Here is a 57,671-nt window from a genome sequence, read left to right as displayed (position 1 = left end):
CAGGCCATCACGGATCCCGGCGTTGGCGCGTGCCCCGGCGCTCATCGCCGCATGCGTCATCGTCGCCGGATGCGCAATCAGGCTTTCCACCCCGCCCAGCGATTCGGCCAGGGTGAAGTAGCGCAGGCCATCGACAAAGGCGCGCACCGCCGCCAGCGGGTCGGGGCCTGCGCAGGGCACCAGTTCAAACGACAGCATCGCGCCGAAGCCCTGCTGCTGCCGCGCCGCCAGCGCATGGCCGGGATGCGCTGGCAGGCCGGGGTAATAGACGCTGGCCACCGCGTCGCTGCTGCTGAGCAGGGCGACGATGGCCCGGGTGTTTTCCTCGTGCACGCGCAGGCGCGCCTGCAGCGTGCGCAGACCGCGCAGGGTCAGGAACGCGTCGAACGGCGAGCCGGTCAGGCCCAGCGCATTGGCCCACCAGCTCAGCTGCTGGTGCAGCGCGGGATCGGCCGCAACCACCGCGCCGCCAACCACGTCGCTGTGGCCATTGATGTACTTGGTGGTCGAATGCAGCACCAGGTCGGCGCCAAACCCGATCGGCGTCTGCAGCGCCGGCGACAGGAAGGTGTTGTCGACCACCACCCTGGCGCCGGCCTTGTGCGCGGCCTCGATCACGAAACGCAGGTCGGTGATGCGCAGCAGCGGGTTGGACGGGGTTTCCACCAGCACCAGCGCCGGCGATTGCGCCAGCGCCGCGGCCAGCGAGCGCGGATCGGTCAGGTCGGCGGTGACCAGCTCGAAATGGCCCTTGCCGGCCAGCGCATTGAACAGGCGCCAGCTGCCGCCATAGGCGTCGTGCGGCACCACCAGCTTGTCGCCGGGCTGCAACAGCGCATTGAGCACCAGGTTGATCGCGCCCATGCCGGTGGAGGTGATGACCCCGCCCGCGCCGCCTTCCAGCTCGGCCAGGGCTTCGCCCAACAGGTCGCGGGTCGGATTGCCGCTGCGGGTGTAGTCGTATTCGCGCTTGTTGCCGAAGCCGTCGAAACTGAAATTCGACGACAGCACGATCGGCGGCGTCACCGCGCCGTGGGCGGTATCGCGATCGATACCGGCACGGACGGCGGCGGTCTGGCGGCTGCAGGAGGAAGGGGTACCGGCGGACAGGCTCATGCGTTTTCTCCGGACAGGCGAAGGGCGGTGGCGAGGATCGCGTCGATACGATCGGTTTCCTTGAGGAAGGCGTCGTGGCCGTAGGGCGAGCGCAACACGCGCAGGCTGCCGCGTGGCCCCAGCCCTTCGACCAGCGTGACCAGGTCGGACAACGGCACCAGGCGGTCGCCTTCGACGGCCACCACCACGGTCGGCACGTGGATGGCGGCCGGATCGATGCGGTGCAGGTCGATGGACTCGGACAGGCGCAGGTAGGCAGTGACCCGGGTGCGGACCACGTATCGCGCACCGGCGGTGTCCAGATAGTCCTCGGCCGCCACCCGCACGCGGCCGTTGACCACTTCCGGCGCCGCGTCGAAGCGTTCGCCGAACTCCTCCGGGGTGCGGTAGCTGAGCATCGCGAACTGGCGGGCCAAGGCCAGGCCGTGGCTTTCGGCGCATTGCAATTGACCCAGTGCGACCGCGCGGCGCTGCAGCGCGCGCCACGCCGAGGCGTAGGGATGCGGACGATGGGCGCCGCTGACCGCGATCAGCTTGGCCAGCCGCTGCGGGTGGCGGATCGCCAGTTGCAGGCCGACCAGCGCGCCGTAGGAATAGCCGACAAAGCCGTGCAGGCGGTCGATGTGCAGCGCATCGAGCAGGGCGACGATGGCATCGGCCTGGTCGGCGGTATCGATCGGCGCATCCAGATCGCCAGCGGCGCCAATGAAATCGAACGCCAGGATGCGGCGCTGCGCCGGGTCCAGCGCGCGCCCGGCCGCCACCAGCCCGTCGGCCCAGCCCTTTTCGGCAAACTGCGGATTGACCGCGACGTGGCGATGGGCGGAAATGCCGCCGGCCAGCAGCACCACCGGCGCCGCCACCGGCCCCACCAGCTCGTAGCGCAACCGCAGCGGGCGGGTGCCGGCATGGCGCATCGGCAACAGCACCGGCACGTCGCCGCGCACGGCGAGGCGGGTGGCGGTTGCGCTGCCGGCAAAAAGGTCAGGGGCGACGGTTGCGTTCACGAAATTCATGGCGGTATCCGGAAAGGAGCGGCCATCGAGCTTCGCGGAGCTCGCGTTCGACGTGCGAAGGCACAGATCGAACCATCTTTCGGCGGACGCGCAGGTCCCCGCAGGATTTGGCACCCGATACAGCCGCTCGCGCGTCTGTTGCTGGTTGCCCCGGCATCAAAGGGCCTGTCCCTCCGCCGGTCTCGATGGTGACGCCACGATGCCAGCGCCCCTCGCGCATGTCAATCGCTTCATTCGGATGAAGCGATGAATAGTTTCCAGCGAAACGGGTGACCCATAATCAGTTCCTCGCCTCGCCCCGGGTTCTGCGTGCGCCCCACCCTGCTGACACTTGTCCTTGCCGCCCTGGCCGGCGGATTTCCCGCCGCGCTCGCCGCCGCGCCCGGCGCGAAGTGGCGGGCGTGGGGACAGATGCCGCCGCCGGCCGCCCCCGCCGGCACCCGCAGCGACAACACCGCTGCAGCGATGACCCGGCTGCGCCTGGAAGGCCGCGCACCGCTGTACCAGGCCCGTGCCGACAACCTGCTGGCCGGTCCGGTCCAGGTGCAGTTGCGGCCACGGCGGGATTCCCCGCTGATCGCCACCCCGGCCCTGCCGCTGCAAGCAGTGCTGCCGGCGGGCGCCAGCCGGATCCTGGCGCGATTGCAGACCGCTGCCGAAAACCCGGGGGACGCGATCGAGCTGGTGCTGGATGCGGTGCCCGGCGATCCGGCCGCCCGCCCGCAGCCCCACCGCTACCTGCTGCCGTTTGCCGCCGGGCGCATCCGCGTGGATCAGGGCTATGGCGGCCGCCTGAGCCATGACGATGAGCAGAACCGCTACGCGGTCGATTTCGCCCTGCCTGAAGGCACCCCGGTGCTGGCCGCGCGCGCCGGCACGGTGATGCAGGTCCGCGATGGCGACGATGGCCAGGCCAACTTCATCCGCATCCTGCACGAGGACGGCGGCATGGCGGTGTATGCCCACCTGCAACCGGGTGGCGTGCAGGTCGGCAACGGGCAGACGGTGGCGGCCGGCCAGCGCATCGGCCTGTCCGGCAACAGCGGCCGCAGCACCGCACCGCACCTGCATTTCGCGGTCCAGGCCAATACCGGGCTGCGGCTGGAGTCGATCCCGTTCCGCATGCTCAGCGCGCGCGGCGAGCTGCACTTCGCCCGCGATGAACCGGCCACCGGCCGCGCCACGGCGCCGTGAGCCACGCGGCGGCGGGCAGCCCGCTATAATCGGCGGCTCTTTTTCACCGATGCGCCCGTGCGGGCGCGCTCGCCATGTCCGAAGTCGCCACCGAAGCCGCACGTCGCCGTACGTTCGCCATCATTTCCCACCCTGACGCCGGCAAGACCACGCTGACCGAAAAGCTGTTGCTGTTCGGCGGTGCGATCCAGATGGCCGGCTCGGTGAAGTCGCGCAAGACCAGCAAGCACGCCACCTCCGACTGGATGGCGCTGGAAAAGGAGCGCGGCATCTCGGTCACGTCCTCGGTGATGCAGTTCCCGTACGAAGGCAGGATCATCAACCTGCTCGACACCCCCGGCCATGCCGACTTCGGCGAGGACACCTACCGGGTGCTCACCGCGGTGGACTCGGCGCTGATGGTGATCGACGTGGCCAAGGGCGTGGAGGAACGCACCATCAAGCTGATGGAGGTGTGCCGCCTGCGCGACACCCCGATCATGACCTTCATCAACAAGCTCGACCGCGAGGGCAAGGACCCGATCGACCTGCTGGACGAGGTGGAAACCGTGCTCGGCATCCAGTGCGCCCCGGTGACCTGGCCGATCGGCATGGGCCAGCGCCTGAAGGGCGTGGTGCACCTGCTGACCGGCGAAGTGCACCTGTACGAGCCCGGCCGCAATTTCACCCGCCAGGACTCGACCATTTTCCCCTCGCTGGACGCGCCCGGGCTGGCCGAAAAACTCGGCGAGCGCATGCTGGCCGACCTGCGCGAGGAACTGGAGCTGGTGCAGGGCGCCAGCCATGCCTTCGACGTGGACGAATACCTGGCCGGCAGGCAGACCCCGGTGTTCTTCGGCTCGGGCGTGAACAACTTCGGCGTGCAGCCGCTGCTGGACTTCTTCGTCAAGCACGCCCCGTCACCGCAGCCGCGTGCCACCAGCGGCCGCGAGATCGCGCCGCAGGAACCCAAACTCACCGGCTTCGTGTTCAAGATCCAGGCCAACATGGACCCGCAGCACCGCGACCGGGTGGCGTTCATGCGCGTGTGCTCGGGCAAGTTCACCGCCGGCATGAAGACCTTCCACGTGCGCTCCGGCAAGGAAATGAAGCTGGCCAATGCGCTGACCTTCATGGCCTCCGACCGCGAGATCGCCGCCGAGGCGTGGCCGGGCGATGTGATCGGCATCCACAACCACGGCACCATCTCCATCGGCGACACCTTCACCGAAGGCGAGGCGGTGACCTTCACCGGCATTCCCAACTTCGCCCCGGAACTGTTCCGCCGCGCCCGGCTGAAGGACCCGCTCAAGCTCAAGCAGCTGCACAAGGGCCTGGCGCAGCTGTCCGAGGAAGGCGCCACCCAGTTCTTCCGCCCGCTGATGAGCAACGACCTGATCCTGGGCGCGGTCGGCGTGCTGCAGTTCGATGTGGCCGCCTACCGGCTGAAGGACGAGTACGGCGTGGAGGCGATTTTCGAGCCGGTCGGGGTGATCACCGCGCGCTGGGTGCACTGCGGCAACGAGAAGAAGCTGGAGGAATTCCGCGAGAAGAACGCCGGCAACCTCAGCATCGACGCCGCCGGCCAGCTGGTCTATCTGGCCCCGACCCGGGTCAACCTGCAGCTGGCGCAGGAGCGCGCCCCGGACGTGCGTTTTGCCGCAACCCGTGAAGCGGCACACACTGTTTCCGCAGGCTAGAGCCAGACCGTACGTGCACGCATGGGCCAACGCGGCGATGATAAGGGGGAGCGGGTTCCCCCTCCCCCGCACAGCCCTCCGTTGCCATGACCTCTGCCGTTTCGATCCGTGAAGAAATCGCCAGCGCCCTCACCCACGGCCTGGGTGCGGTGGCCGCACTGGCGGGAAGCGCCGTCCTCATCACCTTGGCCAGCATCTACGGCGACGCCTGGCAACTGACCAGCGCCATCGTCTTCGGTGTGGCGCTGTTGCTGCTGTACACCGCCTCCACGCTGTACCACGCGATCCAGCATCCGGTCGCCAAGGGCCGGCTGAAAGTGTTCGACCACTGCGCGATCTACCTGCTGATCGCCGGCACCTACACCCCGTTCACCCTGATCGGGCTGCGCGGTCCGTGGGGCTGGGGCCTGTTTGCCGCGATCTGGTCGCTGGCGCTGTTCGGGGTGGTCTTCAAGCTGTTCTACACCGGCCGTTTCAAGCTGCTGTCGACCCTGATCTATATCGCCATGGGCTGGATGGTGGTGGTGGCGATCAAGCCGATGCTGCACTCGCTCGATACCTGGACGCTGGGCTGGCTGCTGGCCGGCGGCGTGTCGTACACGCTGGGCACCTGGTTCTATCACCGTGAATCGGTGCCTTATTCGCACGCGATCTGGCACATGTTCGTGATTGGCGGCAGTGTCTGCCACTTCGTCTCGGTGTCGGCGCAGATCCTCTGAGCGACTCTCCAGGCACGACCACGGGTACTGGCGCCGCCAGCCAGCGCCCCATGCCACTACTTCGCGTTGCCTGCACGACCGGCACGCGACCATCAACGACGTGAATGCCTCCACGTCCGCCACTCCTCCGCCCCCCTCCCCGCCGCCGTCGCGCTGGCGCTGGCAGCGCCCCGGGAAACGCGGACAACGCTGGCTGGCGGTGCTGGCCTGCTTGATCGCGGCGCTGCTGGTGTTGATCGCCCTGTGGGACTGGAACTGGTTCAAGGGCCCGGTCGAACGCGCCGTCGAGGCCCGCACCGGCCGCGAATTCCAGATCAATGGCGATCTGGATGTGGATCTGGGCCGGGTCACCACGGTGCGCGGCGATGGGCTGACCTTCGCCAATGCGAAATGGGCCAGGCAGCCCCACATGGCGACCGCCGAGCGGGTCGAGATCGACCTGCGGTTCTGGCCCCTGCTTCGCGGCCAAGTGCGCATTCCCGAAATCCGCCTGACCCGCCCCGACCTGCTGCTGGAGAGCGGGCCCGACAAGAACACACCCGGCAACTGGGATTTCCTCGGCCCCAGCGATGGCAATCCTCCCGTGCTGCAGCGACTGCTGGTCGAAGACGGCCACCTGCGGTTCGTGGATACGGCCGGCAAGACCGACGTGCGGGTCTCGCTCAACAGCGGCAAGGCGCGCAGCGGAGACAGTGCCCCACCGCTGCTGATCAGCGGTGACGGGCGCTGGAAGGGCAACCCGTTCTCGCTCAAGGGCGATACCGAGTCGCCGCTGGAACTGACCAACAGCGATCATCCGTTCCGCATCCAGCTGGATGGCCGCGCGGGCAATACCCACGCCATCGCCAGCGGCACGCTGACCAATCCGTTCCAGCTGCGCATCTTCGATCTGGAGCTGACGCTCAGCGGCCAGGACATGGAGGACCTGTACCCGCTGATCGGGCTGGCGATTCCATCCACCCCGCCCTATCGGCTGAAGGGGCGCCTGAAGCGCAACAATGGAATCTGGCGCTACGAGGACTTCAACGGCACTGCCGGCGACAGCGACCTGCACGGCACCGCCCAGGTCGACGTCAATGGCGCGCGCCCGCTGCTCAAAGCCGACCTGGTCTCCAAGCGCCTGGACTTCGACGATCTGGCCGGTTTCATCGGCGCCCCACCCAAAACCGGCGCCGGCGAAATGGCCAATGCGGAGCAGAAAGCCCGGGCTGCGGCCCTGGCGGCGCGCGCCAGGATCCTGCCGGACACGCCATACGACCTCGGCAAGTTGCGCGCGATGGATGCCGATGTGCGCTGGAAGGCGCACCGCATCGATTCACCGAAACTGCCGCTGGACGACATGGACGCCCACCTCAAACTCGACAACGGCCTGCTGCGGCTGCAACCGCTGAACTTCGGCGTCGCTGGGGGCGACATCCGCAGCACCATCCACATGGACGCGCGCACGCAGACCATCTCCACCCAGCTGCAGGCCACGATCCGCAAACTGCAGCTGGGCAAGTTGTTTCCGGATGCCAAGCTGGCCGAGCAGGCCTCTGGCGGCATCAGCGGCCAGGTCAACCTGAGCGGCCACGGCAATTCGATCGCGGCGATGCTGGGCAGTTCCGATGGCGATGTCGCCATCGGCATGGGCCGCGGCCATATCGGCAACCTGGTGATGGAACTGGCCGGGCTGGACATCGCCGAATCGCTGAAATTCCTCGTCATGGGCGATCAGCAGATCCCGCTGCGCTGCGCCTTTGCCGACTTCAGCGTGAAGGATGGCTTGATGCAATCGCGCGCTTTGGCCTTCGATACCAGCGACACCCTGATCGTCGGCGAAGGCAACATCAGCCTGAAGCAGGAATCGCTGGACCTGCTGCTCAAGCCGCGCCCGAAGGACATCAGCATCCTGGCGTTGCGCTCGCCGCTGCGCGTGGGCGGCAGCTTCAAGGATCCTTCGTTCCGGCCCGACTTCAAGGCGCTGGGGTTGCGCGGGGCGATCGCGCTGACGCTGGCCAGCATCACCCCGCCGGCCGCGTTGCTGGCCACGCTGGAGACCGGCCCCGGCAAAGACAGCAATTGCGGCGGCAAATACGCGCGTTGATAGCGGCCGGTCGCACTCAACCGGCCACGGTCAACCGGCGATGTAGTGCTGCAGCTGGTCCAGCTGTTCGCGCTGGTATTCGATCACCGCCTTGACCAGGTCGCCGATCGAGATCACCCCGACCACCTGCTCGTTTTCCATCACCGGCAAATGGCGGATGCGCTTGTCGGTCACCAGTTGCAGGCAGCGCTCGACGGCTTCGCCCGGCGTCACCGTGATCAGCTGGGTGGTCATGATGTCGCGCACCGGCGTGTTGGCCGACGAGCGGTTGTGCAGGACGATCTTGCGCGCGTAATCGCGCTCGGACAGGATCCCGGCCAGCCGCGGCCCGTCCATCACCAGCACTGCGCCAACGCCTTTTTCAGCCATCAGGCGGATGGCATCGACCACGGCGGCATCCGGGGATACCGCGTAAACCTCAGGGGATTTGCTCCTGAGCAACTGCCGGACGGTTTGCATACGGGTCTCCCGGGGTAGCTGTGCGTGCCGTCGATACTGCCACGTCCGGCGCCTGCCAGCTGTCAACCAGATACAGCGGCCGCTGCTTGGCCTCCATATACAGCCGGCCCAGATACTCGCCGATCAGTCCCAGCGCGATCAGCTGGACACCGCCCAGGAACAGGATCACCGCCATCATCGTCGGCCAACCGGCCACCCGGTCCCCGTACAGGGTGGCCTTGGCCACCACCACCACGGCGAACCCGAACGCGGAGGCGGCCGTCAGCAGTCCCAGATAGGTCGCCACCCGCAGCGGTGCGGTGGAAAAGCTGGTGATGCCCTCCAGCGCCAGATTCCACAGTTTCCAGAAGCCGAACTTGCTGCGCCCGGCCACCCGCGGCCCGCGCCGATAAGGCAACGCCACCCGGCGGAAGCCGACCCAGCCAAACAGCCCCTTCATGAACCGCTGGCGTTCGCGCAACTGTTTCAGCGCCGTCAGGGCGCGCGCGGACAACAACCGGAAGTCGCCGGTGTCGGCAGGGATGGGCGTCTTCGACAGGCGCCCGATCAGCCGATAGAACACCGAGGCGGTTGCCCGCTTGAGCCAGCCCTCCCCGTCACGGGCCAGGCGGGTGCCGTATACGTCGTCATATCCTTCGCGCCACAGCGCCACAAACTGCGCGATCAGTTCCGGCGGGTCCTGCCCGTCGGCATCGAGGATCAGCACCGCGCCGCCATCGACGAAATCCAGCCCGGCCGTCAGCGCGGCCTCCTTGCCAAAATTGCGCGACAACCTCAGCAGCCCGGTACGCGGATCGCTGGCGGCCAGTTGCCGCATCACCTGCCAGGTGGCATCGGTGCTGCCGTCGTCCACGTAGAGGATGCGGCCGTCCAGCTCCGGCAGGCGCTGCAATTCGCCACTGATGCGCGGATGCAGCAGCGGCAATGCATCGGCTTCGTTGTGGGCGGCAACAACAACTGTCAGGCGATCCGTATTCATGGCGCGATTCTACGGAACCGCGCCGCCGCGGCGCTCAATCCGCGTCATCCACATAGCCGGCACCGCCCAATTGCCGCGCCTGCCGCTGGATCCAGGCGGCCCGCCGCTGCACATAGGCCCCGGGATTCTGTGCGCTGTAGCGCCGTGGTGACGGCAACACCGCGGCCAGCCGCGCACTCTCCGCACCACTCAGGCGCGCGGCGTCCTTGTTCCAGAATTGCCGCGATGCAGCCTGCACGCCATAGATGCCATCGCCGAACTCGGCCACGTTGGCATACATCTCCAGAATGCGGCTTTTCGGCCACAACGCCTCGATCAGCAGCGTGTACCAGGCTTCCAGCCCTTTGCGCAGCCAACTGCGGCCCTGCCAGAGGAACACATTCTTGGCCACCTGCTGGCTGATCGTGCTGGCGCCGCGCAGGCGCCCGCCGCGGGCGTTGTGGCTGCGCGCCTTTTCAATCGCCTGCAGGTCAAAGCCGCCATGCAGCGGAAAACGCTGGTCCTCGGCGGCCACCAGCGAAATCGGCACACTGGGCGCCATCTGGTCCAGATCCCGCCAGGCGTAGTGGACCCTGAACTTCCAGTCGCCCTGTCCCCAGGCCTCCAACTGCCGCAACGCCATTACCGTGGAGAACGGCGGGTCGACAAAACGCAACACCACCACCTGCAGTCCCGAAACCCCCACGAACGCCAGCGGCACCGCCAGCAGCCAGCGCCATAGCCGCCGGCGCGGCCGCTGGGCCCCCTGCCCGCCTTCCACCTTGAGCTTGCCGTCCTCCGCCCCCATNCCACGAACGCCAGCGGCACCGCCAGCAGCCAGCGCCATAGCCGCCGGCGCGGCCGCTGGGCCCCCTGCCCGCCTTCCACCTTGAGCTTGCCGTCCTCCGCCCCCATTGCTGGTACACCTCCAGTGGTCCGTAGTCCGGCGCATTATCCGGTACCGGACTTTCATATACGCATAGATGCCGACCCCATGACCGACCAATCCGACCTGCTTGTCCGCTTCCTCCTGCCCGAAGCCGGGGTACGTGGCGTCCATGTCCAGCTTTCCTCCAGCTGGCGCGAAATCCTCTCCCACGGCCAATACCCGGCCTCGGCCACGCAACTGCTGGGCGAGGCGTGCGTGGCGTCGGCGCTGTTCACCGGCCACACCAAGGTTGATGGCAGGCTCTCGATCCAGCTGCGCAGCAGTTCGGCGATGCGCACCCTGTTTGCCGAATGCACTTCGGCCGGCAGCCTGCGTGGCATCGTGCAGCTGGCCGAAGGTCAGGATGCGCCGCATGAGCTCAACCGCCTGGGAGACGATGCGCTGCTGGCCATCACCATCGAAAACCCGGGGCTGGATCCGCGCGAGCCGCAGCGCTACCAGAGTCTGGTGGCGCTGACCGCCACCACCCTGGACGAAGCCTTCGAGGACTATTTCCGCCAGTCCGAACAGCTGCCCACCCGGCTGCTGCTGGCTGCCGATGGTGAACGCGCCGCCGGCCTGCTGCTGCAGAAGCTGCCCGGCGACAGCGGTGACAACGACGGCTGGATGCGCGCAAGCGCCCTGTTCGACACCCTGCGGCGCGACGAACTGCTGGGCGTGGCCGGCCCCGAGCTGCTGCACCGCCTGTTCCACCAGGAAACCCCGGACCTGCTCGGCTCCAAGCCGCTGCACTTCGGCTGTTCCTGCTCGCGCGGACGGGTGGAAGCGATGCTGCAGTCGCTCGGCGAAGAGGAAGCGCGCGCCGCCGCCGAGCCGACCGGACGGGTGGAGGTGCGCTGCGAATTCTGCGGTCAGAATTATCACTTCCCCTTGACCGAACTGGGCGCACTGTTTGCCGACGCACCGGCTGAACAACCCGCGCCGGAACGGCTTCAATGAAATCTGTGACGAGTTGCGTTCTGGGGAGGACGAAGACTTGTTAAGAAAACATAAACGCCCTACGATCAAAGACATCCTCCTGCGGGAACTTCCCGCGGATCCGCGTGTCCCAGAGATCCTATGAACGCATTTTTGCGCCTGCCCCTTGCCTTGATGATCGCCCTGGGTGCGGTCTCGGGCGCGCATGCGCAGAGCCGGCCCACCGCGCAGGACAGCACGGTGCTGCCGGTGTGGAACAAGGGCAGCGGCAAGGTGGAAGCCCTGCTGTATCTCGAACCGACCGGTGAGCAGACGGCCGGGGCCCGCTGGCACTTCGGCCGCAATTCGCTGGATGCCGCGTTCGGGCTTTCTTCCCGCGACTCCCTGGGTCTGCTGTGCAACAGCAGCCGCGGCACCAGCATCAGCGGGCTGGCCAGCCACTGCATGCTTGCCAGCCTCGGCGATGACGACGATGACAGGGGCATCGGCCGCCACCTTTCGGCGACCACCAGTTTCAACCGTCCGGGCGGCCGTATCGGCCTGTCGGCCGGTACCGGCCGCGATACGCTGCCGGCATGGCTTTCCAGCAACGGCAAGGCCCCGGCAACGCGGATGGAGCAGAACGACCTGACCGTCTTCGGGCAGAAGAACATTGGCCGCGAAGGCTTTGTCTCCATTGGCGGCACTTACGCCAAGGCGCGTCTGGTCCCGCTGAGAGATGCCTCGCCGGCACTGGTTGACCAGTGGGACAGCAAGACCCTGAGCATGGGCGCTGGCTACGGCCCCTTCAGCGCCAATATTGTCGGCCGTGTGGTTGACGTTCCCGGCCAGCCCGGCAAGTGGGAAGGCGTGGGCCTGGGCCTTACCTGGCGGACACCCTGGAGCGGCCAGCTCACGGTGGGCGCGGAGAACGTGATCACCCGCGGCAAAAACCCGTTCGCCCCCAAGAATGAAAGCAATGACGAAGGCACCATTCCTTACGTCAGGTACGAGCAGGATCTTTAAGCACCTGTTTTTAAAAGGGATAACTCCTTAAACGCCCTCTTCGGAGGGCGTTTCCGCTTCTGTTGCGACTGAAATCTTCACCTGGAATTTCCGTCTCCTTAACGGCACTTTAATTTCTCCTTCACGTTGAGCTACTATCGGGTCACCCTCGCGGCATTTGGATCCGCATTCGGTTCCACCCGGGGCTATCCCTTTGTGCAACACCCAAGTCAACTTGGAGAGAGAGAGTCAATGAACCACCAGTCCAACAAGCTGCGCGATGCGGTAATCATCGCGCTTGTGACAAGCGCCGGCACCAGCGGCGCGGCATTTGCCCAGGAAGCCAGCGCCCCGACCAGCCTGGATCGTATTGAAGTCACCGGTTCGCGTATCCGCCAGGTTGACCTTGAAACCGCACAGCCGGTGCTCACCATCTCCCGTCAGGACATCGAGTCGCAGGGCTTCAGCTCGGTCGCCGACATCCTGCAGAACATCTCTGCCGCCGGCAGCCCGTCGTTCAGCCGCGCTTCGCCGCTGACCTCCAACCAGGAAGCCGGTGGCCAGTACATCGACCTGCGCAACCTCGGTGCGCAGCGCACCCTGGTGCTGGTCAATGGCAAGCGTCTGGGCATCAGCCCCAACGGCTACCAGGACGTGTCGTCGATCCCGAGCGTCATCGTTGAGCGCATCGAGGTCCTGAAGGATGGCGCCTCCTCGATCTACGGTTCCGACGCCATGGCCGGCGTGATCAACATCATCACCCGCAAGAACTTCGAAGGTGCCCAGGCCAACGCCTATGTCGGCCAGTACAGCCAGGGCGACGGCCAGAAGCAGAGCTATGACTTCCTGGTCGGCTTCAAGGGCGACCGCGGCTCGGTCACCGTCGGTGCCGAATACCACAAGGAAGAAGGCGTGTGGGCCAAGGACCGCTGGTTCTCGGAAGACACCCGTCCGGGTGACCCGCTCTCCGGTCTGACTACGGTCGGTCAGTGGGGCAACTACAACACCAATAACAATCAGTTTGCCCGCGACAAAAATGGCAAACTCGTGCTGGACAGCAAGGGTAATCCGACGCGCCTGGGTGCTACCTGGGCCGCCCCCAACCGCGGCAGCAATGCCATGGGTTCCGGTAATTTCCACCCGCAGGATCCGATCGCAGACACCAGCCGCAGCTCGGACCAGATGCATCTGCTGACTCCGCTCAAGCGCCGTTCGCTGTTTGTCAACGCAAGCTATGACATCTTCGACAATGTCCGCTTCAACGCCGACATGGGCTACACCAAGCGCGATTCGAACCGCCAGATCGCCGGTTATCCGACCCAATCGACCGCCATCGGCGCGCCCATGGCCGGCGCGGTCTATCGCACCAATGCCGACGGTACGCGCACCTTCGTCAGCAACGGCAGCTATTTCAATCCGAATGGCAACGCCGATCTGTATCAGGCAGACGTCGCTGGCTACCTGGACCCGAAGACCGGTCTGCCGGCGTTCTCGCAGACCAACAATATCGACTGGCGCCGTCGCGGCTGGGAAGTTCCGCGCACCACCGATACTTCCCTGACCACGTGGCGCTTCACCGCGGCCCTGGAAGGTTCGTTCGAGATCGGCGACCGCTATTTCGACTGGGATGCGGGCTATCTGTTCAACGAGAACGAAAGCACCATCATCAACAACGGCAACTTCTACATTCCGGCCGTCCAGGCTGCGGTGGGTCCGTCGTTCAAGAACTCCGCCGGCCAGATCCAGTGCGGCACCGCCGCCAATCCGATCGCGCTGACCAGCTGCGTGCCGTGGAACCCGTTTGCCGGCTTCGGTACCGGTGCGGTGGCCAACTCGCTCGACGATCCGGCAGTGCGCAAGTATCTGTTCCGCGAAGAGCATGCGGTCGGCAACACCAAGACCAACAGCTACTTCGCCAATATCGCCGGCTCGCTGTTCGCACTGCCCGCCGGTGACCTGGCGTTCGCACTGGGTTACGAATACCGCAAGGAACAGGGCGGCTTCTTCCCCGACGCCATTGCCCAGTCCGGCAACTCCACCAACCTGGCCTCGGGCCCGACCTCGGGTGGCTACTCCCTGGACGAACTCTATGCCGAGTTGAACATCCCGGTGCTGGCTGACGTCGCGTTCGCCAAGGAACTGACCCTGAGCGTGGCCAGCCGCTATTCGGACTACAACACCTTCGGCGACACCACCAACAACAAGTTCGGCCTGAAGTGGCGTCCGACCGACGAGCTGCTGGTCCGTGCCACGTGGTCGGAAGGCTTCCGCGCGCCGACCATCGGCAACCTGTACGGCGGCGGCTCGCAGAGCTTCACCACCGGTTTTGAAGATCCGTGCGACAGCGTCTACGGTGTCGCCAAGGGTTCGGCCAAGTGCCTGGCCGATGTCGGCGCGGGCTATCGCCAGCTGAAGCAGGGCTTCGTCCCGACCACGCAGAAGGGTGACCAGACGCCGGTGCCGTTCACCAGCGGCTCCAACCCGAACCTGCAGCCGGAAAACTCCGAGTCCAAGACCATCGGCTTCGTCTACAGCCCGGGCTATGTCCAGGGTCTGAGTGTGGCCGTGGACTGGTGGAACATCCGCATCGACAACACGATGGTGTCGGACAGCCCGAACCTGATCATGGAAGACTGCTATGTCGGCCTGATCGCCTCGCGCTGCGCCAACTTCACCCGTGATCCGGTCACCAAGATCGTCAACGATCTGAAGTACGGCCTGCGCAACGCCGGCTTCACCGAGACCGAGGGCTTCGACTTCGACGTCAACTACGCGCAGGAAACCGGCTTCGGCCGCTTCGGCGCCAAGTGGGCCACCACGTATGTCAGCAAGTACGAGTCCAAGGCGACCAACGATCCGGCGACCGTGCCGAACCACTGGAACGGCCGCAACGCCTACTTCCGCATCCGTTCCAACCTGTCTTTGACCTGGAAGCTGGAAAACTGGTCGGCGATGTGGGGTATGCGCTACTTCTCCGGCAGCAAGGAAAACTGCTCGTACCTGGACCGTTGCACCACCCCGAACTGGGCGGCACCGGAAACGCTGGGCAAGATTTCGCCGAAGAACAACCTCGGTTCCAACACCTTCCACGACGTCCAGGTTGCCTGGTCGGCTCCGTGGGATGCGCGGATCGCCGTGGGCGCCAACAACGTGTTCAACCACATTTCGGCCCCGTGGTACTCGCAGGCCTCGTCCAACTTCGCCTACTACGGCGGGTTTGATATCGGCCGCACCGTGTACCTCAAGTACCAGCAGAACTTCTGATCTGAACCTCAGATACTTCTGATACACGACTACGGCCCCGCAAGGGGCCGTAGTTTTTTGCGGACAGTGGGAGTCAAGCCCCCGATGAACAGCGGCATCCCCGGCTGACCCTCTCAACCCGAAACCGTTCTCAGCCACTGCGCACGGCTCCGGTCGTTCCGCACTGGTCGCACCGCCGCAGAATTTCCGGACACCGCGGCTGTCCCGTTTACCGGCAAAACCCTGCGGGTCGCATGCCAGCTCACGGGCTCAACGTCCATGAAACAGCCCGCTTGTGACAGGACTGCAAGTCGCCGCCCCGCGGGACCGGAAACCCGTTGTACTGAACGGCGAACGCGAGACCGCCGCTGCACTCGCGTGCCTGCGGTACGGCCACCACCTTGGAGGTGACATGGCCTCCTTGCTAGAGTCCGACCCTTCGGACTCGCTGAGGTCGCACCGCAAAAATGCATTCGACTCCACCTGTCGGCTCCGAGGGCGACGTGAAACTCCGCGCCCTGTCTCTTCTGCGCGCCGGCCAAACCGAGGCAGCGCATGAGCTGTTTCTGGAAGAATTTCAGCGGGCGCCCGCTCCAGCGGCCATCGCGCTTTCCGAGTTGCTGGAGGCCAATCCGGCAAATGAAACGTTGCAGCGCTTGCTTGCACGGATGCTGGAGAACGGGACAACGCAATCCGCCCTGTGGCGTACCGCCGGGCGGCTGGCCGCACGCAACGGCGACATGCCTCAGGCTATTCATCACTTTTCCAGGGCCCATCAGCTGGAACCCGGCGATGCCGACAATGCATTGCTGCTCGGCATTTCCCTGCTGCGGACCGGGCGGATGCTGGAGGCATTGCCGCCGTTGCGCGCGGCCTATCGGCTGCGCCCCGACCCGATCGCAACCCAGGCCCTGGCTGACGCTGAATTTGAAACGGATCATCCCGCGCTCGCCCAGCCGCTGCTGACGAAGCTGCTTGAGCAGGCCCCCAACGACACCCGGCTGCGGCTTCGCCTGGCCGAGACGCACAGTCAACTGGGAGATCACGCGCAGGCCCTGGCGCTTTATCGCGACGGCCTGTTGATCAGTCCGCACGATGCAGCCTTGCATATGGCACTGGCCCAGGCCGAGGAAGATGCAGGGGAAAAAGATGCCGCTGCCGCGGCCTATCGCGAAGCACTGCGCCTGCAGCCCGGCTGGGCAATGCCGTTGGCCGGATTGATCGGCCTGCTGCGGGGCCAAACTCCCCCGGATCTCCTGGACGCCGCCCGCAGAACACTGGACAACCCGCAGATCAGTCCCGGAGAGCGCGCCTCCACCGGTTATGCCCTGGGTAAAGCGCTGGACAGCCAGAAGCGCTATGCCGATGCGATGCACATATGGGACAAGGCCAATGCGGCGCGGGAGATCCAGGCCGGTCGATTCAACCCGGCACAGCTGTCCGGGCACCTGGAATCAATCGAGCGCAGCTATCGCCCCGGCCGCTGGAAGCAGCGGGAACGCGCAGCCTCTGAGCCACGCATGGTCTTCATTGTCGGCATGCCCCGCTCGGGCACCACCTTGACCGAGCGCATTCTCGCCGCGCACCCCGAGGTGCATGGATGCGGCGAGCTGCCCGACCTGCCGCGGATCGCCCGGGAGCTGGGGTCGGGCTGGCCCTCGGTTGCCATCGACCTTCCTTCCGGGACCCTGGCCAAACTGGCCACGGACTACCTGCAATCCGCCAGCCGGCATGCACGCACCGGAACGCGGGTGCTGGTGGACAAAGCCCCGCTGAACTTCTTCCAGCTCGGCTTGGCCTGCTCGCTGTTTCCCGATGCACGGGTGATCTGGTGCCGGCGCGACCGCAGGGACGTGGCGCTGTCGATCTACAGCGAAAATTTCTCGCCCGCGTCGACCTTTGCTACCCGCCTCGAGAACATCGCCGCCTACCAGGACGCCGAAGACCGGCTTCTGGCGCTCTGGCAGCAGGTATTGCCGTTGCCAATTCTGGTGCAGGACTACGAGGCCCTGACCCGCGAACCGGAAGCAGGCGCCCGACGCCTGCTCGCGTTCCTGGGGCTGGAGTGGAACCCGGACGTACTGCTTTCCCACCGCCAAACCGGCGGTGTGCAGACGCCCAGCCGCTGGCAGGTCCGGGAACCCGTGCATACCCGTTCCATCGGCCGCTGGCGGAACTACCCGGGAAAATTCTGACCTCTTGCGGGACAACACCAGCCCAATCACACCCTTTGTTCAGTAAATGTGAAGTTTCCGGAAGGCCTACCGCGTTCACAAATAAGTTTCAACTGAAAAGGTTAACGAGACTTTAATTTGCTCCAACACCGATATAACATCGGCCCGACCTCGAGTTTTTGTGCCTTCCTTTTGGCACCGCTTGAAGGATCACCGGGAGTTTTTCCCAGCCTCAACCTGAGAGAGAGATATGAACCTGAAGAGTACTCGTCTACGTGACGCGATCACGCTCGCCCTGCTGTCGGGCGTCGCTGTCACCGGAACCGCCTTCGCTCAAGACTCCTCGTCAAAAGGCGAGCCTTCCACCACACTTGACCGCATCGAAGTCACCGGCTCGCGCCTGAAGCGCGCCGAGATTGAAGGCGCCCAGCCGGTCACCGTCATCGATCGCGTCCAGATCGACGCCAGCGGTGAGACCTCGGTCGCCGACTACCTGCGTACCACCAACTTCAACTCGGTCGGCCAGTTCCGCCCGCAGTCGGGCAGCTCGGCCCAGGCCGGCGCATTCGCCGACCTGCGTGGTCTGGGTGGCCAGCGTACGCTGGTGCTCATCGACGGCCACCGTGCGCCCAAGGCGCCGTTTGCCGCAGGTTCGGGTACCGACCTGAACACCATTCCGCTGGCTGCGGTTGAACGCATCGAAGTACTGACCGATGGCGCCTCCGCCATCTATGGTGCCGACGCGGTGGGCGGCGTGATCAACATCATCACCCGCAAGGACTTTGAAGGCGCCCAGGTAATGCTCGGCAAATCGGATCCCAAGTGGGGCCGGACCGATGAAGGCTCCATCCTGTTTGGCGCTTCCGGTGACCGCGGCCGCATGATCGGCGGGTTCTCCCATAACCGCCGGGCGATGATCTTCACCAACTCGCGTCCGTGGGGGCAGACGCTTGGCGTGTCGACCTACGGCAACAACTATCGTTCGTTCGACCCGGTGACCGGCAAAGAGCTAGTCGCCACCACGGCCCTGCCGGGCGGCTGCACCAACGAGAACTTCTACCTGTTGCCCAACGGGCGTTGCTCGTACAACTTCAACAAGGTCGCCGCCGACGAAGCGGCCACCCGCAACAACTCGTTCTTCATGAACGGTGAAGTGCAGGTCGACGAGAACTGGTCGGTGTATGCCAACACCAGCGTCTCCAACACCACCAGCTTCGGCCGCTACGCCCCGACCCCGGGTGCCGTGGCCATCGCCCCGGACGCCGCGCAGAACCCGGTGCCCGGCGCCCTGACCTATCTCTACCACCGCTTCGCCGCGGCCGGCAATCGCGACAACACCACCGACGGCACCGTCTACGACGTGTTGCTCGGCACCCGCGGTGCGGTTTCCGACAGCATCGATTTTGACGGCGGTGTCCGCTACAACACCTACCGCTACAAGGAGCTGGGTCGCAACTACATCGTCGCCTCCCTGGCCGAGCAGGCCATCAATGACGATCTTTACAACATCTACAACCCGGCGGCCACTCCCGAGGATGTGCTGAACTCGATCAAGGCCACCATCAGCCGCGACAGCGTCTTCACCACCAAGGAAGCCTTCGCCAACCTGACCTTCAACGATCTGTTCCAGATGGGCGGCGGTTCGGCCAGCTTGGCCGTGGGTGCGGAGTTCCGCAAGGAACAGTTTGACGACGTGTACGACTCGCTGTCTTCGGCGGGCGTGGTCCTGGGCAGCTCCGGTGCTTCGGCCGGCGACAGCCGCAAAGTCACTGCCGCGTACTTCGAGATGCTGTTCCCGATCACCTCGACCTTCGACGCCAACCTGGCAGGTCGCTATGAGAAATACAGCGACTACGGCAACAACTTCGCCCCGAAACTGTCCCTGCGCTGGCACCCGATTGACAGCCTGACCCTGCGCGGCTCGGTCGGCAAGGGTTTCGTTGCCCCGACCCTGGATGTCATTTCGCAGGCCACGGCGTTCTCCGCCGACTCGGTCTACGATCCGGCCAGCTGCCTGGACCAGGGCGCCGGGACCGCCGCAAAGTGCGCCGCCTTCGCCAATAAAACCGACCTGCAGGTGGATTCCTACCGCGAGAAGGCCGAAGGCCTGGGTGCGGAAAAATCGACCCAGTACCAGGTGGGCGGGGTGTGGGATGCCACCAGCTGGCTGAACGTCACCCTCGACTACTGGAACATCCAGATCAAGGACCGTATCGCCTTCTTCAGCTCGCAGAAGCTGATCGATATCGAGCTGGGCAGGGACCCGACTCCGTTCCCCGGCGCGCCCTGTTCGATCATCCGGGACAAGGCGCTGGCCAACTCCCTGGGCAGTCCGATCAAGGAAATCCACAACTGCTACTTCAACCAGGGCAAGGTCAAGACGGACGGTGTCGATCTGACGCTGCGCACCAACTTCGATCTCGGCAATTGGGGCTCGCTGGCCAATATGATGCAGGCCAGCTATCAGCGTTCGTACACCATTGACGGTGGCGAAAACCAGGCCGGCCTGCAGGGCTTCCCGCACACCCGCGCCACGCTCAACAACACCTGGAGCCGCGGCGACTGGAGCGCGGTCTACAACGTGCGTTACATCGGCTCCAATGGCTCCAACACCGACGGCGATTACACCAAGGCCTATGTCACGCATGACGTCCAGCTCAGCCTGGCGATGCCGTGGAATGCCAAGGTCATGCTCGGCGTCAACAACCTGACCAACAAGCTGCCGGAACTGATTGCCTATGACGGCCGTCCGTTCAACTTCTATCTGTATGACGCCTACGGCCGCAGCCCGTACGTGCGGTACGAACAGCGTTTCTGATAGCAGTTGATTTGCAACAACAGAAAGGGGAGCCTTCGGGCTCCCCTTTCTGTTTCCACTTCATGACCGACATCGACGCACATGCGCGTAATCGCGACTCGTGGAGCCGCTACTGGGCAGCGCAGCCGGCGCACTCCCTGCCGGGCTCGTTTGACGATGGCTATGCCGGCAGCATCGCCGCCTTCTGGAAGGACGTGTCTGCGGAATTGCCGCCGCAAGCCGCCGTGCTGGATCTGGCAACGGGCAACGGCCCGGTCCCCCGGTTGCTGATGCGGCTACGGCCGGACTTGCAGATCGACGCGGTGGATGCCGCTGACGTTGCCCCGCAGTGGGCATCCGATGGCCGCTCCATGCCGCGCTTTCACCCACGCGTGCGCTGTGAGGCACTGCCGTTTCCAGAGGCCACGTTCGACCTGATAAGCAGCCAATACGGCATCGAATACGCCGAATTGTCTTCAAGCCTTGCCGAGGTGGCACGGGTGCTACGCGACGGCGGCACCTTTGCCGCGGTCGTGCATTCGCGCGATTCACGCATCGTCACGGTTGCTGCGGAAGAATTGGCGCATGCCAACGCGTTGCTTCTTCCCGGCGCTGCACTGGACGCCATCACCGCACTGGTACCTTTCATGGCACTGGCGGGGAAACAGGACACACAGCGCGCGTTGAACGCCAATCCGTGCGCGGGCGTGGCAAGGGACCGGTTCAATCAATCCATGGACCTTGTCCGATTCGCCGCCAGCCGCAGCAGCACGCCAGACCTGCTGCGGGAGCTGCTGCAATGGGCGCCGCAACTGCTCGCCTTTACGCGGACCACCGGCCAGGTGGATGCCGCCCTGCAAGCCTGTGATCGCTATCGGGAGCAGCTCGAAGATGCCGTCGAACGCTATCGCGCCTTGCTGGTCGCCGCCAGATCTCTCGGCGAAATGCAGCAGTTGGTCGAGGACCTGCGCGCGGTCGGCATCCAGCAAAGCGGCATCGCGAACCTGCTGCATGACGGCCACACGCTCGGCTGGTCATTGCGCGCCTGTCGCCAACACCGCTAGCGCCGCCCCCTTACCAAGCCATTGTCCTTAGAGGCTGATGGTGCGGACGAAGCGACAGACACCCCGGGCACACCGCTCTTTGCCCCGAGCGGAAACTGCTGCCTGCCTCACGCCGGCAGCCCGGACCTGATTCTCAGCCCGGAATCAATGTCTCGATGACGTGTTCAACGTAGGCCTCGAAGTCCTCGCGGGCCTGCCTGGGCTGTTGCAGTTGCAGCGACAGCTGCAGGAAACCGACATAGGCGGCATAGGCCAGGCGGGCGCGGTGCTGCGCATCGGTGCGGCTGAGGCCGGCCTGGCGGAACGAGGCCACCAGGTATTCCATGCGCCGCTGCGAAACGCGGTCGATGACCGGCCGCACCATCGGATGGTCCAGCGCCTTGAGCAGCTCGCTGTAGATGATGTGCGGGGTGACTTCGTGGGCAGCGAGCTGGAACAGCGCGCGCAGGCGGGTACGCGGATCGGCCACGCCCTCCAGGCTGCCGAATACCTGCTGCTGCTCGACCAGCTCCCAACGCTCCAGCGCCGCCTGCAGCAACGCATCGCGCGAGGGGAAGTGCCAGTAGAAACTGCCCTTGGTCACGCCCAGCCGCCGCGCCAACGGTTCCACCGCCACCGCCGCCACACCTTGTTCGGCGATCAGGTCCAGCGCGGCCTGTGCCCAGTCCTCGGCGCTGAGCCGGCTGTTGCGCGCGCCACGGGTTTCACCGGAAGAAGCTGATGTGTCATTCATTTCCAGATTTAACCATACGCTGCGGTTGGTTGCAGTACGCCGGCGCGGCTGCAGCAAGGGGAAAACAGTACCGGGAGCCGCCTGGCCGCCAAACCATACCGGCAAGTATTGACATGTCCGACCACCCATCCATACCATCAGGTATGGAAACATACGCCGCTTTTGCCATGAATTGCGTGGAGCTCGAGCTGAAGGGCGCCCACGGCATCCGCCTCGCCGCGTCCAGAAGTCCGGGCGACAAGAGCCCGATCCTGTTCGCCCACGGCTTTGGCCAGACCCGCGGCGCATGGAACTCCAGCGCCGCGGTGATCGCAGCCGCCGGCTACGGCACGCTGAGCTATGACGCACGCGGCCATGGCGGCTCGGACTGGAATGCGGCCGACCAGCCCTACGACGGCGAGCAGTTCACTGACGACCTGATTGTGGTTGCCGGCGAGCTGGCGCGGCCGCCGGTGCTGGTGGCCGCTTCGATGGGAGGATTGTTCGGGCTGATGGCCGAATCGCGCTGGCCGGGTCTGTTCTCGGCGATGGTGCTGGTGGACATCACCCCGCGCTGGGAGACACGCGGGGTTGATCGCATCCTCGCCTTCATGAGCGCCCACCCGCACGGCTTTGACTCACTGGCAGTGGCGGCCGACACCATCGCCGCGTACATGCCGCATCGTCCGCGCAAGAGCGAGGAGTCGCTGCGCGGTTTGTTGCGGCCCACGCCGGATGGACGCTGGACCTGGCATTGGGATCCGCGGCTGGTGGCGGAACTGGCGCGCGACAGCGAGCAGCACCAGAGCACGATCACCGAAGCCGCACGCCGCATCGAATGTCCGCTGCTGCTGGTCAGTGGCGGGCGCAGCGATCTGGTCACGCCGCAGACCGTTTCCGAATTCCTGTCGCTGGCACCGCATGCACAGCACGTGCATCTGCCCGAGGCCACGCATATGGTGGCCGGTGATGACAACGACGCATTTACCGCCGCTGTGTTGAACTACCTGGACGCCCTGCCCGCCGCAGCGTCCGCCCTAACCAAGCACGTTACCGGAGCACGCCCATGAGCATTGTCGTCCCCTTTATCGCGGTGTTGCTGGCAGGCGCGGTTGCCGCCTACCACCGCATGCGCCTGGCCACGTGGACGGTGGCCAGCGCGGTGCTGCTGGTCGCCTGCTGGTTCCTTGGCATCAACCAGAACGCCACCCTCATCGCGGCCGCCATCGTCGCGCTGATCAGCGTGCCGTTGCTGCTGCCCTTCATCCGCAAGCCGCTGATCACCGGCCCTTTCATGACGGTGTTCCGCAAGGTGCTGCCGCCGCTGTCCAAGACCGAACGCATCGCCCTGGAGACCGGTTCGGTCGGTTTCGAAGGGGAGCTGTTCACCGGTGATCCGGACTGGAACAAGCTGCTCAACTATCCCAAGCCGCAGCTTACCGCCGAAGAACAGGCCTTCCTGGACGGTCCGGTGGAAGAGTTGTGCAAGATGATCAACGACTGGGAAATCACCCATGTCCTGGCCGACCTGCCGCCGGAGATGTGGGAGTTCATCAAGAGGAACCGCTTCTTCGGCATGATCATTCCCAAGCAGTACGGCGGCCTGGGGTTCAGCGCGCTGGCCCACCACAAGGTGATCCAGAAGCTGGCGTCGATGTCGAGCGTGGTCAGCTCCACCGTCGGTGTGCCGAACTCGCTCGGCCCGGGTGAACTGCTCAACCACTACGGCACCCAGGAACAGAAGGACTACTACCTGCCGCGTCTTGCCATCGGCGAAGAGGTGCCGTGCTTCGGCCTGACCGGTCCGTTCGCCGGCTCCGATGCCACCTCGATTCCCGACTTCGGCATCGTCTGCAAGGGCGTCTGGAAGGGCGAGGAAGTGCTGGGGCTGAAGCTGACCTTCGACAAGCGCTACATCACCCTGGCGCCGGTGGCCACGCTGATCGGCATGGCGTTCCGCATGTACGATCCCGATGGCCTGCTGGGCGATACCAAGGACATCGGCATCACCCTGGCGCTGCTGCCGCGGGACACCGAAGGCGTGGAAATCGGCCGCCGCCACTTCCCGCTCAATTCCACGTTCCAGAACGGCCCGATCCGCGGCAAGGATGTGTTCATTCCGCTGACCCAGCTGATCGGCGGCGCCGAGAAGCGTGGCCTGGGCTGGAACATGCTCAACGAATGCTTGGCTGTTGGCCGTTCGATCACCCTGCCCTCCACCGCCAGTGGCGGCGCCAAGGCCGGCGCGGTGGTGACCGGCGCCTATGCGCGCATCCGCAAGCAGTTCGGGCTGTCGGTCGGCCGCTTCGAGGGCGTGGAAGAAGCGCTGGCCCGCATCGGCGGCAAGGCCTACAAGATCAGCGCGCTGTCACAGGCCACCGCCGCTGCGGTGGATCGTGGTGATGTGCCGTCGGTGCCGTCGGCGATCGCCAAGTACCACTGCACCAACATGAGCCGCGAAGTCATCGCCGATGTGATGGACGTGATCGGCGGCAAGGGCATCATCCTGGGACCGCGCAACTTCGCCGGCCGCAGCTGGCAGGCCGCGCCGATCGCGATCACCGTGGAAGGCGCCAACATCATGACCCGCTCGCTGCTGATCTTCGGCCAGGGCGCCATCCTCTGCCATCCGTGGGTGTTGCAGGAAATGAAGGCCGCCCAGGACCCGGATACCAGGGCCGGGCTGCGCGAATTCGACAGGAGCCTGTTCGGGCATATCCGCTACGGCATTTCCAATGCGGTGCGCTCGTTCTGGTTCGGCCTGACCGGCGCCCGCTTCGGCGCCGCGCCGGGCGATGCCTACACCCGTCGTTTCTTCCGCAAGCTGGACCGCTACTCGGCCAACCTGGCACTGATGGCCGACATCTCGATGATGACGCTGGGCGGCAAGCTGAAGTTCAAGGAGTCGCTGTCCGGCCGCCTGGGCGATGTGCTCAGCCACATCTACATGACCAGCGCGATGCTCAAGCGTTACCACGACGAGGGCGCGCCGGTGGCCGACCAGCCGCTGCTGGCCTGGGCGTTCCACGACAGCGTGCATACCATCGAGGAATCGCTGTCGGCAGCGCTGCGCAACTTCCCGATCCGTCCGATCGGCTGGCTGATGTGGCTGCTGGTATTCCCGCTGGGCCGCCGCGCCGAGGCACCGGGCGACCGTCTGAGCCGGCGTGTGGCCGCCTTGCTGATGTCGCCCAACGACGCCCGCGAACGCCTGGCCGAGGGCGTATTCCTGACCCCGTGCGAGAACAATCCCGGTGGCCGCATCAACAGCTACCTGTCCAAGGCGATCATGGCCGAGCCGGTGGAACGCAAGTTCCTCAAGGCGATCAAGACCAAGGGTATCGAAGCGCTGACCTTCGCCACCCAGCTGGACGAAGCTGTGGCCGAAGGCGTGATCAGCCAGGACGAACGCAGGCTGCTGGAAGAGCTGCGCGAGCTGACCCTGGACACCATCACCGTGGACGACTTCGATCCGCACGAGCTGCGTTCGGCCGGCTACTACGACCTGCCCGGCAAGCAACGCCCGCAGCACGCGGCGTAACCCATCGACAACGCAACACCAGCGGCGGGCCAAGTGCCCGCCGTTTTCATATCGGGAATCCCGCCATGAGCACTCCATTGCTTTCGCTGTACCGTCGCATCACCCGCTGGCCGGCAGGACATTGGCTGTTCTCGCGTGCGGTGTGTTTCAAGGCCCCCTACTTCGCCAGCATTTCGCCGTTGGTGACCCTGCTGGAGCCGGGCCGCTGCGAGGCGCGGATCCGCCAACACCGCCGCATCAGCAACCATATCGGCACCGTACATGCGATCGCCCTGTGCAACCTGGCCGAACTGGGCGGCGGGCTGATGGTCGATGCATCGCTGCCACGCGACATGCGCTGGATCCCCAGGGGCATGGAGGTGAAGTACCAGGCCAAGGCCCGCGGTGTATTGAAGGCGGTGGCGACACCGGCACTGCCCATCGTCAGTGCAGCCAGCGGCTATGACCTGCCAGTGAAGGTCAGCGTCACCGATGCGGCTGATGTCGAGGTGTTCCAGGCAACGATTGCGATGTGGGTATCACCGCGCAAAGCATGAGCCCGGCAGAGGCTGCCTGGAACCTCCGGGCACACACTATCGGCAAAGCCCCCAGCCGGCCCATGCCCGGCTCCGCCGGTTCACAGCGCGCGCAGCAGCAGCGCCAGAATCGCGGGCAACGCCTGGATATAGAAGATACGCCGGCTCACGCTCCACGCGCCGTAGCAACCGGCCACCACCACGCAGGCCAGCGAGAACGTCACCAGCACCGGCGCCTGCAGCACCAGGCCGATGAGGATGCCGGCAGCGAGGAAGCCGTTGTACAGACCCTGGTTGGCGGCCAGCACGCGCGTGGCCTGCGCCTTTTCCGGCGTATTGCGGAAGGTCTTCAACCCCGGCGGGCGTGTCCACAGGAACATTTCCAGCACGAGAAAATATCCGTGCAACGCGGCAACCAGCACGGTCAGCAGCAACGCCAGCATCGTGATCGGGGACATCGGCCCTCCTCCGTCGGAGCATTACCGCGATGGTGGCACGCCCACCATTCAGCGGTCACGCGGAAGCTTCTTTTCCTCACGCAGTACACCCAGCGCGGAGAGCGTCATCAATACCGCGACCAGCGCGCCGCCGGCAAACACCACGTGCGAACCGAACAGCGACAGCCCCTTGTGCACCCAGGCAAAGGTCAGGTCGGCGCCACGATAGACCACCGTGTCGATCGCCGCGCCGGCCTTGTAGCGCCATTGCCGGTCAACGCGCGTATAGATCGTCTCGCGCGCCGGCTTGCCCAGCGAGAACTCGCTGGCGCGGGTCATCACCTGCACCACCGCCACCATTAGCGGAAACGGCGAGGCAGCCAGCACCGAGAAGCCGATGATGATCGCAAGGCCTGGAATCAACAGTGCCGGCGCAATGCCGAAGCGCGAGAGCAGCCAGCGGGTCAGCCCCAGCTGCACCACCAGGGTCAGCGCATTCACCCCCAGATCGATGCGCGAATAGAACGCGGTGCTGGCCGCCGGGTCGGCGATCAGGCGGCGCGCGATGGATGCCTGTTCGTTGTACAGCATCGTGCCGACGCCCACGCCGAACACCACCAGCAATGCCAGCCAGCGCAGCAGGGGCTCGCGCACGATCAGCTTCAGGCCATCCATCACATTGCCGCCCATCGGCTGCTCACCGTCGACCAGTTGCTGTTCGTGCTCGCGCTGCACGGCCCACGGCCGCAGCCGCCAAATGCAGAACAGGCAGATCGACAGGAAGCCGGTCGAGACCAGCATCAGGTTGGCGATTCCCACGCGCTGCACCAGGGTGCTGGTGATGATCGGCCCGAGGAATGCGCCCACCGTGCCGGCCGCGCCGATATAGCCGTAGTAGGCGCGCGCCTGGGCGTTGGAGAACACGTCGGCCATGAAGCTCCAGAACACCGCTACCGCGAACAGGTTATAGACAGCGATCCAGAAGAAGAACGCCATCCCCCGTCCCGGCACGCCGGCGTTGAACATCGCGTAGAACACGAGCAGGGTGACGATGAAGAAGCCATAGACCAGCGGCAGGAATAGCCGCCGCGGATATCGGCTGACCAGCCAGCCGTACAGCGGTTGCAGCACCAACATGATCACAAACACGCAGGAGAACAGGAACTGCAGGGTGAAGTCCTTCAACGGCACACCATGTCCGGCAAACCAGTCAATCAGTGCCCGCGGAAACAAGGTCTGCATGTCCGACGAGGCCGCCATGGCCTCGCGCACCGGGCGCAGCACGTAGTAGCCGCTGAGCAGGCAGAAGAAGTACAGGAACGACCACCACAGCGCCGGCGACTCGCGCAGCGCTGCCAGCAGCCGCCCGATCGGGCCGGCGCCTCCGGAAACGCTCATACGGCACCCCGGACATGCGGGTGGCGACAGGACGGCGGCATCGGGAACTCCGGGGGCTCGGCAGAGCGCGTAAGTTATCTAATGCACTGCAACATCGCCAGTGCGGCTGGCCCCAGCCGTGCACAACAAGTCGTTCTATTCTGGCCAGACCGGCAAGGGGGAGCTCTGTGAAGGAATTCGACTACATCATCGTGGGTGCGGGTTCGGCCGGTTGCGTACTGGCCAACCGCCTCAGCGAGGATCCGGGCTGCCAGGTGCTGCTGCTGGAAGCCGGGGCGCGCGACTGGAATCCCTTCATCCACATGCCGGCGGGCCTGGCCCGGCTGGTCAACAACCGGCGCCTCAACTGGAACTACGCCACCGCGCCGGAACCGCAGCTGCTCAATCGCCGCCTGTGGTGGCCGCGCGGCAAGGTACTGGGAGGTTCCAGCTCGATCAACGCCATGTGCTACATACGGGGCGTGGCCGCCGACTACGATGGCTGGGCCGCGCACGGCGCCCAGGGCTGGGACTGGGCCAGCGTGCTGCCGTACTTCATCGCCAGCGAGCACAACCAGCGCGGCGCCGATGCACTGCATGGCGATGCCGGGCCGCTGCATGTATCGGATCTGCGCCACCACAACCCGCTCTCGGCCGCGTTCGTTGAAGCTGGCCAGCAGGCCGGTTTCGCCCTCAACCCCGATTTCAACGGCACCGTGCAACAGGGGGTGGGCTTCTACCAGGTTACGCAGAAGGACGGCGCCCGCTGCTCCTCGGCGACGGCCTACCTGGTTCCGGCGCGGCAGCGAACCAACCTGCACGTGGTCACCGGCGCCTGCGTGCAGCGGCTGCGCATCACCCGGGGCCGGGTGTGTGGGGTCGACTATCGCAGCGGTGGCCACCAGCACTATGTGCAAGCCGGCAGCGAGGTGCTGCTCAGTGCCGGCGCGGTGAACTCGCCGCAGCTGCTGATGCTCTCCGGGATCGGTCCGCACGCCGAACTGCGCCGCCACGGGATCGCCGTTGTCGCGGACCGGCCGCAGGTCGGCGCCAACCTGCAGGACCATCTGGATATCTGCACGCTGTACCGCACCGTGCCCGGCGTCAGCTACGACCGCATGAGCGAGCTCAAGATCGCGCTGGACTATTTCCTGCGCGGGCGACGCGGCGCCGGCACCAGCAATATCGCCGAAGCCGGCGGCTTCCTGCGCTCGCGCTTCGCGCCCGATGCGCGCGCCGATATCCAGCTGCATTTCGTGCCGGCCATGCTCGACAACCACGGCCGCCACCGTCTGCCTGGCCACGGCTACACCCTGCACGCGTGTCACCTGCATCCCCGCAGCCGCGGTCGCATCTCGCTGGGCAGTGCCGACCCCGCTGCCCCGGCACGCATCCAGGCCAACTATCTCGGCGATGCCGGCAGGTTCGATCTGCAGATGATGCTCGAGTGCGCCCGGCTCTCGCGCCAGATCCTGCGCCAGCCCGCGTTCGACCGCTGGCGCGGCGCGCCGCTGTTTCCCGCCCGCGAGGATCTGGACGCCGCCGGGCTGGAAGCTTTCATCCGCAGCAAGGCCGAAACCATCTACCACCCGGTCGGCAGCTGCCGCATGGGCGCCGATGACGAGGCGGTGGTCGACCCGCAGCTGCGGGTGCGCGGCGTGGCGGGGCTGCGGGTGATCGATGCCTCGGTGATGCCCACGCTGGTCAGCGGCAACACCAACGCGCCCACCATCATGATCGCCGAGCGCGCCGCCGACCTTGTCCGCGGCCGCGCCCGGTGAACCTCACCCGGTCTGCAGCAATGCCGGCAGCGGGCAATGCAGCACGCCGCAGATCATCCGCAGCAGTTCGGCTTCGGCCACGGTGACCCGCTGGTTGTGGCCGATGGTGGCGGTGACCGCCTCCACCACGATCTGCTTGGCCAACGGATCGAGCGCATCCAGGGGTGCCCATACCGCATCCAGGGCCAGCACCCCGGCCGCCGGCGGCGCATAGGGCAGGTGATCGCGCGGCAGGATGTGGCCCAGCCCGGCCAGATAGGCGTGCTGCGCCTGTTGTGGCGCGCCGGGGTTGCCGGCCTGCGCCACCACCGCCAGCAGCGTGGCGAACTCCTGGCGTACGCTGGCGGTCTTGCGCCGGCCGAAGTGCACATGCCGCGACGGATCCAGCGCCGCCTGCACCTGGACCTGCAACAGCTGCGAAAGACAGTATTCGAACAGTGACACCCGGCCGTCGGCACGCGTCAGCGCGCCGATGCAGTCATGGAACTGCTGCAGCTGTGGCCGCGGCAGACTGCGCAAGGCCGGAAACGCCAACGACGCCAACGGCAGCCGCAACGCCGGATGCAGCCCGCGCAGGCCGCCGTCGTGGATCGACAGCATCGCCGTGGTGGCCGCCTCGCCCATTGCCGCTGTCACCTGCCCGCGCTGTCGCGCCGCCACCCCCGGGTCGGCATCGAGCAGCAGCGCCATCAGCAACGGCATCGCCGAGCTGCGGTCGCGCGCCAGCCCCTGCAGGGTTTCAGGCAGGCTGCCGGCCAGCTGCATCGCGCGGCGACAGTCGTCGTCACCGGGGCTGGCCACCTGCGCGACCACCTGCTGCGGCTGCAGCCCCGCACTGTCGCCGGCGAAGGGCAACGGCGGTGGCACCGGTCCGGCATGCGTGAGGCCGGCATCGAGCCCCATCAGCCGGTCCTCCTGCAGCCCATCCGGCGGCGTGGCCGCCCACTTTCCGCGCAACTGCTGCAACTGTTCGCCATTGAACGAGGGGTCCAGGCGCCGGATACGTTCGACCAGTGGCGGGTGCGTGGCAAACCAGCTGGAAAAGCCACGGCCCTCGCCAAACAGCATATGGCTGACTTCTTCCACGCCGGCACGGTCCTGCAGTTGCGAGCCTTCAGCCATCCCGCCGATTTTCTTCAACGCCCCGGCCAGCCCCTGCGTCTGCCGGGTGAACTGCACTGCCGAGGCATCGGCCAGCAACTCGCGCTGGCGACTGACCGCCGCCTTGATCAGGCGCCCGAAGAACACCCCGATACTGCCGATCACGATGCCGACGATGCCGGCCACCAGCAGCGCCACCAGCGGCCCGGCATTTCTCCCTCCGCGCAGCCGCGAACCGGCGCCCATGTGCATCAGCAGGCGCTTGCCGATCACGCTGAGCATCAGGATGCCGAACAGCAACCCCATCAGCCGGATGTTCAGGCGCATGTCGCCATTGAGGATGTGGCTGAACTCGTGGGCGATCACCCCCTGCAGTTCATCGCGGTTCAAACGCTCCATCGCCCCGCGCGTCACCGCGATGGCCGCATCGGCCGGCGAATAGCCGGCGGCGAACGCATTGATGCCCGGCTCGTCGGCGAGCACGAACAGCTTGGGCACCGGCACGCCGGAGGCGATGGCGATCTCTTCGACCACGTTGCGCAGGCGCCGCAGCGCCGGATCGTCCGTATCCTCCGGCACCCACACCCCACCGAGCTGGGCGGCTACCAGCGCGCCGCCGCCGCGCAACTGGGTGATGCGGAACAACGACCCCAGCCCGATCACCGCCAGCGTGGCCACGGTCGCAAATCCGAGCATCCGCGGATCCGGCCCGGTCACAACCGCCACGGCCAGATCCACCGCCAGCAAGATCGCGACCACCGCCGCGGCAAACAGCAGTACCAGCCGGGTTGAACTGCGACGCGCCTGCGCCTGGTGTTCAAAAAAATTCATGCGCCCTCCCCTGCGCCTGCGACCGGCCGCAGCGCGGCCGATCCGACCAATGGCCGCCCGTTGTCAGAACTGGACCTTCGGCGCCTCGCGCACCTGCGCGCGCTTTTCCAGCGGGATATCCAGCAACGCGGCCGGCGCGAAATTGAAGCTGTTGGCCAGCACGCTGGCCGGGAACATCTCGCGGCGGTTGTTGTAACCCATCACCGCATCGTTGTAGGCCTGACGCGCGAACGCCACCTTGTTCTCGGTGCTGCTCAACTCTTCGCTCAGCTGCATCATGGTCTGGTTGGCCTTCAGGTCCGGATAGGCCTCGGCCACGGCCATCAGCCGGCCCAGCACCCCGTTGAGCTGCCCTTGCGAGGCGGCCAGTTGCGCCATCGCCGCGGCATCGCCCGGCGCGGCCTTGGCGGCAGCGAGCCCGGCCTGGGCGCTGCTGCGCGCGGCGATCACCGCCTCCAGCGTCTGCCGCTCATGGCTCATGTACGTGCGTGCAACTTCCACCAGGTTGGGAATCAGGTCGAAGCGGCGCTGCAACTGCACGTCAATCTGGGCAAAGGCGTTCTTGTAGGCGTTGCGCGCCTGCACCAGCGTGTTGAACAACCCTACAGCCCAGCCGATGACGACCACGACCAGCACCAAAAACACCAGCAGTATCAAAGTGATGCCCATTCATCTTCTCCCCGTTTGTGCAATCGTGAAAAGCGGCGCTAGAATCGCCGGCAGCAGTAGCTTACAGGCACCGATCACGATGAAAGACAACAGCAGGCGCCGGCGCATCCGTCCGGTGGCATCGGCGTTGCTCGGGGTACTGATGCCCTTCGCATTGTCGTCGACCGCGCAGACGACGCCGCCCGCCGCATTGACCGAGACGCCGGCCCGCTTGCCGGTGAACCTTGAAAATGCGCCGGTGCAGTCGCCGACGCAGCCGATGGCGTATCGCACTGCCCTGCGCGCCGATCAGGTGCAACCGCTGGCCGCCGGCTTCGATGTGGCCATGTTCGAATCCATGGCGCAGCAGCTCACCTACGGCGCACGCGTTCCCGGCATGGCGGTGGCCATCGTCCAGGGCGGGCGCGTCCTCAGCGCGCGCGGCTACGGTGTCACCGACATCAACAATCCACAGCCGGTGGACGCCCACACCGTGTTCCGCCTGGCCTCGCTGTCCAAGGCGTTCGCCGGCACCATGGCCGGCCTGCTGGTCAACGACGGTGCGCTGCGCTGGGACAGCAAGGTCACCGACTACGTGCCCGGCTTCCAGCTCAGTACGCCCGAGGCCACCGCGCAACTGACCGTGGCCGATGTGCTCAGCCATCGCGTGGGCCTGCCCTACAACGCCTACGACCGCGACATCGAAGCCAACGCCGACTACTACAGCCTTACCCACAAGCTCGCGGCCACTCCGCTCAAATGCGCGCCGGGCGAGTGCTACGCCTACCAGAACGTCGCCTTCAGCCTGATCGGCGACGTGGTGTACGCCGCCTCCGGCAGTTTCTACGAGCAGGCCGTTGAACGCCGCCTGCTCAAGCCGCTGGGCATGGACGATGCCAGCCTCGGCCTGGCCGGCATCCAGGCCAGTTCGCGCTGGGCACGACCGCATGTGCGCAGCCGCAATGGCTGGGTGTCGCTCAATCCCAAGCCCACCTACTACCGCGTCGCACCGGCCGCCGGGGTCAACGCCAGTGCCAGCGACATGGCGCAGTGGCTGCTGGCCCATACCGGCCATCGCCCCGACGTGCTGCCGGCACCGCTGCTGGCCACCTTGCATGCGCCACTGGTGAGCACGCCCGGCGAAATGCGCTCGGGCTGGCGCCGTGATCGCCTCGACTCGGCCGGCTATGCGCTGGGCTGGCGCGTGTTCGACTATGCCGGCCACCAGGTCGTGTTCCATGCCGGCGCCGTGCAGGGCTATCGCGGTCTCGTCGCGCTGCTGCCCGAGCGTGACCTCGGCATCGCCATCCTGTGGAACGGCGAAAGCAGCCTGCCCAGCGGCCTGCTGCCGACCATGCTCGACCGCGCCATCGGCCTGCCGGCGCAGCGCTGGCTGGACGTGGACACCGACTTTGGCAGCGACAACCTGATGGCCGAAGATGCGGCGCCGGCCCCCCGCAGCAAGGGCGCCTCGGCGACCCGCGCTGTGGCCTCTCCGCACTGACGCGCACAATTGCCGGATGACGAACAAGGCGGCGCAAGCCGCCTTTGTTTTGTCCGCGGCACGGCGGTGGAGCCCACACTCCACCCGACGCGCTCCCATAAAAAAACTCCCTCCCCGCTGGGCACCGGGGAAGGAGTTTCAGTTGCCGCTGTTGAAGCGGGATCAGATCAGCGGTGCGGGGGTCGCCGGAAGAGCAACAGGCGCTACCTTCTTCTTGCGGGCAACCGGCTTCTTCTTGGCAACCTGGGCAACCTTGGCCACCGCCGGCTTCTTGGCCACCACCTTCTTCGCGGTCTTGGCCACGGCCTTCTTGGCGACGGCCTTCTTGGCAACCTTCTTCACCGCCTTTTTGGCCGCGGCCTTCTTGACGACCTTCTTCACCGCCTTCTTGGCGGTGGCTTTCTTGGCGACCTTCTTCACCGCTTTCTTGGCGGTGGCTTTCTTGGCCACGGCCTTCTTGGCGACCTTCTTCACCACTTTCTTGGCCGCGGCCTTCTTGGCGACCTTCTTCACCGCCTTCTTGGCGGTGGCCTTCTTGGCGACCTTCTTCACCGCTTTCTTGGCGGTGGCTTTTTTGGCGGTGGCTTTCTTGGCCACGGCCTTCTTGGCGACCTTCTTCACCACTTTCTTGGCCGCGGCCTTCTTGGCGACCTTCTTCACCGCCTTCTTGGCGGTGGCCTTCTTGGCGACCTTCTTCACCGCTTTCTTGGCGGTGGCTTTTTTGGCGGTGGCTTTCTTGGCCACGGCCTTCTTGGCGACCTTCTTCACCACTTTCTTGGCCGCGGCCTTCTTGGCGACCTTCTTCACCGCCTTCTTGGCGGTGGCCTTCTTGGCGACCTTCTTCACCGCTTTCTTGGCGGTGGCTTTTTTGGCGGTGGCTTTCTTGGCCACGGCCTTCTTGGCGACCTTCTTCACCGCCTTCTTGACCGCGGTCTTTTTCACGGCGGCCTTCTTGGCGACCTTCTTAACGGCGGCAGCCTTCTTGGCGACCTTCTTTACCGCCTTTTTGGCGGCCGGCTTTTTCGCAGCTTTTTTCGTGGCCATGTGATGGCTCCTCGTCAGTGATCTAGGGAGTTGAAGCGCCCAGTTGAAACAAACCCGCAGCGGCTCGCTGCGGAGGACCGCCGGCGCGTCATGCGCGTCGTGACGGATACAGAAACACCCGCAGCGGATTCCGTTGCGGGTGCCATGTCAGCGTTGAAGATCTGTTTTGCGGAAGGAAGCGGTGCCTGCTCCACCATCAAGAGACTCGTGGCGGATTTCCAGGTTGTGCTTCGCGCGTGGATGTTGATCCGGTTCACTCTCTTCCGCAGCAAAGGTCTGCTGGGCGAAACCTAATCACGGTTTTTTTTACTGTCAACCATCTTCGTGCAACTTTTTCATGGCGCTGTCGTCTTGCAGGTCATCGGCGATCTGCGCGCCATACGCCACCATGACGATCGGCGCACGGCCTTGTCATCCAGGAACAAAAGTCCTTTTGCAGAAAAGCACGGTAAATCGTGCGCTTTTTGTTTTCAGCACTTGCTCCCCGGCGCAGCGAACACTCGCACCTGACAGAGGCGCTGCGCTCGCGTCGCAGTCCGCGACGACAGTCGGACATGGCGAAAAAAATTCCGCAGCGACGCATCGTTCCGGCAGCGCAAAACAGGATTTGCGCAAAACTGCGCGGGCTTTTTTACGCCGTTGATGCACGCTGGCACGCGACGCGCGCAGACAACTGGTTTCGTTTCGATGCGCAGCGACCCCGCCTTCAACCGCGATGCAGCTACTGCGATGCGTCGATTCGTTCGCGCCCATCCGGCATTGCATCCCGCATCGATGTGACCGTGGGGATCATCACGCGTCACTGACATCGCCCTTGGCCGCCGGAAACGAAAGCGGCCGCACAAGGCGGCCGCTTCGTTGCCGACAGGAGCTGCCACCTCAGTGGCTGTCTTCTTCCAGCAGCTCGGCGTAATCGTCCGGGCTCAGCAACTCGTTGAACTCGCTGTTGTCCGCCACTTCCACGACGAAGATCCAGCCCTCGCCATAGGCGTCTTCGTTGATCGTTTCCGGCTTGTCGCCCAGCGCCTCGTTGACCTCGACCACCGTGCCGGTGACCGGGCTGTAGACATCCGATGCGGCCTTGACCGACTCGACCACGGCAGCGGCGGTGCCGGCTTTGACCGTGTCGCCGACACCCGGCAATTCGACGTAGACCAGATCGCCGAGCAGGCCCTGGGCGTGCTCGGAAATGCCCACGGTGATGCGGCCATCGCCTTCAACGCGCGCCCATTCGTGGGACTTGAGGAATTTGAGGTCGCCTGGGATCTCGCTCATGAGAACTGCTCCGGAAAACGGTGGTCGGGATGGGGCACTAGTTTAACGAACCGGACGCGAAGTAGTGGCTCCGGTCCGGCAGGAAATGATCAGGCGATCACGCCCGGCTGCGGCTGGCCGTCGCGTACGAACGGGAACTTGACCACGCGCACCGGCACTTCCTTGCCCCGGATGTCCACCCGCACCGCGCCCGGCTCACCGGCCGGCACGCGCACGAACGCGATCGCCTTGCCCAGCGTCGGCGAGAACGTACCGGAGAGGATTTCGCCCTCGCCCTGCGCGGTCAGCACTTTCTGGCCGTGACGCAGCACGCCCTTGTCGTCCATCACCACGCCGAGCATCTGTCGCGCGTTGCCGGCGGCCTTCTGCGCTTCCAGCACGCCGCGGCCGATGAACGCGCGGCCTTCGTCCAGCGATACCGTCCAGCCCAGCGCGGCTTCATACGGGGTGACCGCCTCATCCATGTCCTGGCCATAGAGGTTCATGCCGGCTTCCAGCCGCAGCGTGTCGCGCGCGCCCAGGCCCGCCGGTTTCACCCCGCCCGCCAGCAGCGCGTTCCAGAACGTGACCACGGCCGATTGCGGCAGCAGGATCTCGAAGCCGTCCTCACCGGTATAACCGGTGCGGGCGACAAACAGCGGCACCCCGGCAGCGGACTGCACGTCCATCCCCGCGAAACGCGCCAGCCTGTCCAGCGCGGCGCGGTCGGACCCGGCCACCAGCGCCAGCACCTGCGCGCGCGCCTGCGGGCCCTGCACGGCGATGATCGCCAGTTCGTCGCGCTCGATGACGTCCACGCCGAAGGCCGCGGCGTGCTGGCGGATCCAGGCCAGATCCTTCTCGCGGGTGGAGGCGTTGACCACCATGCGGAACAGGTCCTCGCCCAGGTAGTACACGATCAGGTCGTCGATCACCCCGCCCTGCTCGTTGAGCATGCACGAGTACAGCGCCTTGCCGATGACCTTCAGCTTGTCGATCGAGTTGGCCAGCAGCATGCGCAGGAACTCGCGGCTGCGGGCGCCTTCCAGGTCCACCACGGTCATGTGACTGACGTCGAACATGCCGGCAGCGGTGCGTACGAGGTGGTGCTCGTCGATCTGCGAGCCGTAATGGATCGGCATGTCCCAGCCGCCGAAATCCACCATCTTGGCGCCGAGTGCGCGATGGGTGTCGTTGAGAAGGGTCTTCCGGGTCATCGCCATTCCGCTAGAAATTGAAGGCGGCCATTATCCCAGATGGCAGCGATCAACACCCGCGGCGGCGCATCAGCCGGCCCCTGCGCAGAGGCCGGTGGGCTCAGGCCATCTGCACCTTCAGCACCATCCCATCCACCGCGATCACGCGTACCTGCACCCCTGCCGCCAGATCCGGACCACTGACGTCCCAGAACGCATCACCGACGCGTATCCGGCCACGGCCTTCGACGATCGGCAGCTCCAGCACGAACACGCGACCGACCAGCTGTTCGGCCCGGCGGTTGAGCAGCGGCAATTCACTGGCGCGTGCGTGCGGCCGGAACCAGGTGCGATAGACCTGGATCGAAGCGAAGCTCAGCACCACGAAGGCCACCACCTGCAGCAACACCGATATGCCCGCCACCAGCCACACCCCCACGAACACCAGGGCCGCGGCAAAGCCCATCCACAGCATGAACGCGCCCGGCGCTACCGCCTCGGCCGCGAACAACAGCAACGCCAGTGCGCCCCAGACGACCACCTCGACCCGCATGGCTCAGCCCCCGACCCGCGGTGGCACGCCACGCGCCGCCTTCTTTTCTTCCTGCTTTGCGAATGCCTCGCGCGTCAACTCGGCAACACCGGCAATTGAACCGATGATCCCGCTGGCCTCCATCGGCATCAATATCATCTTCTGGTTGGGCGAGGTCGCCAGTTCCTTGAAGGCTTCGACGTACTTCTGCGCGATGAAGTAGTTGATCGCCTGCACGTCACCCTGCGCGATCGCCTCGGACACCATCTGCGTGGCCTTGGCTTCGGCGGCGGCCAGGCGCTCGCGCGCCTCGGCCTCGCGGAACGCCGCTTCCTTGCGCCCTTCGGCCTCCAGGATCGTGCTCTGCTTTTCGCCCTCGGCCTTGAGGATCTCGGCCTGGCGGAACCCTTCGGCCTCGAGGATGTTGGCGCGCTTTTCGCGCTCGGCCTTCATCTGCCGCGCCATCGAGTCGATCAGATCCCGCGGCGGGGCGATGTCCTTGAGCTCGATGCGGTTGACCTTCAAGCCCCACGGATGGGTCGCCTGGTCCACCGCGACCAGCACCTTGGTATTGATCTCGTCACGCTTGGAGAGCGACTCATCCAGATCCATCGAACCGATCGCGGTGCGGATGTTGGTCATCACCAGGTTGAGGATGGCGATTTCCAGTTGCGCCACTTCATACGCGGCCTTGGCGGCGTTGAGCACCTGGAAATAGACCACGCCATCGACCTTGACCACCGCGTTGTCCTTGGTGATCACGTCCTGGCTGGGCACGTCCATCACCTGTTCCATCATGTTGATCTTGCGGCCGACCCCCTGGTAGACCGGCACCAGGAAATGCAGGCCTGGCGACATCGTATGGGTGTAGCGGCCGAAGGCCTCCACCGTCCATTCATATCCCTGCGGCACCATCCGCACCGCCTTGAACAAAATGATCACGCCGGCAATCACCACCACCAGCGCCAGCAATCCGGTACCGCTGTTCATCAGCCCACTCCCTAGACGATAGATGCGCCGAGTATAGCCAGCGCGGACCGCTGCGGAATCGGCTCAGAAACGGATGCGGCCGCGCAAAATATCGACAAACATCACCCAGTCGCCGGCGAAGGAATAGAACGGATGGCGGAACGTGGCGGGGCGGTTCTTCTCGAAGAAGAAATGGCCGACCCACGCGCATCCATAGCCGCAGGCCAGCGCCACCGGCAGCCAGACCGGATTGCGTTGCACGATCGCCGCCAGCACCAGCAGCAGCACCGCGCAACTGCCGATGAAGTGCAGCCGGCGCGAGGTGCGGTTGCGGTGTTCCTGCAGGTAGAACGGATAGAACTGGCGGAAGCTGGAGAACCGGGCCATGGCCATCCTCGTCGGGGTCGCGTGCACGGCCAGCATAGCGCCGGGCGCGAGCGCCACACGCCGGCCCGTGCGGCCCCCGCTCAGGGGCTGCGCGGCGCGAACATGATCACGGCCATGCCCAACAGGCACAACCCGGCGCCCAGCGCATCCCAGCGCGTGGGCCGCACTGCATCCACCAGCCACAACCACAGCAGCGCGGTGGCGATATAGACCCCGCCGTAGCCGGCGTAGACCCGGCCGCTGGCAGTGGGATGCAAGGTCAACAGCCATACGAAAAGTGCCAGGCTCATCGCCGCCGGCAGTAACAACCACGCGCTGCCCTGCTGCCGCAGCCACAGCCACGGCAGGTAGCAGCCGACGATCTCGGCCAGCGCGGTCAGCATGAACAGCAGCAGGGTTTTCATCGATCCTGGCCGCGCTCGGCCCGTTTGGCCCGCTGCCACTGCGCCTCCTGCTCGGCCAGCGACAGTGCCGGCAGCGAGGTGCCATCGGCCGCGGCCTGCTGCTCCATGGCGCGGAACCGGCGCTCGAATTTCTGGTTGGCCTGGCGCAGGGCCGCCCCGACGTCGACCTTGGCGTGGCGGGCGAGATTGGCGCACACGAACAGCACATCGCCCAGCTCGTCCTGCAGCCGCGCGTGGTTGGCATCGACATCGCCGGCCGTGAACTCCGCCTGCAACTCGTTGATCTCCTCGTGCAGCTTGGCCAGCACCGGCGCCGGCGACGGCCAGTCGAAACCGACCCGGGCCGCACGCGCCTGCAGTTTCTGCGCACGCTGCCATTCCGGCAGGCCGCGCGAAATCCCCGCCAGCGCCGACGTATCGTCGTTGCCGGTGGCCTCGCGCTCGCGCTGCTTGATCGCCTCCCAGCGGGCGCCGACCGCGGCGGCATCGTCGAGGCGGGCATTGGCGAACACGTGCGGATGCCGGCGCAGCAGTTTGCTGCTGATCGCGGCCACCACCTGGGCAAAATCGAACGCGCCCTGCTCGCTGGCCATCTGCGCATGGAACACCACCTGCAGCAGCAGATCGCCCAGCTCGTCTTTCAGGCCGGCCAGATCGTTGCGGTCGATCGCATCGGCGACCTCATAGGCCTCCTCGATGGTATATGGCGCGATGCTGGCGAAATCCTGCGCCAGGTCCCATGGACAGCCGCTGTCGCGATCGCGCAGACGCGCCATGATCCGCAGCAACGACTGGATGTCTTCCCTCTCCTGCATGGCAATTCCCGGTTATGCCGCCGTGATCGCCGGCGGCGGTGTGTCTGGCCTGGCGATGCGTGCCGCCGCTTGTGCAACGGGCTCAGTCGGCTTCTGGATCCAGCCCGGCCACCCAGTCGCGCCATGGCAGCGAAGGATCACCCAGGGCCATGAAATCGCCATTGAGCAGCGTCGGCCGGCGGTTGTAGCGGAACGGCTTGCCGCTGTCGGCCGCCAGCACCACGCCACCGGCGGCGTGCAGCACGCACTGGCCGGCGGCGGTATCCCATTCGCTGGTCGGGCCCAGGCGCGGATAGACGTCCAGCGCGCCTTCGGCAATCCGGCAGAACTTCAACGACGAGCCCTGCGCCACCAGTTCGATCTCGCCCATCCGTGCCAGCAGGGTCGCGGTGCGCGCACTGCGGTGCGAGCGGCTGGCCGCGACCCGCAGCGGCGACGCCGGCGGCATCCGCGTATGCAATACGCTGTCGCGCATTCCATCGCGACGGTAGGCCGGCTCGCCGCGCACCGCATGCCACACCACGCCGTCCACCGGCGCCTGGACCACACCGAATACCGGCGCCCCCTCGTGGACCAGGGCGATGTTGACGCTGAATTCGCCGTTGCGCTTGATGAATTCGCGGGTCCCGTCCAGCGGATCGACCAGCCAGTAGGTGCCCCAATGCTGGCGGACTTCCCACGGCACCTGGGCGGATTCCTCCGACAGCACCGGCACCTGCGGAGTCAGCTGCGAAAGACCGCGGACAATGACCTGGTGGGCGGCAAGGTCGGCAGCGGTGAGCGGACTGTTGTCGGCCTTGTGTTCCACCGCGAAGCCGCCGGTGTACACCGCCATGATGGCCGCGGCGGCATCCTGGGCAATGGCGATCACGGTTTCGCGCAGATCGGCGCTGATGCGGATCATGGCTGTCGTCCCAGCCACTCGCGGGCTATGAACAGCGCCGCCAGCGAGCGGCCTTCGGAGCAGTCTTCGCGCAGCATCAGTTGATCCAGGTTGGCCAGCTTCCATGGCACCACTTCCAGTTCTTCCGGCTCGTCGCCCGGCAGCCGTTCGGGGTACAGGTCACGCGCCAGCACCAGCCACGACTGGTGGCTCATGTAGGTCGGCGCCAGGGTCATCGCGCGCAGTACCTGCACGCTGCGTGCGCCGTAGCCGGCTTCCTCCTTGAGCTCGCGGTCGGCCGCCTGCTCGGGCGTCTCGCCTTCATCGATGCGCCCCTTCACCAGCCCCAGCTCGTAGCGGTGCATGCCGGCGGCGTATTCGCGCACCAGCAGCACCGTTTCCGCATCCAGCATCGGCACCACCACCACCGCGCCGTGGCCGTGGCTGACCAGGCGTTCGAAGCGGCGGCGCTCGCCGTTGGAAAACTCCAGATCCAGCTGCTGCTGCCGGAAAGGGCCGTGTTGCTGCTCGACCACCTCATGGATGACCGGCAAACGGCGGCTCACCGCGTTCTCCCGGCACGGCGAAGGCGACGGCTCGATAGAATAGGCACTGGCAAGAACGTTTCCATGAGTCCGAAATGCTAGCAGACCCAGCCTCCTCGCCGTTGGCCGAGCAATGGCGGCAACGTGACCTCTCGGTGGTCTGGCACCCGTGCACGCAGATGCGTGAACATCCGCACACGCTGCCGCTGATCCCGATCGCGCGGGGCGAAGGCGCGTGGCTGATCGGCCATGACGGACGCCATTACCTGGACGCGGTCAGCAGCTGGTGGACCAACCTGTTCGGCCATACCGAGCCGCGCATCGGTGCCGCCATTGCCCGCCAGGCCACGTGTCTGGAGCAGGTGATGCTGGCCGGCTTCAGCCACGAACCGGCCATCACCCTGGCCGAGCGTCTGCTGGCGCTGGCGCCGCGGCAACCGGGGCGTGCGCCATTGACGAAGGTGTTCTACGCCGACAACGGGTCGGCCGGGGTCGAGGTGGCGCTGAAGATGGCGTTCCACTATTTCCACAACCGCGGCGAAACCGGACGCACCCGTTTTGTCGCGCTGGAGAACGGCTATCACGGCGAAACCCTGGGCGCGCTGGCGGTGGGCGATATCCCGCTGTACCGGCGGGTGTATGCGCCGTTGCTGGCTGAAGCCCTGTTCGCGCCCTCGCCGGACGCCTACCAGGCCGCACCGGGGCAAACCGCGGCCGGACGCGCGCAGCAGGCCGCCGATGGGCTGGCCGACCTGTTCGAGCGCCACCCCGGGCAGATCTGTGCGGTGATTCTGGAGCCGCTGCTGCAATGCGCCGGCGGCATGCGCATGCACGACCCGCTGTATCTCAAGCGCGCCCGCGAACTGTGCGATGCGCACGGCGCGTTCCTGATCGCCGACGAGATCGCCACCGGTTTCGGCCGCACCGGCACCCTGTTCGCCTGCGAGCAGGCCGGGGTGATGCCCGACCTGCTGTGCCTGTCGAAGGGGCTGACCGGTGGTTTCCTGCCGCTGTCGGCCGTGCTCACCACCCAGCGGCTGTACGACGCGTTCCTTGATGATTCGCGGGAACGCGCCTTCCTGCATTCGCACAGCTACACCGGCAACCCGCTGGCCTGCGCGGCGGCGTTGGCCACCCTGGACATCTTCGCCAGCGATGACGTGATCGCACGCAACCGCGGCACTGCCGGGGTGATGCGCGAGCTGGCCGCGCCGTTTACCGATCACCCGCATATCGCCGACGTGCGCCAGACCGGCATGGTGGTGGCGTTCGAGCTGGCCCGCGACAGCGACCGGACCACCCCGTTCCCGGCCAGCGCCCGGGTGGGACTGCACGTCTACCGCGCCGCGCTCGCCCGCGGCGTGGTGCTGCGGCCGCTGGGCGACGTGGTGTACTGGATGCCGCCGTACTGCATCGACGACGCGCAGCTGGCATTGCTGGCGCAGACCACCCTGGCCGCCATCAACGAGGGCATCGCATGCGCCTGACCCGCTGCCACATCGACGCGCCCCTGCAACCCGGCACCGAGCTGACGCTGCCCGAAGACACCGCCAACCACCTGATCCGGGTGATGCGCCTGCGCGAAGGCGAGGACTGCGTGCTGTTCAATGGCGATGGCCATGACTACACCGCGCGGGTGGTGGCCATCGGCAAGCGCGAAAGCCGGGTGCGGATTCAGTCCGCGCGGGCGCTGGACAACGAATCGCCGCTGCACATCACCCTGCTGCAAGGCATCGCCCGCGGCGAAAAGATGGACCTGATCCTGCAGAAGGCCACTGAGCTGGGCGTAAGCGCGATTGTGCCGGTCAACGCCGAGCGCACCGAGGTCAAACTCGACGCGGCCCGCGCCGAAAAGCGCCTGGCCCACTGGCGCAACGTGCTTGTGTCGGCCTGCGGCCAATCCGGGCGGGCGCGGGTGCCGTTGCTGTCGCCGCCGCTGCCACTGGCCCAGGCGGCACAGGCGCAATCACCGGCGGCATTGAAGCTGACCCTGGATCCGCTGGGCGAACATCGCCTTGCCACCCTGTCCGCTCCGGGCGCGGAGGGCGTGGTCATCGCCATCGGTCCGGAGGGCGGCTGGTCGCCGCGTGATCGCCAGGCATTGCGGGAATCCGGCTTCCAGGGACTGCAGCTGGGGCCGCGGATCCTGCGCACGGAAACCGCAGGCCTGGCCGCCATCGCCGCGCTGCAGGCACGTCTGGGCGATCTGTAAGACCGGCAACGGGACAGGCCGCGGATCGCTCCGCGGCCTGTCCGATTCTACGGTCCCGAAACCGGCCTGGTTTGCGCTCAGGCCGCCAGGCTTTGCGTGATCGCCGCCTCGACCGCATCCAGATCCGGCAACAACGCACTCTGCTCGCCCAGCAGCACGCGCATGTGCACGCCCTGCGGCAGGCTTTCTTCCGAGGCGTCGGCCAGCAGCCCATCACGCGGCACCGCGATCAACTGCGGGAACGAGGCGGTCAGCAGCGCGAAATAAGGAAGATCGGGGTTGCCACCCAACGCCTTCAGCACCACCACCTTGTTGTTGGCGGTCAGGGTTTCCTCGCCCAGGCCGCTGAAGCGCGCAAACGCCAGCAGCGGCACGTTCCAGCCGTGCCAGGCAATCTGCCCCGCCATCCATGCCGGCGCGCCGGGAATCGGCTCCACCGCTACCCGCGACATCACTTCGGCCACGGTCGCATTGGGCAGCAGCACCCGCTCGCTGCCGGCCTGGATAAGGACACCGCGGACTTCATCGTTACTGGCATAGCTCATCGCTTGATCCTTGGATTGGAGGCGCAGTCGCCGTCAGGCGGCCCAGCGTTCGGACAGGGTAGTGGCCAGCGTCACCGGATCACCGGCGCTCATGCCGGCCACCGCGAGGCGGCTGGCGGCCTCCGGGTCATAGCAGCCCTCGCCGATCTGGCCGGCGACCCAGCCCCCTTGCCCGGCCAGCGCCAGCACCCGCTCGACCAGCTGCGGATCCGCGCCACTGAGCATCACCACCGCGCTGTCAGCGGCCGGCAAGGCATCGACCACCTCCCCTTGCGGGTCGGCGACAAAACGCAATCCGCCTTCGTTGGCCGACACTCCGACGTCATCGGGGAGGATGTAGACATGCGATGGCTCAAGTGCCTGCCCGGGTTCGGCCAGCGCGACCGGCAACGCGGTCACCCGGGCCATCTGTTTGACCAGATTGCCGTAGCGTCCGCCATCCAGCCGCATCTGCACCAGCACCGGACGCTCGAAGGTCTCCGGCAATGCCCCCAGCAAACGGCGCACCGCATCGGGGCCGCCGATACCGGCCAGCAGCAGCACCGCACCACGCAGCATCGGGGCCGCGTCATCCACCAGTTCGGTCAGCGCCAGCGAGCCGGACAGGAAGCTGGAAATTTCCGGCAGCGCGGTCTTTTCCGCAGCGACCGGCGCCAGCGTGGCCTCATCGTCAACCAGCGACCAGCTGCTGAAGTCGGCCACCGGCGGTGGCGCGGCAGGGGCCGGCACCGCCGCTTCATCCATCGCGGGTTCTACAGGCAGCGGCGGTGGCAGCGATTCATTCCCCACCGGATACAGCGCATCGTTGGGGACCGCGGGTGCCGCGTCGAAGGCCTCTTCCAGATGGAAATCCAGCGGCGCGTCCACATGCAGCTCAGCCGGCGTCGGTGGCATTCCCGGTTCCGGCTGCAGCGAGGACTCCACTTCCTGGCCTGGCGGCAGGACATTGTCATGGCCATGCAACTTGGCCGCCAGATGCCGGATCCAGCGCTGCGCCTCCCAGCCTTCGCGGCGGGCAGCCAACTCGGCCTCGTCGAAAATCAAAGTCAGGTGCGGCGCTTCCAGCACCGGCTCCAGCCGCTCCAGTGCATCTTCGATGGCCGGCTCCAGCGCTACCAGCACCACCAGCGGCGCGGCGTCCTGCAGTGTCTGCGGCGCCAGCTGCGCGGGATCATCCTCCAGGATCACCTGGCCGCCGGCGCTGATCACCGCTTCGCGCAGACGATCGCGGGCCGCGCCAGGCCGGGCCAACAGTGCGACCGGCGTGCCGCCTTCACTCTCATTCGCGAACACGGGCAATCCCCAGTAGGTCGTAGACATTCCGCATCAGGTCCAGCTCCTGGTAAGGCTTGCCCAGGTAACGCTGCACGCCGATTTCAAACGCACGCTGACGATGCTTGTCACCGCTGCGGGAAGTGATCATCACGATCGGCACATCCTTGTAGCGCGGATCGGCACGCATCGCCGTGGCCAGTTCATAACCGTCCATGCGCGGCATTTCGATATCCAGCAGCATCAGGTCCGGCACCCGCTCTTCCAGACGTTCCAGCGCCTCGATGCCGTCGCGTGCGACGACTACTTCGAAGTTGTGCCGTTCCAGCACACGGCCGGTGACCTTGCGCATGGTCAGCGAGTCGTCGACCACCATCACCATCGGCACCTGCCGCGCGTTGGCCAGGACCGCCTGCTGCGTCGGCGCCTGTGGCTGGGTCAGATGGCGACGCACCAGCGGCGCGACGTCCAGAATCACCACCACGTTGCCATCGCCGGTGATCGTGGCGCCGTAGATACCGGGCACCGACGCTATCTGCAGGCCGACCGGCTTGACCACGACTTCGCGGTTGCCCAGTACCTGATCGATCGCCACCGCGGCGCGCAGGTCGCCTGCACGCACCAGCAGCAACGGGATCTGCGCCTGTCCTTCGGCCTTTGCACCGGCCTGGCCGACCAGCGAACCGAGGTCGTACAGGGTGAAGTTCTCGCCGTTGTAGTGATAGCCGCCATCGCCGGATTCGAAACGCTCGCGGGCGATCCGGCCGATGCCGCTGACCGACGCCACCGGCACCGCGAAGGTGGTTTCGCCGATCTGCACAAACACCGCCTGGGTGACGGCCAGCGTCTGTGGCAGGCGCAGGGTGAAGGTGACACCTTGGCCGCGCACGGAATGGATATCGACCGAGCCGCCCAGCTGGCGCACCTCGTTGCGGACCACGTCCATGCCGACCCCGCGGCCGGCCAGCTGGCTGACCTGTTCAGAGGTACTGAAACCGGAGGCGAAGATCAGGCTGTCGAGCTCGGCATCCCCCAGCACCGCGCCAGCCTTGACCAGACCACGCTGCTCGGCACGCCGGCGGATCGCCTCACGATCCAGTCCGGCCCCGTTGTCGGCCACTTCCAGCACGATTTCCGAGCCTTCCCGGCGCAGCCGCAACGTGATCTCGCCTTCCTCGGACTTGCCGCTCGCCAACCGCTGCTCCGGAGTTTCCAGACCGTGGGCGACGGAGTTGCGCAGCATGTGTTCCAGCGGCGCCACCATGCGATCGAGCACATTGCGATCGAGTTCGCCATGGGTCCCTTCCAGGGTCAGGCTGACCTGCTTGCCGATATCCTGCGCGGCCTGGCGGACCACACGACGCAGACGCGGCACCAGACCATCGAACGGCACCATGCGCGCGCGCATCAGTCCATCCTGCAGCTCGGAGCTGACGCGCGACTGCTGCTGCAGCAGTACATCGTAGTTGCGCGAGAGATCGTCCAGCACGCCCTGCAGGCCGCTCAAGTCGGCCGCCGATTCGTTCAAGGCGCGGCTGAGCTGTTGCAGCGTGGAGAAACGGTCCAGCTCCAGCGGATCGAAGGTCTGGTCGACCTGCTCCTGCTCGCGCCGGTAACGGGCCACGATCTGCGCTTCGGTTTCCAGATCCAGGCGCCGCAGCTGATCGCGCAGACGGGCGTTGGTGCGGTCCAGCTCGGCCATGGCGCCGCGGAACGCGCCCAGCTGCTGCTCCAGACGCGAACGGTAGATCGCCACTTCGCCGGCGTGGTTGACCAGGCGGTCGAGCAGATCCGCGCGCACGCGCACCTGTTCCTGGGAGCGCGCACCGCCATCCTCCTCGGTGGCGACATCGTCCACCACCGGTGGCGACAACGGTGCGGCGACGAGCGCGTCCAGCAGTGCCTGCGCCGCGCTGCCGAGCCCGCCCGGGGCCGCAATGGCAGCGGTTTCCAGCACGCTGGCAGCCTCCACTGCCGGCACAGCGGCAACGGCGACATCGGCTTCCGGCGCCACTTCGGCGCGGCCTTCGGCACGGGCGTCGAAGGCTTCGATCAGGTCATGCGGCATCAGTACCGCACGATGCTCGCCGGTATGGGTCAGCAGCTGGTGCAAGCGGTCAAACCCGCGTTCCAGCAGGCGGACATCGTCGCGGGTGAGTTCAATCCGGTGGGCGACCACCGCTTCCAGCAGCGATTCGATGCCATGGCCAAGATCGCCGATGGCATTGATGCCAGCCATGCGCGCACCGCCCTTGAGCGTATGCAGGTCGCGCTGCAGACCGGCCATCAGCTCGCGGTCTTCCGGTGCCGAACGCAGCTCGTGGATCAGGCCGTCGCAGTGGTCGAGCAGATCCTTGCCTTCCTCGACGAAGATATCCACCAGCTCCAGATCCAGCTCGCTGAAATCCAGTGGACCGGCATCCAGCGACGGGGCGCTGACGGGAGGCTCGAGGTTTGCCGCCAGCATGTCATCGGCCGCCGGCGCTTCCGGCGCATCGGCGTGCGACGCACCCACCTGCGCGCTTTCGCTTTCGCTTTCGGCTTCGGCTTCGGCTTCGGTTTCGCTTTCGGCTTCGCTTTCGGCTTCGGCTTCGGCTTCGGCTTCGCTTTCGGCTTCGGCTTCGGCTTCGGCTTCGGCTTCGGTTTCGGCTTCGGCTTCGGCTTCGGCTTCGGTTTCGGCTTCGGTTTCGGTTTCGGCTTCGGCTTCGGCTTCGGCTTCGGCTTCGGCTTCCAGTCCAGCGTCAGCCAAATCGGATGCTCCCGCACCTATTCCAGCAGCGGACACGGTCTCGGAAGACGGCCCGGATGCCGGGGTCTGGCTATCCGCGGCATCGCCTTCATCCTGCACCGTGATTGCTGCGGCGAACGGCTCGGCGTCATCCGCCTCGGGCTGGTCAATGACCGGCGCGTCGCTCTGCGCTGTGACCGCACTGTCCGGGCCGCTGGCATCGACGGCTTCGACCACAGGGGCCGCGGCCGTCGCCAGGGTGTCGTCGTCACCCGCGGCGGTGGTTTGCCCGGCATCGCTCCCGGCGGTTTCAGTAGCCTGGACCTGCGCGACCGTGGCCCCGTCGAGCGAAGAAACGGAATCCTCGCCACGCTCCGACTCCGACTCTGATGCGGCCTGCGCTGGCGCGTCGACCATCGGCGGCGCGTCAATGACATCCACCGCTTCGCCTGCCGCTTCTTCCGGCGTCAGGCCAGAAGTTGCCTGCGCCTCTGCGGCAACCCCCTCGCCCTGCACGCCCGCCAACGCAGACGGGACCTCTTCGTCAGCGCGGAGATCGTCCGGCGCCGCGGCAGTCGTTTCGCCAGCACTGGATTCCACCGCCCCGGTAGACCGGGCCTGGTCGTTGCCAAGCTCGATAGCGATGTCGGACGGGGCGATGGCAACTCCGGCCTCCTCCGCCGCGGCGAACGTTGACGACGGCATCGGTTGCCCGGCTTCGCCAACGGGGGCCATGGCGGCGTCATCACTGGCCCGCGCAGGAGTCGAGGCGGCCGCGGTCTCGCTCAGCAGCGGATCGAAGTACGCGGAAAGGTCATCTCCACCCGCCAGCTCGGGCATCTGTCCCTGCAGATCCAGGGGCCCAGGACGATGCGCCTCACCGGCAGCGTCGGCTTCGCCGAATTCCTCTTCCGGCAGCGTCGGCCATTTGGCTTCCGGCAACGCATCCACCAGCACCTGCAAGCGACCCGCCAGCGATGCGAACGACGGGATCAAAGGAGAGCTCGCCTGCAGCGCGACAATGGTTTCGGCGATTGCCGAGGCCGTATCGGCAAGTGCGGCCACGCCTTCGGCCGTCGGAATCATGTCGGCCGCCAGCGAGCGCTTGACGAAGGTTTCCGCGGGCGTGGTGACCGCGGTGATTTCGGGCACGTCGGTCATCGCGAATGCGCCACTCATGGTGTGCACGGCACGCAACAGGGCGTCGCTGACCGGTTGCGGCTGCGGGGTCGACGCGGCAAGCCATGCCCGCATTGTTTCCAGGTGCGCGGCGACTTCGGCTTCCAGGATCTCCCGCAGCACGCTGTCGACCGACGCCGGCGTGCCTTCGGCCACGGGCGTGGGCGACGCTGGAGCGTCGGCGGCAACCGGTGTCGCTGATGGCACGTAGAACGCTTCCTCACCCTCGGCCACGCGCTCGGCCACGGCCTGCATGGCCAGCAGATCGGCCTCGATCCGGCCTGCACCGCGCAGGGCCAGGTTCAGCTGCGGCAGCACTTCGTAGGCCTGGGTGACCATGGCGACAACCGCCGGGCTGGCGGCCCGGCTGCCGTCCAGCACGCGGTTGAGCATGCTCTCGATCTTCCAGCTGAACTCGCCCAGGGTGCGCGCGCCAACCAGGCGCCCGCTGCCCTTCAGCGTATGGAACACCCGCCGTACCGGGCGCATGCGGTCCATGTTGGCCGGCGCCGCACGCCACAACGGCAGCAGATTGCCGAGGTTGACCAGTTCCTCGTCGAACTCTTCGATAAAGACGTCGCGGATGTCCTGGTCGATGTCATCGCCCCCCTCCTCGAAGCCGCCTTCCAGGTCCATCGCCACCGATGCGGCGACCTTCGCCGGAACGGCGACTTCTGCGGCGGACTGCGGGGCGGCGAAGGGGTCGAAGCTGGCCGCGGCAGCGTCCAGCTCCGCCATGAACGCGGCCGCTGCAGCGTCCATGTCGCGCTCAAGCACCGCGGATGCACCAACATTGGCCGCCGGTTCGGACGGCAGGACCGCCGCGCCGCTTTCCGGCACAGCGGTTTCGCCCTCGAACGGGGTCGGCGCGGAGGCAAACGGATCTGGAGCTTCCCAGCCGCCGGCCGCCGGAGTAGCACCATCCTGCTCCAGATGAGCTGGTGCGATCGATTCAAATGCGGCTGCGACCTGCGCGTCCGCATTCCCGGCCGGCGCCGCCGCCTGATCGGCCGCTGCCTCGAGTTCGAACGCATCGGCGCTGAAGGCCGGCGCCGTGTCCGCGTGGTCCTCGATGGAAACGGCCTCGGACGCCGGCAGCGGCGATGGCAGCTCGGTGCCACTGCCGGTTTCCGGCGCCACTGCCGGAAAGGGAGAGTCAATCTGCGCAGCGCCGTGGAAATCTTCGTGCTCGGCAGCGACCGGATCAAAGTCCATCGCCGTCACCGGCGAGACATCCAGCGCGCTGTCCTCACCGCCACCGCCATGTTCATGGTCGCCGGACAGATCCAGCGGCGCCAGGGTGTAACTGATGGCCTCGTCGTGCGCCGGCGCTTCGGCAGACACCGGATCGAACGGTGACCCGTCGCCGGAAGGCGGGACCACAGTGCCGCCACCCGCCACCGGGGCAACATCCGCCGCCTCGGGTACGAACGGGGCCAGCGCCGCCTCGAACACCAGCGTGTAGGGTTTGGCCGGGGCCACGTCCACCGGCATCTCGGGCGCCGGAACCTGCGCAAGATCCGCCGCTGCAGGCGCGTCAACCGGTGCCATCGCGGCGTTCCCTGGCAGCGCCGCAGGTGCGAACACCTCTTCCATGCGCTGGTCAGGCTGGAAGGCAGCTTCAACCTTGGCCTGCGCTGCAGGCAACGGCCAGTACCGCAGCGCCTCCAGGCTGCTGCGGGTGATATCCAGAATGTCGTCACGGCCGGCGCGGCGTTCGCGCAGGGCCTCCAGGTAATACTCCAGGCTGGCCATGGCATCGGCCAGCGTGTCGAGCTGGCGGCCGCTGGGCACACGCTGCTTGCCGATCAATTCGACGTCGATGTACTGGCGCACGCCCAGCAGGTAATCCGCCGGGACCTGCAGATCCAGCATCCGCAACGCCCCGGAGACTTCTCCGAGCAGGCGCGGCACTTCATGCAGGCGGGCATGGTCCCAGTTGGTTTCGATAAACGCGACGAATGCCTCACGCGCCGAAGCGAAGTTGGCAATCGCCTCCTGCGCCAGCACCTCGACGGTACGGCGGTTCTCCACCGCGCCCGGATCGTCATCGCCATCGACGTTGGCGCCCAGATGGGCCACCTGCTCGTCCAGCGAGGCATCCACATAGAGCAGCGCGCCGGCAATATCCAGCAGCATGCTCTCATTGATCCCCTGGTTGCCGGCCACGACCGCGCTGAGCGCGTCACGCTGCTGGACCACCACGCCCCGGGCGACGCCCAGTCCCAACACGCCCAGGGTATCGGCCACCGCGCCCAGTTCGCCGACCTGGGTCTGCAGCTGGGCGGTTTCGCTGCCCACCCGCAGGTGCAGATCCAGCGCGTCCTTGATCCGCAGCAGTTCTTCCTTGACCGCGCTGCCAACCGTGGCGAGCAATTCGCGGTTGCGCCCGCTCAGGCTGCCACGGGCATGATCCAGCTCGGCCTCGCTGGCACTGCCAGACTCGGGATTGAAAGCGAACAGCACCGCCTCGTTGATCCCCTCGGCGCCACGTGCGGCGCGGATATCGTTCAGCAACGGCAGCAGCACGATCGGAATATCGCGGTGGCCGTTCTGCAGACGCTCCAGGTAGTCGGGCAGCAGCACGGTCCCGCGCATCAGGGTCGCGCACGCTTCGTCACGGTCCGGCACGGCCCCGTCGCGCACCGCGTTGGCCAGCAATTCGAGCTCTTCGGCCACCATCGCCGGCGCATACAGCTCCACCATGCGCAACGTCCCCTGCACCTGGTGCAGGTAGCCGGCGCAAAAGCGCATGCGGCTGGTGTCGGCAGGATCCTCGACGAAATATTCGACCTCGTTGCGCACCTGGCGCAGGGTCTCGTCCAGCTCCGGCTTCACCCAACCCAGCGCGGCATGGCTCATCGCATCGCGTAACGCGCTCATCGCAGCCCCCTGCTCGACACGGTCCGGGTGCCACATGGTCCACGCACGGACCTTCCCTGTTTTGCGATATCAAGACACATCATCTGTTGTTCCTTCCTTCCCCGGCCGATCGCTGGCTCACGCCGGCAGCTTGAAGTCGGCAACCGAACGCCGCAGGTCGGCCGCCAGCTGGGTCAGGTGCCCGAGTGACTCGGCCGTCTGTCCCGCACCGTGCGAGGTCTGCCCGGTGATCTGCCGGATGACGCCCATCGTCTGGGTGATATCGGTGGCCGCCGCCGACTGCTGGTGTGCGGCGATGGAAATGTTCTTGATCAGGGTGTTGAGGGCGTTGGAGACGCGCTCGATCTCGGTCAATGCGGTACCGGCATCCTCGGCCAGACGCGCACCGGAGACCACTTCGGCGGTGGTCTGCTCCATCGAGTTCACCGCCTCGTTGGTATCGGCCTGGATCGCCTGGACCAGACCCTCGATCCGGCGGGTGGCGCCGGAGGTGCGTTCTGCCAAGCGCTGCACTTCGTCGGCCACCACCGCAAAACCGCGTCCGGCCTCACCGGCCGAGGCCGCCTGCACCGCCGCGTTCAACGCCAGGATGTTGGTCTGCTCGGAAATGTCGTTGATCAGTTCCACGATCGAGCCGATTTCCTGCGAGGACTCACCCAGGCGTTTGATGCGCTTGGAGGTCTCCTGGATCTGGTCACGGATCTGGTCCATGCCCTGGATGGTCTCGCGGACCACGCCGGCCCCCTCGGCGGCGATCACCACCGAACGCTGCGCCACTTCGGCCGACTCGCTGGAGTTGCGCGACACCTGCTCGATGCTGGAGGCCATTTCACCGATGCGATCGGACGCGGTGGTGATTTCGGTGGCCTGGTGGCCGGCTGCTTCGGCCAGCTGCATGGCGGTGGCCTGGGTTTCCTGCGCCGACACCGCCACCTTGCTGGAGGTGTCGTTGATCGTGGTCACCAGGTGGCGCAGTTCATCGACCGCGTAGTTGATGGCGTCGGCGATGGCACCGGTCATGTCCTCGGTCACCGAGGCCTTTACCGTCAGGTCGCCTTCACCCAGCGAGCTGATTTCGTCAAGCAGGCGCATGATCGCCTGCTGGTTGCGGCTGTTGAATTCCACCTGGGCCTGGTAGCGCATTTCCTGTTCACGCGAGCGGCCGCGAACCGAGCTCCAGACAAAACCGATGATCGACAGCAGCGCCAAGGCACCGGACACCAGGCCCAGCCAGAAATTCGGGAACAGGCGGGTATCGCGCACCGAACCGAAGGCGGAAAACGCCTCGAACAGCTTCTTGCTGTCATCGAGCATCTTTTCCGACCCGGCGGTCAGCGCCGCGGCCGAGGACTGCGCGGCGAAAAGATTGCGCGAGGTCGCCAGGATCGCATCGGCGTCCTTCTTCATCTTCGTCCACTGGTTGGCCGACTGCTCCAGTGCCACCTGTGCGGCGGCATTGCGCACCGGCGCGATCCCCAGTTCGTCATTGCCATTGCGCAGGCCTTCGAGCACCTGGCTGAACACCACCGAATCACGCGCCAGCGCATCGCCGGCACCGCTGGCACCTCTGCCGCCGGCACGGATTTCAGTAACGCGGCGCGCCATCGTGCCGATTACCACGACCTGCTGCAGGCCGTTGTAAATCTGCGCGGACGGAGCGCCACTGGCGGTCATCGCCCGCACCACCTCGTTCAACTGCGCCTGCATCTGCGGCACCGCATTGACGAAGCTGTCGGCGTTGCCGGCCAGCGCCAGCACCGCCGGTTCACTGGCCACCACCTGCTCGGCACTCTTGGACAACGGCTCCCAGGTGCTGACCAGCTGGCGGATCGGTCCGGACACACCGGCTTCGTTGCCATAACGGCCCTGCAGGCTGCTGACCGCACTTTCAATCCGCGACCGGGTGTCCTTGAACGCACTGAAGGCCTCGCGGTTACCCGCCACCGCCTCGCGCCCCTGGTTGGCCAGCTGCTGCGACAGCACCTGCAGATCGGCCGCACCGGTACTGGCGCCGGCCAGGCGACTGCCCTGCCAGGTCGCCACGCCGGTATTGGCGCCAAACACGATCATCGACAATGCCAGCAGGCCCAGCCAGAAATTGGTTCCCACGGTGCCAAGCTTGCTGGTCTTGGCGGCGTCCGGAGCAGTACTCATGGTTCGACCTCGGTATTCAATACGGTGAGGCAGGCCGCTACTCAGGCGGCGGCTTGCCGGAATTCGGGAGTGCGCGAGAGCAGCGACAGGGAGAACACTCCCCAGTCGTGGGCTTCATCGTGGAAGGCGCGATCGATGAAATGGGCGTAGCGCCCCTGCGCCAGGTCGCCGACAGGCACCTGCTGGGACAGCTCGAAACTGCGCTGGCCATACAGATGGTCGATGGTCAGGGCGACGTCGCCACCGCTCTGGCGCATGATCAGCACGCGCTGGCCCTCCTGCTGCACGGTCGGCTCGCCTTCCAGGAAAAACTTCAGGTCGACCACCGGAAACAGGTTGCCACGCAGGTTGCCCACGCCCAACAGCCAGGGCAGCGCCCCGGGCACCGGCGTGATCGGCGGCATCGGCACGATTTCCACCACTTCGCGGAAGTCCGACACCAGCCGCCGCTTGCCGACCTGGTAGCCGACGCCGCGCCAGATATCCTGGGAAAACTCGCGTTCGGGCAGCTGCACCGCGTGCGCCAGGCTGCGGCGCTCGTAGGCCTCGAGAATGTCGAAAGGAGAGCGCATCAGCCCACCAGTTCGTTGATCCGCGCGATCAGTTCATCCTCGCGCGGCGGCTTGACGATGTAATCGGTGGCGCCCTGGCGCATGCCCCAGGCCTTGTCGGTTTCCATGCCCTTGGTGCTGACAATCAGCACCGGGATGCCGCGCGTGGCGTCATCGCGCGCCATCGCCCGGGTCGCCTGGAAACCGCTCATGCCCGGCAACACCACATCCATCAGCACCAGGCTGGGGGCCTGGGTGCGGGCGATCTGCAGGCCGTCTTCGGCGTTATCGGTAGCTACCACTTCGTGGCCGGCTTTTTCCAGCCACTGGGTAAACACCGCCCGGTCGGTCGGTGAGTCCTCGATCAACAAGATTCGAGCCATTTGCCTTTCCCCCTGGTCAGGCGTTGACGTATGTGCGGATTGCACCCAACAGTTCGTCGCGAGTGAAAGGCTTGGTCAGGTACTGCTCCGAGCCGACGATGCGCCCGCGCGCCTTGTCGAACAGGCCGTCCTTGGAGGAGAGCATGATCACCGGCGTTGATTTGAAGAGCTGGTTGCCCTTGATCAGCGCACAGGTCTGATACCCGTCCAGTCGCGGCATCATGATGTCGACAAAAATAATCTGCGGTTGCTGGTCGGCGATTTTCGCCAACGCCTCGAACCCGTCGGTCGCAGTCACGACCTCACAGCCTTCACGCTTGAGCAGCGTTTCGGCGGTACGACGGATGGTCTTCGAATCATCGATGACCATCACTCTAAGACCTGCGAGTTCCCCACCCGCAGCCATGTTTTCAGCCATTGCAGTTTTCCCCGAGCGCGCGGCGCTTCATTGATCTGGCGCCACTGCGAAAGCGCATCTATATCCCAATACCGGCCCGACCTGTCAAGCGTCGGCGCTGCGACGCGCTTGCGCCGCACCCCAATGTGACCCAGTTCGCAGTTGGTGCGCAACTCCTCTTTGCATGTTTCCGCCGCTGCGACAGGCCATTCCCCGCACAGTGCTGGGCGAGCCGCGCGGTTAGCCGCTACCATCATCACCCTGCCTGCCGGGTACAGATCATGCCGTTAGACGTCATTGTGGTGATGGACCCCATCGCCGGGATCAAGATTGCCAAAGACACCACGTTCGCGATGTTGCTGGAAGCGCAGCGCCGTGGCCACCGTCTGCACTATGTGCGTCCGGCCGGACTTGCACTGCGCGACGGCAGGGCGGTGGCGTGCATGGCGCCGCTGCAGGTGCGCGAAAACAAGGCGGACTGGTTCAGCCTGGGCGAGTTCGTTGAAACCGCGTTCGGCCCCGGACAGGTGGTGCTGATGCGCAAGGACCCGCCGGTCGATGCCGAATTCACCTATGACACCCACATCCTGTCGGTGGCGCAGGCCGCCGGCGCGATGATCGTCAACGATCCGCAGGGCCTGCGCGACTTCAACGAAAAACTGGCGGCACTGCTGTTTCCGCAGTGCTGCCCGCCGACCCTGGTCAGCAGCCAGTCGCGCGACCTGAAGGCGTTCGTGCTCGAGCACGGACAAGCGGTGCTCAAGCCGCTCGACGGCATGGGCGGACGCTCGATCTTCCGCAGCGGTACCGGCGACCCCAACCTCAACGTGATCCTGGAAACGCTGACCGGCGGTGACCGCACGCCGGCGCTGGCGCAGCGCTTCATCCCCGACATCAGCGCCGGCGACAAGCGCATCCTGCTGATCGACGGCGTGCCGGTGGACTACTGCCTGGCACGGATTCCGCAGGGCGACGAATTCCGCGGCAACCTGGCGGCCGGGGGGCGTGGCGAAGGCCGCCTGCTGAGCGAACGCGACCGCTGGATCGCCGCCCAGGTCGGCCCGGAAATGAAGCGCCGCGGCATGCGGTTCGTCGGCCTGGACGTGATCGGCGACTACCTGACCGAAGTCAACGTCACCAGCCCGACCTGCGCGCGCGAGCTCGATGCCCTGTTCGGGCTCAACATTGCCGGCCTGCTGTTCGACGCGATCGAGGCCGACTTCCCGCAATGAGTGCCAGCGCCACCCTGCCCCCGTCGGCGCGCGTCACCGAAGAACAACGCTTCAGCGCCACCCTGGTGCTGTCGCTGATCGTGCACGGACTGCTGATCCTGGGCGTGGGTTTCGCAGTGGATGACAACGCGCCGCTGCTGCCGACCCTGGACGTGATCTTCAGCCAGACCAGCACGCCGCTGACGCCCAGGCAGGCCGACTTCCTGGCGCAGGCCAATCAGCAGGGCGGTGGCGATCACGACAGCGCACAGCGGCCGCGCGACAGCCAGGCCGGCGTGGTGCCGCAGCAGTCGCCGGGGCTGG

General features: G+C 66.1%; 46 protein-coding genes, 2 pseudogenes and 1 riboswitch (1 of these 49 running past the window's edge). Of the genes and pseudogenes, 21 read left to right on the top strand and 27 right to left on the bottom strand.

Going from position 1 to position 57,671, the window contains the following annotated elements:
• Both QZH66_RS09470 and QZH66_RS09465 read right to left on the bottom strand, forming a co-directional pair.
• On the bottom strand, positions 1 to 1,116 hold the 5' portion of the coding sequence (locus QZH66_RS09470) for an O-succinylhomoserine (thiol)-lyase (RefSeq protein ID WP_305805692.1). The gene continues 117 nt to the left of window position 1, outside the view; 1,116 of the gene's 1,233 nt are visible here — the first part of the coding sequence; the start codon lies at positions 1,114 to 1,116; the stop codon falls past the left edge of the window.
• Positions 1,113 to 2,132 carry a homoserine O-succinyltransferase gene (locus QZH66_RS09465; RefSeq protein ID WP_305805691.1) on the bottom strand — a complete coding sequence of 340 codons (1,020 nt, stop codon included), beginning with the start codon at positions 2,130 to 2,132 and terminating at the stop codon, positions 1,113 to 1,115. Before QZH66_RS09465 ends, QZH66_RS09470 begins: the two co-directional genes overlap by 4 nt.
• A gap of 69 nt (positions 2,133 to 2,201) precedes the next feature.
• Positions 2,202 to 2,324, bottom strand: a riboswitch (SAM riboswitch).
• Positions 2,325 to 2,441: 117 nt separating this feature from the next.
• Between QZH66_RS09465 and QZH66_RS09460 the strand changes: the two genes are divergently transcribed.
• The 4 genes from QZH66_RS09460 (at position 2,442) to QZH66_RS09445 (ending at position 7,810) form a co-directional block, all read left to right on the top strand.
• Positions 2,442 to 3,326 (top strand): M23 family metallopeptidase, encoded by an 885-nt coding sequence (locus QZH66_RS09460; RefSeq protein WP_305805690.1) that lies wholly within the window; start codon positions 2,442 to 2,444, stop codon positions 3,324 to 3,326.
• A 74-nt stretch (positions 3,327 to 3,400) separates the two neighbouring features.
• Positions 3,401 to 5,005, top strand: coding sequence for a peptide chain release factor 3 (locus QZH66_RS09455; RefSeq protein ID WP_305805689.1), 1,605 nt, complete (start codon positions 3,401 to 3,403; stop codon positions 5,003 to 5,005).
• Between the two features lie 86 nt (positions 5,006 to 5,091).
• Positions 5,092 to 5,724, top strand: a complete 633-nt coding sequence (locus QZH66_RS09450) for a hemolysin III family protein (RefSeq protein ID WP_305805688.1) — start codon at positions 5,092 to 5,094, stop codon at positions 5,722 to 5,724.
• A gap of 193 nt (positions 5,725 to 5,917) precedes the next feature.
• The gene (locus QZH66_RS09445) at positions 5,918 to 7,810 is read left to right on the top strand and encodes an AsmA family protein (RefSeq protein ID WP_305805700.1); all 1,893 of its coding nucleotides are present in this window, start codon (positions 5,918 to 5,920) and stop codon (positions 7,808 to 7,810) included.
• 30 nt (positions 7,811 to 7,840) lie between these two features.
• Here the strand turns inward: QZH66_RS09445 and QZH66_RS09440 are convergent, their stop codons facing one another.
• From QZH66_RS09440 to mtgA, 3 genes are read right to left on the bottom strand one after another with little or no spacing between them, the layout of a single operon-like run.
• On the bottom strand, positions 7,841 to 8,269 hold the full coding sequence (locus QZH66_RS09440) for a CBS domain-containing protein (RefSeq protein ID WP_305805687.1): 429 nt from the start codon (positions 8,267 to 8,269) through the stop codon (positions 7,841 to 7,843).
• On the bottom strand, positions 8,229 to 9,248 hold the full coding sequence (locus QZH66_RS09435) for a glycosyltransferase family 2 protein (RefSeq protein ID WP_305805686.1): 1,020 nt from the start codon (positions 9,246 to 9,248) through the stop codon (positions 8,229 to 8,231). Before QZH66_RS09435 ends, QZH66_RS09440 begins: the two co-directional genes overlap by 41 nt.
• 34 nt (positions 9,249 to 9,282) lie before the next feature.
• A complete protein-coding gene (gene mtgA / locus QZH66_RS09430; protein WP_305805685.1) occupies positions 9,283 to 10,035 on the bottom strand; it encodes a monofunctional biosynthetic peptidoglycan transglycosylase in 753 nt (250 codons plus the stop codon).
• Between the two features lie 186 nt (positions 10,036 to 10,221).
• On the opposite strand from mtgA, the gene QZH66_RS09425 reads away from it, so the two are divergent.
• From QZH66_RS09425 to QZH66_RS09400, 6 genes are all read left to right on the top strand, one after another.
• Complete coding sequence (locus QZH66_RS09425; RefSeq protein ID WP_305805684.1) at positions 10,222 to 11,115, top strand: Hsp33 family molecular chaperone HslO; 894 nt, start codon at positions 10,222 to 10,224, stop codon at positions 11,113 to 11,115.
• Positions 11,116 to 11,268: 153 nt separating this feature from the next.
• Positions 11,269 to 12,099 carry a hypothetical protein gene (locus QZH66_RS09420; protein WP_305805699.1) on the top strand — a complete coding sequence of 277 codons (831 nt, stop codon included), beginning with the start codon at positions 11,269 to 11,271 and terminating at the stop codon, positions 12,097 to 12,099.
• Between the two features lie 231 nt (positions 12,100 to 12,330).
• Positions 12,331 to 15,342 (top strand): TonB-dependent receptor, encoded by a 3,012-nt coding sequence (locus QZH66_RS09415; RefSeq protein ID WP_305805683.1) that lies wholly within the window; start codon positions 12,331 to 12,333, stop codon positions 15,340 to 15,342.
• A gap of 482 nt (positions 15,343 to 15,824) precedes the next feature.
• On the top strand, positions 15,825 to 17,516 hold the full coding sequence (locus tag QZH66_RS09410) for a sulfotransferase (RefSeq protein ID WP_305805682.1): 1,692 nt from the start codon (positions 15,825 to 15,827) through the stop codon (positions 17,514 to 17,516).
• 229 nt (positions 17,517 to 17,745) lie between these two features.
• Positions 17,746 to 20,313, top strand: a complete 2,568-nt coding sequence (locus QZH66_RS09405; RefSeq protein ID WP_305805681.1) for a TonB-dependent receptor — start codon at positions 17,746 to 17,748, stop codon at positions 20,311 to 20,313.
• Between the two features lie 62 nt (positions 20,314 to 20,375).
• Complete coding sequence (locus tag QZH66_RS09400; protein ID WP_305805680.1) at positions 20,376 to 21,356, top strand: class I SAM-dependent methyltransferase; 981 nt, start codon at positions 20,376 to 20,378, stop codon at positions 21,354 to 21,356.
• Between the two features lie 133 nt (positions 21,357 to 21,489).
• Here QZH66_RS09400 and QZH66_RS09395 read toward each other — a convergent pair whose 3' ends face one another.
• Complete coding sequence (locus QZH66_RS09395; protein ID WP_305805679.1) at positions 21,490 to 22,089, bottom strand: TetR/AcrR family transcriptional regulator; 600 nt, start codon at positions 22,087 to 22,089, stop codon at positions 21,490 to 21,492.
• Positions 22,090 to 22,232: 143 nt separating this feature from the next.
• Between QZH66_RS09395 and QZH66_RS09390 the strand changes: the two genes are divergently transcribed.
• The 3 genes from QZH66_RS09390 to QZH66_RS09380 all read left to right on the top strand — a co-directional run bounded on the left by QZH66_RS09390 (position 22,233) and on the right by QZH66_RS09380 (position 26,145).
• A complete protein-coding gene (locus QZH66_RS09390; protein ID WP_305805678.1) occupies positions 22,233 to 23,138 on the top strand; it encodes an alpha/beta hydrolase in 906 nt (301 codons plus the stop codon).
• Positions 23,135 to 25,609, top strand: coding sequence for an acyl-CoA dehydrogenase (locus QZH66_RS09385; RefSeq protein WP_305805677.1), 2,475 nt, complete (start codon positions 23,135 to 23,137; stop codon positions 25,607 to 25,609). The genes QZH66_RS09390 and QZH66_RS09385 overlap by 4 nt, the downstream gene beginning before the upstream one ends.
• A 65-nt stretch (positions 25,610 to 25,674) precedes the next feature.
• Complete coding sequence (locus tag QZH66_RS09380) at positions 25,675 to 26,145, top strand: hotdog fold domain-containing protein (protein WP_305805676.1); 471 nt, start codon at positions 25,675 to 25,677, stop codon at positions 26,143 to 26,145.
• 80 nt (positions 26,146 to 26,225) lie between these two features.
• Here QZH66_RS09380 and QZH66_RS09375 read toward each other — a convergent pair whose 3' ends face one another.
• A complete protein-coding gene (locus tag QZH66_RS09375; protein WP_305805698.1) occupies positions 26,226 to 26,573 on the bottom strand; it encodes a DUF1304 domain-containing protein in 348 nt (115 codons plus the stop codon).
• Between the two features lie 57 nt (positions 26,574 to 26,630).
• Entirely contained in the window at positions 26,631 to 27,959 is a 1,329-nt protein-coding gene (locus QZH66_RS09370; protein ID WP_305805675.1) for an MFS transporter, read from the bottom strand.
• Between the two features lie 167 nt (positions 27,960 to 28,126).
• Here QZH66_RS09370 and QZH66_RS09365 point away from each other — a divergent pair, with 167 nt between their 5' ends.
• A complete protein-coding gene (locus tag QZH66_RS09365) occupies positions 28,127 to 29,719 on the top strand; it encodes a choline dehydrogenase (RefSeq protein WP_305805674.1) in 1,593 nt (530 codons plus the stop codon).
• 3 nt (positions 29,720 to 29,722) lie between these two features.
• On the opposite strand, the gene QZH66_RS09360 is transcribed toward QZH66_RS09365, so the two are convergent.
• Positions 29,723 to 31,651, bottom strand: coding sequence for a M48 family metallopeptidase (locus QZH66_RS09360; protein ID WP_305805673.1), 1,929 nt, complete (start codon positions 31,649 to 31,651; stop codon positions 29,723 to 29,725).
• Positions 31,652 to 31,714: 63 nt separating this feature from the next.
• Positions 31,715 to 32,320: a LemA family protein gene (locus QZH66_RS09355; protein WP_305805672.1), complete on the bottom strand. Its 606-nt coding sequence runs from the start codon at positions 32,318 to 32,320 to the stop codon at positions 31,715 to 31,717.
• 79 nt (positions 32,321 to 32,399) lie between these two features.
• On the opposite strand from QZH66_RS09355, the gene QZH66_RS09350 reads away from it, so the two are divergent.
• Complete coding sequence (locus tag QZH66_RS09350) at positions 32,400 to 33,803, top strand: serine hydrolase domain-containing protein (protein WP_305805671.1); 1,404 nt, start codon at positions 32,400 to 32,402, stop codon at positions 33,801 to 33,803.
• A gap of 162 nt (positions 33,804 to 33,965) precedes the next feature.
• On the opposite strand, the gene QZH66_RS09345 is transcribed toward QZH66_RS09350, so the two are convergent.
• The gene (locus tag QZH66_RS09345) at positions 33,966 to 34,847 is read right to left on the bottom strand and encodes a hypothetical protein (protein ID WP_305805701.1); all 882 of its coding nucleotides are present in this window, start codon (positions 34,845 to 34,847) and stop codon (positions 33,966 to 33,968) included.
• A 30-nt stretch (positions 34,848 to 34,877) separates the two neighbouring features.
• Between QZH66_RS09345 and QZH66_RS09340 the strand changes: the two genes are divergently transcribed.
• Both QZH66_RS09340 and QZH66_RS09335 read left to right on the top strand, forming a co-directional pair.
• Entirely contained in the window at positions 34,878 to 35,141 is a 264-nt protein-coding gene (locus QZH66_RS09340; protein WP_305805670.1) for a hypothetical protein, read from the top strand.
• Between the two features lie 161 nt (positions 35,142 to 35,302).
• A complete protein-coding gene (locus tag QZH66_RS09335) occupies positions 35,303 to 35,653 on the top strand; it encodes a hypothetical protein (protein WP_305805669.1) in 351 nt (116 codons plus the stop codon).
• 73 nt (positions 35,654 to 35,726) lie between these two features.
• Here QZH66_RS09335 and gcvH read toward each other — a convergent pair whose 3' ends face one another.
• From gcvH to nudE, 9 genes and pseudogenes are all read right to left on the bottom strand, one after another.
• Positions 35,727 to 36,122 (bottom strand): glycine cleavage system protein GcvH, encoded by a 396-nt coding sequence (gcvH, locus tag QZH66_RS09330; protein ID WP_305805668.1) that lies wholly within the window; start codon positions 36,120 to 36,122, stop codon positions 35,727 to 35,729.
• Between the two features lie 89 nt (positions 36,123 to 36,211).
• Positions 36,212 to 37,318, bottom strand: a complete 1,107-nt coding sequence (gcvT, locus tag QZH66_RS09325; RefSeq protein WP_305805667.1) for a glycine cleavage system aminomethyltransferase GcvT — start codon at positions 37,316 to 37,318, stop codon at positions 36,212 to 36,214.
• Between the two features lie 100 nt (positions 37,319 to 37,418).
• The gene (locus QZH66_RS09320) at positions 37,419 to 37,850 is read right to left on the bottom strand and encodes an NfeD family protein (protein ID WP_305805666.1); all 432 of its coding nucleotides are present in this window, start codon (positions 37,848 to 37,850) and stop codon (positions 37,419 to 37,421) included.
• Positions 37,851 to 37,853: 3 nt separating this feature from the next.
• Entirely contained in the window at positions 37,854 to 38,819 is a 966-nt protein-coding gene (locus QZH66_RS09315; protein ID WP_305805665.1) for an SPFH domain-containing protein, read from the bottom strand.
• A gap of 63 nt (positions 38,820 to 38,882) precedes the next feature.
• Positions 38,883 to 39,185, bottom strand: coding sequence for a DUF962 domain-containing protein (locus tag QZH66_RS09310; RefSeq protein WP_305805664.1), 303 nt, complete (start codon positions 39,183 to 39,185; stop codon positions 38,883 to 38,885).
• Positions 39,186 to 39,265: 80 nt separating this feature from the next.
• On the bottom strand, positions 39,266 to 39,589 hold the full coding sequence (locus QZH66_RS09305; RefSeq protein ID WP_305805663.1) for a YnfA family protein: 324 nt from the start codon (positions 39,587 to 39,589) through the stop codon (positions 39,266 to 39,268).
• 11 nt (positions 39,590 to 39,600) lie between these two features.
• Positions 39,601 to 40,404 (bottom strand): annotated as a pseudogene (gene mazG, locus QZH66_RS09300) (nucleoside triphosphate pyrophosphohydrolase); the annotation flags it as partial.
• 82 nt (positions 40,405 to 40,486) lie between these two features.
• Positions 40,487 to 41,308, bottom strand: a complete 822-nt coding sequence (cysQ, locus tag QZH66_RS09295) for a 3'(2'),5'-bisphosphate nucleotidase CysQ (protein WP_305805662.1) — start codon at positions 41,306 to 41,308, stop codon at positions 40,487 to 40,489.
• Entirely contained in the window at positions 41,305 to 41,853 is a 549-nt protein-coding gene (gene nudE, locus QZH66_RS09290; RefSeq protein ID WP_305805661.1) for an ADP compounds hydrolase NudE, read from the bottom strand. Before nudE ends, cysQ begins: the two co-directional genes overlap by 4 nt.
• Before the next feature lie 74 nt (positions 41,854 to 41,927).
• Between nudE and QZH66_RS09285 the strand changes: the two genes are divergently transcribed.
• Both QZH66_RS09285 and QZH66_RS09280 read left to right on the top strand, forming a co-directional pair.
• Positions 41,928 to 43,319: an adenosylmethionine--8-amino-7-oxononanoate transaminase gene (locus QZH66_RS09285; protein ID WP_305805660.1), complete on the top strand. Its 1,392-nt coding sequence runs from the start codon at positions 41,928 to 41,930 to the stop codon at positions 43,317 to 43,319.
• Positions 43,310 to 44,044: a 16S rRNA (uracil(1498)-N(3))-methyltransferase gene (locus tag QZH66_RS09280; protein WP_305805659.1), complete on the top strand. Its 735-nt coding sequence runs from the start codon at positions 43,310 to 43,312 to the stop codon at positions 44,042 to 44,044. Before QZH66_RS09285 ends, QZH66_RS09280 begins: the two co-directional genes overlap by 10 nt.
• Before the next feature lie 77 nt (positions 44,045 to 44,121).
• Here the strand turns inward: QZH66_RS09280 and QZH66_RS09275 are convergent, their stop codons facing one another.
• From QZH66_RS09275 to pilG, 7 genes are all read right to left on the bottom strand, one after another.
• The gene (locus QZH66_RS09275) at positions 44,122 to 44,589 is read right to left on the bottom strand and encodes a chemotaxis protein CheW (RefSeq protein WP_305805658.1); all 468 of its coding nucleotides are present in this window, start codon (positions 44,587 to 44,589) and stop codon (positions 44,122 to 44,124) included.
• Between the two features lie 33 nt (positions 44,590 to 44,622).
• Positions 44,623 to 45,882 (bottom strand): chemotaxis protein CheB, encoded by a 1,260-nt coding sequence (locus QZH66_RS09270; protein WP_305805657.1) that lies wholly within the window; start codon positions 45,880 to 45,882, stop codon positions 44,623 to 44,625.
• Entirely contained in the window at positions 45,869 to 52,651 is a 6,783-nt protein-coding gene (locus tag QZH66_RS09265) for an Hpt domain-containing protein (RefSeq protein WP_305805656.1), read from the bottom strand. The genes QZH66_RS09270 and QZH66_RS09265 overlap by 14 nt, the downstream gene beginning before the upstream one ends.
• A gap of 117 nt (positions 52,652 to 52,768) precedes the next feature.
• A complete protein-coding gene (locus QZH66_RS09260; RefSeq protein ID WP_305805655.1) occupies positions 52,769 to 54,805 on the bottom strand; it encodes a methyl-accepting chemotaxis protein in 2,037 nt (678 codons plus the stop codon).
• 41 nt (positions 54,806 to 54,846) lie between these two features.
• Positions 54,847 to 55,377, bottom strand: a complete 531-nt coding sequence (locus QZH66_RS09255) for a chemotaxis protein CheW (RefSeq protein WP_305805654.1) — start codon at positions 55,375 to 55,377, stop codon at positions 54,847 to 54,849.
• Entirely contained in the window at positions 55,377 to 55,739 is a 363-nt protein-coding gene (locus QZH66_RS09250) for a response regulator (protein ID WP_305805653.1), read from the bottom strand. Before QZH66_RS09250 ends, QZH66_RS09255 begins: the two co-directional genes overlap by 1 nt.
• 16 nt (positions 55,740 to 55,755) lie before the next feature.
• On the bottom strand, positions 55,756 to 56,157 hold the full coding sequence (pilG, locus tag QZH66_RS09245) for a twitching motility response regulator PilG (protein WP_305805652.1): 402 nt from the start codon (positions 56,155 to 56,157) through the stop codon (positions 55,756 to 55,758).
• A 260-nt stretch (positions 56,158 to 56,417) separates the two neighbouring features.
• Here pilG and gshB point away from each other — a divergent pair, with 260 nt between their 5' ends.
• Both gshB and QZH66_RS09235 read left to right on the top strand, forming a co-directional pair.
• Positions 56,418 to 57,368, top strand: a complete 951-nt coding sequence (gshB, locus tag QZH66_RS09240) for a glutathione synthase (RefSeq protein ID WP_305805651.1) — start codon at positions 56,418 to 56,420, stop codon at positions 57,366 to 57,368.
• Positions 57,365 to 57,671 (top strand): annotated as a pseudogene (locus tag QZH66_RS09235) (energy transducer TonB); the annotation flags it as partial. The gene gshB and the pseudogene QZH66_RS09235, both read left to right, overlap by 4 nt.

This window comes from Stenotrophomonas sp. YIM B06876, from assembly GCF_030711595.1.
In the GTDB taxonomy this organism is placed as follows: Bacteria; Pseudomonadota; Gammaproteobacteria; order Xanthomonadales; family Xanthomonadaceae; genus Stenotrophomonas.
The sequence above is the reverse complement of the archived record's forward strand: the minus strand, read 5'-3'. Positions and strand labels throughout refer to the sequence as shown.

Coding starts and splice junctions, on each gene's coding strand:
- QZH66_RS09435 (WP_305805686.1), bottom strand. CDS start 9,248: ATGAATACGGATCGCCTGACAGTTGTTGTTGCCGCCCACAACGAAGCC.
- QZH66_RS09315 (WP_305805665.1), bottom strand. CDS start 38,819: ATGAACAGCGGTACCGGATTGCTGGCGCTGGTGGTGGTGATTGCCGGC.
- QZH66_RS09370 (WP_305805675.1), bottom strand. CDS start 27,959: ATGAGCGTTTCCGGAGGCGCCGGCCCGATCGGGCGGCTGCTGGCAGCG.
- QZH66_RS09310 (WP_305805664.1), bottom strand. CDS start 39,185: ATGGCCCGGTTCTCCAGCTTCCGCCAGTTCTATCCGTTCTACCTGCAG.
- QZH66_RS09280 (WP_305805659.1), top strand. CDS start 43,310: ATGCGCCTGACCCGCTGCCACATCGACGCGCCCCTGCAACCCGGCACC.
- QZH66_RS09355 (WP_305805672.1), bottom strand. CDS start 32,320: ATGGGCATCACTTTGATACTGCTGGTGTTTTTGGTGCTGGTCGTGGTC.
- QZH66_RS09420 (WP_305805699.1), top strand. CDS start 11,269: ATGATCGCCCTGGGTGCGGTCTCGGGCGCGCATGCGCAGAGCCGGCCC.
- QZH66_RS09275 (WP_305805658.1), bottom strand. CDS start 44,589: ATGAGCTATGCCAGTAACGATGAAGTCCGCGGTGTCCTTATCCAGGCC.
- cysQ (WP_305805662.1), bottom strand. CDS start 41,308: ATGATCCGCATCAGCGCCGATCTGCGCGAAACCGTGATCGCCATTGCC.
- pilG (WP_305805652.1), bottom strand. CDS start 56,157: ATGGCTGAAAACATGGCTGCGGGTGGGGAACTCGCAGGTCTTAGAGTG.
- QZH66_RS09390 (WP_305805678.1), top strand. CDS start 22,233: ATGGAAACATACGCCGCTTTTGCCATGAATTGCGTGGAGCTCGAGCTG.
- QZH66_RS09380 (WP_305805676.1), top strand. CDS start 25,675: ATGAGCACTCCATTGCTTTCGCTGTACCGTCGCATCACCCGCTGGCCG.
- QZH66_RS09345 (WP_305805701.1), bottom strand. CDS start 34,847: ATGGCCACGAAAAAAGCTGCGAAAAAGCCGGCCGCCAAAAAGGCGGTA.
- QZH66_RS09305 (WP_305805663.1), bottom strand. CDS start 39,589: ATGAAAACCCTGCTGCTGTTCATGCTGACCGCGCTGGCCGAGATCGTC.
- QZH66_RS09265 (WP_305805656.1), bottom strand. CDS start 52,651: ATGAGCGCGTTACGCGATGCGATGAGCCATGCCGCGCTGGGTTGGGTG.
- gcvT (WP_305805667.1), bottom strand. CDS start 37,318: ATGACCCGGAAGACCCTTCTCAACGACACCCATCGCGCACTCGGCGCC.
- QZH66_RS09360 (WP_305805673.1), bottom strand. CDS start 31,651: ATGAATTTTTTTGAACACCAGGCGCAGGCGCGTCGCAGTTCAACCCGG.
- QZH66_RS09250 (WP_305805653.1), bottom strand. CDS start 55,739: ATGGCTCGAATCTTGTTGATCGAGGACTCACCGACCGACCGGGCGGTG.
- QZH66_RS09450 (WP_305805688.1), top strand. CDS start 5,092: ATGACCTCTGCCGTTTCGATCCGTGAAGAAATCGCCAGCGCCCTCACC.
- gshB (WP_305805651.1), top strand. CDS start 56,418: ATGCCGTTAGACGTCATTGTGGTGATGGACCCCATCGCCGGGATCAAG.
- QZH66_RS09395 (WP_305805679.1), bottom strand. CDS start 22,089: ATGAATGACACATCAGCTTCTTCCGGTGAAACCCGTGGCGCGCGCAAC.
- QZH66_RS09405 (WP_305805681.1), top strand. CDS start 17,746: ATGAACCTGAAGAGTACTCGTCTACGTGACGCGATCACGCTCGCCCTG.
- QZH66_RS09255 (WP_305805654.1), bottom strand. CDS start 55,377: ATGCGCTCTCCTTTCGACATTCTCGAGGCCTACGAGCGCCGCAGCCTG.
- QZH66_RS09260 (WP_305805655.1), bottom strand. CDS start 54,805: ATGAGTACTGCTCCGGACGCCGCCAAGACCAGCAAGCTTGGCACCGTG.
- QZH66_RS09455 (WP_305805689.1), top strand. CDS start 3,401: ATGTCCGAAGTCGCCACCGAAGCCGCACGTCGCCGTACGTTCGCCATC.
- gcvH (WP_305805668.1), bottom strand. CDS start 36,122: ATGAGCGAGATCCCAGGCGACCTCAAATTCCTCAAGTCCCACGAATGG.
- QZH66_RS09425 (WP_305805684.1), top strand. CDS start 10,222: ATGACCGACCAATCCGACCTGCTTGTCCGCTTCCTCCTGCCCGAAGCC.
- QZH66_RS09440 (WP_305805687.1), bottom strand. CDS start 8,269: ATGCAAACCGTCCGGCAGTTGCTCAGGAGCAAATCCCCTGAGGTTTAC.
- QZH66_RS09385 (WP_305805677.1), top strand. CDS start 23,135: ATGAGCATTGTCGTCCCCTTTATCGCGGTGTTGCTGGCAGGCGCGGTT.
- QZH66_RS09400 (WP_305805680.1), top strand. CDS start 20,376: ATGACCGACATCGACGCACATGCGCGTAATCGCGACTCGTGGAGCCGC.
- QZH66_RS09285 (WP_305805660.1), top strand. CDS start 41,928: ATGCTAGCAGACCCAGCCTCCTCGCCGTTGGCCGAGCAATGGCGGCAA.
- QZH66_RS09465 (WP_305805691.1), bottom strand. CDS start 2,132: ATGAATTTCGTGAACGCAACCGTCGCCCCTGACCTTTTTGCCGGCAGC.
- QZH66_RS09350 (WP_305805671.1), top strand. CDS start 32,400: ATGAAAGACAACAGCAGGCGCCGGCGCATCCGTCCGGTGGCATCGGCG.
- QZH66_RS09415 (WP_305805683.1), top strand. CDS start 12,331: ATGAACCACCAGTCCAACAAGCTGCGCGATGCGGTAATCATCGCGCTT.
- mtgA (WP_305805685.1), bottom strand. CDS start 10,035: ATGGGGGCGGAGGACGGCAAGCTCAAGGTGGAAGGCGGGCAGGGGGCC.
- QZH66_RS09320 (WP_305805666.1), bottom strand. CDS start 37,850: ATGCGGGTCGAGGTGGTCGTCTGGGGCGCACTGGCGTTGCTGTTGTTC.